The sequence below is a fragment of the Brucella daejeonensis genome (assembly GCF_014199265.1).
In the GTDB taxonomy this organism is placed as follows: domain Bacteria; phylum Pseudomonadota; class Alphaproteobacteria; order Rhizobiales; family Rhizobiaceae; genus Brucella; species Brucella daejeonensis.
Genome location: NZ_JACIJG010000017.1, coordinates 1 through 55,242, shown reverse-complemented (window position 1 = coordinate 55,242; position 55,242 = coordinate 1). Strand labels below are relative to the sequence as shown.

Genomic DNA, 55,242 nt, shown 5'->3' with positions numbered 1-55,242 from the left:
CAAAACCGAATATGCGGCCTATCTGCGCCGTCGCGTCGAGGAAATAGGGAGCGAACGATGATGGTTCGCCCTCTCTCGCTTCCGGGCATCTTCGAAATTACCCCGCGCAAATTCGGCGATGACCGTGGTTTTTTCTCCGAAACCTATAATGCGAGATCATTCGCCGAAGCCGGTATCGATCTGACTTTCGTTCAGGACAATCACTCCTATTCGGCGACCAAGGGCGTTGTGCGTGGGCTTCATTATCAGTTGCCGCCATTTGCGCAGGACAAGCTGGTTCGTGTCACGCGCGGCGCAATTCTGGATGTGGCGGTCGATATCCGCAAAAGCTCGCCGACTTTCGGGAAGTGGGTCGCGTTGGAAGTCTCGGCAGAAAAGTGGAACCAGATATTGGTGCCGAAGGGTTTCGCCCATGGCTTCATGACGCTCGTCGAGAATACCGAGGTCATTTACAAGGTAACGGATTATTATTCTCCCGAGCACGACCGCTCGATCCGGTTCGAAGATCCGGCGATCGGTATCGAATGGCCGATCCCGGCGTCCGAAGTGCAGCTTTCCGACAAGGACAGGAAAGCCCCGCTTCTGGCCGATGCCGAAATTTTTGCCTGAGGAACAGTATGAATATTCTCGTTACCGGCGGTGCAGGTTTCATCGGTTCCGCTGTCTGCCGCCATCTGGCTTCCGATCCCAGGGTCAATGTCGTCAATCTCGACAAGCTGACCTATGCGGGCAATCCGGCCTCTCTCCGTCAGATCGAAAACCACCCGAATTACCGCTTCCTTCAGGCCGACATCTGCGACGACACCAGCGTTCTGGAAGCTTTGCGCTCCAATGAAGTCGATGTGATCATGCATCTGGCGGCTGAAAGCCACGTCGACCGGTCTATCGACGGTCCAGGTGCATTTATCGAAACCAATATCATAGGCACGTTCCGCCTGCTCAATGCGGCGCTTGCCTATTGGCGGGAACTGCCGGAACCGCGCAGGTCGAACTTTCGCTTTCACCATATTTCGACGGATGAAGTGTTCGGCGACCTGCCTTTCGATAGTGGCGTCTTCACGGAAGAAACGCCCTACAAGCCGTCGTCACCTTATTCCGCCTCGAAGGCTGCTTCCGACCATCTGGTGCGCGCCTGGCACGAGACCTATGGCCTGCCGGTCGTGCTCTCCAACTGCTCGAACAATTACGGGCCGTTCCATTTCCCGGAAAAGCTCATTCCGCTTGTCATTCTCAACGCGCTCGATGAAAAGCCTCTGCCGGTTTATGGGGCGGGGGCCAATGTCCGCGACTGGCTCTATGTTGAAGACCATGCCCGCGCGCTGGCTCTCGTGGCGACGACGGGCAAGCTGGGAGAAAGCTACAATATCGGCGGACGTTCGGAACGCACCAATCTGAGCGTGGTGGAAACGATCTGCGCCATTCTCGACAAGAAACGGCCTCGCGCAAACGGCAAGAGCCATGCCGACCTGATAAGCTTCGTGACAGATCGCCCCGGTCACGACCGCCGTTATGCGATTGACGCCTCCAAGATCGAACGGGAACTGGGCTGGAAACCACAGGAAACTTTCGAAACGGGTTTGGAGAAAACCATTCAGTGGTATCTCGACAATGAATGGTGGTGGCAACCGATCCGCAGCGGCGCTTATGCGGGCGAGCGTCTTGGCGGCCCGGCCGGAAACGCGGGCAGGCCATGAGGATCGTTGTTACGGGCCGGGAAGGACAGGTCGTTCAAAGCCTGTTGGAGAAAGCCGCGGCAAGGCCGGATTTACAGCTCATCGCTCTGGGACGGCCGGAACTGGACCTGACGAAACCGGAAACCGTCCACGCGGCCATTGCTGCTGCAAAACCCGATCTGGTGGTTTCCGCTGCGGCCTATACCGCCGTGGATCAGGCGGAAGACGAACCGGAACTGGCATTTGCCGTCAATGCGGCAGGCGCCGGCGTGGTTGCCGGTGCGGCGCGCGCCTGCGGTGCGCCCGTCATTCATCTTTCGACGGATTATGTATTTTCGGGCAACTCGGACCGGCCTTATGTCGAAACCGATCCCACCGGACCGAAGAGCGTTTACGGCCATTCGAAGCTTGAAGGCGAACGACAGGCAGCGGAGGCAAATCCGGCCCATATCATCTTGCGGACTGCCTGGGTCTATAGCCCCTTTGGCAGGAATTTCGTCAAGACGATGTTGAAGCTCGCCGAGACACGCGACACTGTGTCGGTGGTTGCCGACCAGTGGGGCAACCCGACCAGCGCGCTGGATATTGCCGATGCGGTTTTCCGGGTCGCCGACCGTCTGACCGGCGAACCGGAATTTGCCGATTACGGCATTTTTCATCTTGCGGGCAGTGGCGACACGAACTGGAGCGGCTTCGCCCGCGCCATTTTTGCCGAAAGCGCGAAGGCGGGCGGTCCGACGGCCGATGTGGTCGATATCGCAACGTCGGATTATCCGACGAAGGCGGAACGCCCCGCCAATTCGCGCCTGTCGGCGGCAAAATTCGACCGGATATTCGGCTTTACGTCGCCTCATTGGACAGCGTCGTTGAATCTCGTTACCCTGCGGCTTCGATAACCCTCTGGATCGTTGCATCGTGGGAGGGGGTTCCTCTCACCAGCCTGTCGCCGCAGCCTCCCCTGAATCGAGACGCGACAGGTATCCCATACACCGGCGTGTTGGCGTATCGCAAAGCGATGCGAAGCCGGTGGGGATTGTCCGCATCATGGCGGAACCAATCGCCGGAGTGAATGTTTGGCTTACATGCCCAGCAATAATCAGACCCCGACAACGGATTCCATCGGCCTGCCGCTTATCGATTCGCAGGAACATGCCCTGTTTTTCGACGTAGACGGGACGCTGCTCGACATTGCGCCCGACCCCGAAGCTGTTGTCGTCCCGATCGATTTGCAGGAAGCGCTCCGCGTTCTTTCCGATGGGCTGTCGGGCGCCATGGCGCTGGTGACGGGCAGGGCGGTGGATTTCATCGAGCGGCGCTTTCCGACCTATCGCGGTCCGGTTGCAGCCTTGCACGGGGCTGAATTCAGGCATCCATCCGGTATGATCGAACGCATCGAGCCGGACGAGCATTTCCAGCTCGCCAAGGATTTTCTTTATGATGCGGCGCTTCGGGTCCGCGGTTTCGTCGCGGAAGACAAGGGAAGCGCCGTCGGGCTTCACTATCGCGCGGCGCCCGAAAAAGCCGAACTCGCTTATAGTCTTGTCGAAAAGGCGTCCAGGCTCGCCGGGCCTGCCTGGTCCATCCAGCGCGGCAAGATGGTCGTCGAGTTGCGCCCGGCCACCAGCGACAAGGGGGCGGCGCTGCGCCGCTTCATGGCGCATGAGCCGTTTGCAGGCCGGGCTCCGGTCGCATTCGGAGACGATCTCACCGATCTTTCCATGCTGAAGACGGCCGTCGAAATGGGCGGCACGGCGGTGGTGATCGGCGAGGCAATCGACCAGCCCGACGCGGCGCGGCTCGCAAATCCGGGTGAATTGCGCCGGTGGCTGACTGGTCTTGCGGGTAAGCTGGACGAGCACAATAATGAAAGGACTTCATGAATGGGACGCCTGATCGTGGTTTCGAACCGCGTACCGCTGCCTGACGAGCAGGGCAAGGCGCCTGCCGGCGGGCTGGCCATAGCCTTGCAGGCCGCACTCAACGAGCGCGGCGGCATCTGGCTCGGCTGGTCCGGCAAGAGCCTCTCCGGCCGTCAGGTGCAGGAACTGACGATCAAGGACGTTGGCCCCATCCGCTATGCATTGCTCGACCTGCACAAGAAGGACATCGATGAGTATTATGCGGGCTTCGCGAACCGCATGTTATGGCCGCTCTGCCATTACCGGCTCGACCTGATCGACTACACCCGCAAGGACATGGCGGGTTATTTCCGGGTCAATCGCCTGTTTGCAAAGCATCTTCTGCCGATGATCGAGCCGGACGACCTGATCTGGATTCACGATTATCACCTGATCCCGCTGGCGGCGGAGCTGCGCAATCTCGGCGTCACCAACCGCATCGGCTTCTTCCTGCATATTCCCTGGCCCCCCGCCGACATCCTGTTCACGCTTCCCGTTCACGAGACGATCATGCGCGGACTTGCCTCCTACGACGTGGTGGGCTTCCAGACCGAAAACGATGTGGATAATTTCATCGGCTGTCTGCGGCGCGAGAAGATCGGCAGTCCGGTCGCGGACGGTGTCTTCGAGGCTTTCGGTCACCGTTTCCGTGCCGAACGGTTCGGAATCGGTATTGAGACCAAAGCCTTCGTTGACATCGCCAGCAAGGCTTACAAGCACACCACGGTGAAGAAGATGCGCGAAAGCATAGTCGATCGCGATCTCATCATCGGCGTGGACCGGCTGGATTATTCGAAGGGCATTACCAACAGGATGGAAGCCTTCGAACATTTCATGAATGTCGATCCCGCCAATCGCGGCAGGGTGACCTATTTGCAGGTGACGCCGAAATCGCGCTCGGAAGTCCCGGAATACAAGGAAATGCAGCGCGCTGTGGCCGAACTTGCCGGTCGCGTCAACGGCGCCAACGCCACCGTGGACTGGACACCGATCCGCTATATCAACCGTTCGCTCAATCGCGAAGTTCTGGCGGGGCTGTACCGGCTGGCGCGCGTCGGTCTTGTAACGCCGCTTCGCGACGGCATGAACCTCGTGGCAAAGGAATATGTCGCGGCGCAGGATCCCGAAAATCCCGGCGTTCTCGTGCTTTCCCGCTTTGCGGGCGCCGCGCAGGAGCTTGACGGGGCGCTGCTCGTCAATCCCTACGATACTGAGGCGCTCGCCTTTGCCATGGCGCGTGCGCTGGCCATGCCGCTGAAGGAGCGCCGGGAGCGATACGAGAGCATGATGCGCTTTCTCTCTGTCCATGATGTGAACCGCTGGTGCGACGATTTCCTGCAACGGCTTTCCGCGCCCGCCGACTGAAATAATCGTTCTAAAGCGAGAATTTACCCGACCGGCTGTTGGGGAGCCTGATGACGCCGCCGCTCGTCGTTTCCGAAATATGCTCCGGATAAGAAAAGGAAATCGGGTCGGACAGCCATTGCGGCGCGCCGATCTCACGGGCATCCCTCGGGGTCATGTTGAAGCGCGCCTTGAATGCATGGGTGAACTGGGTACCGTCATGAAATCCGCAGCGATAGGCGATTTCCTTGAGGGAAACCGGCTTATCGCCGCGATCCACCAGAATCCGGTAGGCCCGGTCGAGACGCTTGTCACGAATGACTTTCGCCACGCCGCCATCGGAGGCGAAGGCGCGATAAAGATGAGACCGGGACAGCCGGAAAACCTGCATGATCGAATGCGGTCCCAGCAGGGGATTGGCGAGATTGTCGTCTATATAGGCCAATATGCGTTTGCGCATGGGCAGGTTGACCGGAAGGCTCTCCAGCGGCCCGTCTTCCGCGCCGGTTATGCCTGCGCCGAGAAGCTGAAACAGCGCCTCCTGCGCGGAGTCTGCTTCCGTTTCTTTCAGTTCTCTCGCCGTGACATAAAGGCTTTCCAGAAAATCGAAGAGCAATCGCGTCATCGGCGCGGTGTTCCGCATGACGAAGCCGTGGAGATTGCGCGAGCCAAAAGCTCTTTCCAGCTTGTCTCTCGGTACGATCAAGGCGATCCGGGATCCGGCATAAGCGACGCTGTGCACGACCTGAGCGAGATCGATGATCACGATATCGCCGGGCCTGGCATTGACATCGACACCGTTGAAATCACCACGCAGATCGCCGCCGGTGATGAACTGTATGAGATATTGGTCGAGCCCGCTCTCGGTGATGAGCTTGGGCGCGCGGACATAGTGCTGGGTATTGAAGCTGGTTCGGCCGATCTGGATCGAGCCGAACGTGCGGGCGCTCACCGCGCCTGTGAACTGGTAGTTGCTGTCGTCCTTGTCGGCAATGATTTCATAAAGAGGCTTCAGCAGCGCACGCCATACGTCGTTGCGGACCTTGTCCTCGATCATATCGGTGGAAAATGACGTCTCGTTTGCCATGGTGGATTACTAATATATCAATGGTTGGGGGAAACGTGATATGTCAGAAGACCGCATCCCGTGTTTTGTCGATTGCGAAAAGATCGTGGGCGCATGAATATCATTGCGAAACGGTCTGTCTGTATTTTTGCAAGTAATTTTTTCGATATCTGGAATATTTTTACACCGAATGAAGTATATATTAGATCTTAGTTATGTAAAAATAGTATAATATTTATCTATTTTTTGTAAATTATTGATTGATATTCGTTATGATATTAAAATAAATTCTTATCCAATAGGCATACTTTAGTTGAATTACGATGCCGTCAGGTCGCCCGATTGGGTGTTCTATCAGGGAAATCTCTGAGGAGTTGTGGGCGTTGGTGGGGATGGCCGCGGACGTCGGTGAAAACCTTCAGATCGAATGCCAGTCCGTGCCGATGAGCGGCGCGGGTCCTTCCTATCGGCAACCGGGAAGGCCCGCATGGGCCACGCCGCTGGACGACAAGACTTCCCGGGCGATCCGCTATCCGATGGCGCTTCCGTCGCCGCAACTCTATCAGATACGCTGTGGGCCGAAGACGAAGAAAGTGACGATTCCCATAATCCCCGACCTGAACGCGGGCCGGTAAACAGCCCGGTTCACACTTTTCGGAACAGGCACTTAACCCTCAATAAGGGCTATCGACCTTGCCCATCTCGACATAGACGGTCTTGATCTGGCTGTAATGCGTCAGCGCGGCGATGCCGTTTTCGCGTCCGATACCGGACTGTTTGTAACCACCGAATGGCACTTCCACCGGGGTCAGGTTATACGCATTGATCCAGCAGGTGCCCGCCTGAAGTTGGCCGATCACGCGGTGCCCGCGTGAAAGATCGGCGGTGAATACGCCCGCCGCCAAACCGAATTCGGTATCGTTGGCGCGGGCGATCACTTCGTCTTCGTCGGCAAACTCCAGAACGCTCATCACCGGCCCGAAGATTTCCTCGCGCGCGATCGTCATCTCGTCGGTGACATCGGTGAAGACGGTCGGCTCGATGAAAAAGCCCTTGTCGAAGCCCTGCAACTTCGGCACCTTGCCGCCGCAGGCAAGCGTCGCGCCTTCTGCCTTGCCCTTCTCGATATAGGCCAGAACTTTTTCGCGCTGGGCAGCGTTGACGAGCGGTCCCATCTGCGTTGCCTCATCCAGCGGATCGCCGATGCGAATAGCGCGCGTGCGCTCGACGAGCCGTTCGACAAAACGTTCGCGGATTTTCTTGTGCACGAAAACGCGGGTGCCGTTGGAGCAGACCTGGCCGGTCGAATAGAAATTGCCGAGCATCGCCCCGCCGATGGCGCTTTCCAGATCGGCATCGTCGAAGACGATCAGCGGCGACTTGCCGCCCAGTTCCATGGTGGCATGTTTGAGATGTTCGCCCGCCTGCGCCATGATGCGCCTGCCGGTCGGCACCGAGCCGGTCAGCGAAACCTTGGCCGTCAGGCGATGATTGACGAGCGCCGCGCCCACATCGCCAAAGCCCTGCACGACATTGAACAATCCGTCCGGCAGACCCGCTTCCTTGTAGGCCTCTGCCAATGCCAGAGCTGATAGCGGCGTGTTTTCCGACGGCTTGAAGATGAAGGCGTTGCCCATGGCAAGCGCAGGCGCTGATTTCCACGCGGCAATCTGGATCGGATAGTTCCACGCGCCGATGCCGACGCAAATGCCGAGCGCTTCGCGGCGCGTATAGGCAAACGATCCGCCAAGCTCGACAAATTCTCCGTTGAAACCGGAAATGATGCCGCCGAAGAACTCCAGCGCATCCGCTGCCGAAGCTGCATCCGCGACCAGCGTTTCCTGAAGCGCCTTGCCGGTATCAAGGGTTTCCAGCTTCGACAGCTTCTTGTTCTTTTCACGCAGGATTTCTGCGGCACGGCGCAGGATGCGGCCGCGTTCGACGGGCTTGAGCGCCGCCCATTCGCCTTGCGCCTTCAGCGCTGCCGCGTAAGCCGCTTCGATCACATCGGGCGTGGCGGAGTAAAGCTTCGCGATTTCCTCTCCCGTCGCCGGATAGATGACGGGAAGCGGCCTTCCGGCCTTGTCTTCCACGAACGCGCCGCCGACGAAATGGGAGGCTTTGGGTTGTGCTTTCATTGTTGTTTCCTTGTTTAAGGGAATAGGGGAGTAGGGGAATAAGGGAGTAGGTCGGGTCGTGTTTCAGCGCGCAAACATACTCACTTATTCCCCTATTCCCTTACTCCCCTAACGATCAGATACCCGCCAGCGCGGATTGATCCACGGCTCCTGATTGGAGCGCGCCAGCGGCGTGCGGCCAAGAATGTGATCGGAGGCCTTTTCACCGACCATGATCGACGGCCCGTTCAGGTTGCCGTTGGTGATGCGGGGGAAGATGGAAGAATCGGCCACGCGCAGGCCTTCGACGCCGATCACCCGGCATTCAGCATCGACGACGGCCATCGGATCGTCAACCGCACCCATTTTGCATGTGCCGCACGGGTGGAAGGCACTTTCGACATGCTCGCGGATGAAACCGTCGATTTCGTCATCCGTCTGCACATTGGCGCCCGGCTGGATTTCCGCGCCGCGATAGGGATCGAACGCCGCCTGGCCGAAGATTTCGCGGGTCAGCCGCACGCAATGGCGGAAGTCGGCCCAGTCATCCTCATGCGACATATAATTGAATTTTATGACAGGCTTTTCACGCGGATTGGCCGAGCGAAGCGTCACGCTGCCGCGCGATTTCGAGCGCATCGGGCCGACATGGGCCTGAAAGCCGTGCGACGGCGCCGCCGCCTTGCCGTCATAACGGATGGCAACAGGCAGGAAGTGATACTGGATATCGGGATATTCCACGCCAGCCTTCGACCGCACAAAGGCGGCGGATTCGAAATGATTGGTCGCGCCGTCGCCCGTCTTGAAGAACAGCCATTCCGCACCGATCTTGGCTTTCGAAAACAGGTTCAGCTTGGAATAGAGCGTGATGGGCTGCGTGCATTCCTGCTGGACATAGACTTCCAGATGATCCTGAAGATTCTGTCCGACGCCGGGGCGGTCGGCCACCACGTCGATGCCGTGTTCTTTGAGATGCGCCGCAGGCCCGATACCGGAAAGCATCAGCAACTTTGGCGAATTGATGGACGATGCGGCGATGATGACTTCGCGACGTGCGCGGATGGTGGAAAATGTGCGTCCCGCTTCGATCTCCACGCCAACGGCGCGTTTCCCCTCAATTACGATCTTGCGCGCAAGACCTTTTACCAGCTTGACGTTGGGGCGTTTCAGCGCAGGCTTCAGATAGGCATTGGCGGCGGACCAGCGACGGCCATGATGGATCGTCTGCTCCATCGGGCCGAAGCCTTCCTGCTTCTCGCCATTATAGTCTTCCGTCACCTCGAAACCTGCCTGATGGCCGGCCTCGACAAAGGCGTGAAACAGCGGATTGTCGCGCTTGCCGCGCTGGACGTGGAGCGGGCCATTGGTGCCGCGCCAGCCATCCTGTCCGCCATGCGCGTTTTCCATGCGCTTGAAATAGGGCAGCACATCGGCATAGGCCCAGCCGCGCGCGCCGTTTTCCGACCAGTGGTCGTAATCCCTGGCGTGGCCGCGCACATAGACCATGCCGTTGATCGAGGACGACCCGCCCAGCACCTTGCCGCGCGGCGTTACGAGGCTGCGCCCGCCGATATGCGGTTCCGGCTCGGTGGAAAAGCCCCAGTCATAGGTTTCCATGTTCATGGGGAAGGAGAGGGCGGCAGGCATCTGGATCAGCGGGCCGACATCCGGCACGCCATATTCTATGACGATCACCGAATAACGCCCGTCTTCCGACAGGCGATAGGCCATGGCCGAACCGGCGGAGCCGGAGCCGATGATGACGAAATCTGCTTCCATACTCATTTCTCCCCCGAAAGCTGCCGAGAAAGCTGAACCGCGATATAGTCTTCCACCAGCGTAATGGCCGAGGCGGCGTCGGGCGCATCGGCGCCGAGCGCATGACGGATATAAAGCCCGTCGATCATCGCGCCCGCGCCTTCCGCGATACGAGCGGCCCGCTCGCGGCTCGTAAGCTGTTCGAGCGCGAAAACCAGATTGGAATGCAGGCGGCGCGCATAGACGCGCAAAAGCCGTCGCGTATCCTCGGATTGCTGCGCGTGGACATAGAAGGTCAGCCAGGCCGCGATCGTTTCCGGCGCGAACTGCGCGGCGGAAAAATTGACCGCGATGATTGCCGCAATCCGCTCGCGGGGCGTTTCCGTCCGCTTGATGGCGGCGTTGAGATCCTGCCCCAGTTCGCGCAGCAGATGGCGCATCGTGGCAAGGATCAGCTTGTCCTTGCCGCCGAAATAATGATGCGCGAGCGCAGGCGAAACGCCCGCCTCATGCGCGATCTGCGCAACCGTCACGTCCAGCGAGCCGCGCTGTCCGATAGTGCGTATGGCAGCGTCGATCAGTTCGCGCCGCCGTAATGGTTCCATCCCGATCTTGGGCATTGTCGTCGTCCGCTTTCAGGCTTGTTGTGGCTCAGTTTATCGTTGATTGACTCATCAATCAATAAAAATAGGTATGACATCGGAACTTGCGGGACCATATGTTGCCGCCTACATTCATTAAATGAGCAGAGCCTTCACAAAAGAACAGGACGACGCGCCTGACGACCTCGGCGAGCGCCCGATCAGCCCGCATCGCAACCTCGTCACGTCAAACGGCCTGAAGATGATCGAGGGTGAAGTCGCCCGTCTGCAACGCGAACTGGCGGAAGCCAATGTCGCGGGCGAGCGTTCGGCGATTGCGCGCATCTCCCGCGATCTGCGCTACTGGACGGCGCGTCGTGAAACGGCGGAACTCTCCGTTCCCGATCCGAACAGCGATGTCGTGCGCTTCGGCATGACGGTGGAGCTTGAAAATCTGGATGACGGCAATAGTCGCCGCTGGACCATCGTCGGTGAAGACGAAGCCGATCCGTCCAGCGGGAAAATCTCGCACGTCGCGCCGGTCGCGATCATGCTCTTCGGCAAGCCGGTCGGCGACGTCGTGAAGATCAATAATGTGGACTGGGAGATCGTGTCGCTGACGGTCGTTTAGAGCGCCGTGCGTCCTTATGGATGCACAAGGGACGCTCTAGGATCAGGACCTAAACTAAGGAAACTACGCATCGTGCTCAATCTTATGAAGATTGAACTTGCACCGCTCGGGTTGATAGCCCAGCAATGCCGTCTGCCGTTCAAATGTTTCGTCTGACAACTCAATCGAAAAGCCGTCTGGAAATTCGGTTAACTTGAGTGTGTCGCCGGTCTTTGCCCCCAACATTTCAAGTATATGCTCGGGGAGAACGAAGCCGACGTCATCTCCCACGGCCTCCAGCATGATACGCATGATTACCACCCTAAGATTGTCTAGTGATGATAAATGCAATCAATGAGTGTTTCAAGGCTTTTACAGCCAACCTTTCCGGCGGAAATAATAAAGCGGCAGCAGGGCCGAGGCGACCATCAGGCCCAGAGCCATCGGATAGCCCCAGGGCGAGTTCAGCTCCGGCATGAAGGAAAAATTCATGCCGTAGATGGAAGCCACCAGCGTCGGCGGCATGAAGCCGACCGCCGCCACCGAAAATATCTTGATGATGGCATTCTGTTCGACCGAGATCAGGCCGACGATGGTGTCGAGCAGGAATGTCACCTTGTTGGACAGAAAGTCTACATAGGCGGTCAGCGATTGCGTGTCACGCTCCAGCGACTTGATCCAGCTCCGCGTTTCCTTCTTGCCGGAAGCGGGATTGCTGGTTGCCGACAGATAGACCAGCATGCGGCTGATGCCTGCGAGGCTTTCCCGCATCCGCGAGAGAAAGGTTCCCTGTCCGCCGATCTGCGTCAGTATGTGCCGGAAATCCTGCGTCGTCATTGGGCGCGCCTTGGGCTGGCGACGATAGATGGAGTGCGACGCCGCATCGATCTTGCCCGCAACGCCTTCCAGAATATCGGCAAGGCGGTTCGTCGTGGCCTCGGTAATGCCCAGCATGATCGAGAGTCCCGAGCACTTGGCCGAAATGAGACCGTTGCCCGGTCTGGTGGAACGCATCACATAGGTCGTGAACGACTTCGGATTGGCGTAGCGCACCGTTATCAGCCGCATTCCATGCAGGATGAAGGTGACCGGCGCCAGTTCCCTGTGGTCGAGGTCGACGGCGTGCAGGATCGGCACCGTGAGATATTGCGCGCCGCTCTCCATATAGAAGCGGCTCGATTCCTCGATTTCCGTCATGTCCTCGCGTGTCGGGATCGAAATTCCCGTCCATGCCTCGATAATGCTGTCCTCGTTCACACCGGGAGCAAAAAGGTCGATCCAGATCACGTTCTCAGGCAGGGGAGTTCCCGGTTCGGCCTCCACCGATGTGAGGTGGTCTCCGGAAAGGCTGTAGAGCGTGATCATGCTGGCACCTGAAGTCTCGAATGGGTGTTATCCTCAAAGGGGCACTTTGCGCCAGAATTATTAACGGAATGCGGCAGTCGGCGCCACCCCCGGCACGAAGACGCGTTCCACCGTTGACAGAGCCGCCATCGATCGCTAATTCATCAAGTCATCCGATGACTTTGGTGAAAACATGAAGGCAATATCCCGCAAGAGCCTGACGGATGCGGCAATGCAGTCGTTGCGCACGGAAATCATGTCGGGCCGCTGGGCCGTGGGCGATCAGCTTCCCAATGAAGCGGCGCTTTCCGCAAAGCTGGGCGTCAGCCGGGGCACGGTGCGCGAGGCGGTGCGCGCGCTGGTGGCGCAGGGTATGCTCGAAACGCGTCAGGGTTCGGGCACCTATGTCCGTTCGACCTCCGATGCGTCGCGCAGCCTCGACCGCATCCGTCATTCCAGCCTTCGTGACCGGTTTGAAACGCGGGCGCTTCTGGAAACGGAAGCCGCGCGCCTTGCCGCCCTGCGCGCGACGCCCGAAACGATCGCGCAACTGGAAAAAATGCTGGCGCAGCGCAGCAATCGCGATCAACTCGACCGGTCGGTCTTCGTTGCCCGCGATTTTGCCTTTCACGAAGCCATCGTTGCCGCTTCGGGCAATAGCGCCCTTATCGAAGTCTATAATCTTTTTTCCGCGTCCATACGCGATTCCATAGAAGCCACGCTCGATGGCGAATTGCCCGAACCGAGCGACGAGGCGCACCGTCAGATCGTGGAAGCCATCGCGGCAGGCGACCCTGATGAAGCCAGTGCGACCGTTCGCCGGTTCATGGCCCCCCTGATTGAAGCACTTGAAAGGTTGTTGGCATCATGAGCCACACGGATACGGCATTGCGGGATATGGAAAGTCTGGAACTCATGCAGCCCGAAACACTGGTCGATGCAGAGGCAGACAGCATTCCCTCGCCTGCGGCCCAGCAGCCGCCGAGCAAGGCGCTCCGCATCCTTCTGGGATTGAGCCTCGTGCTGATCGCGGCCAATCTCCGGCCCGTTTTCTCCAGCGTTTCGGTTCTGCTGCCCGAAATCATCGAAGCGACCGGCATGTCCTCCATCGCGGCGGGCGTGCTGACCACCCTGCCGGTGGTCTGCCTTGGCTTGTTTGCTCCTTTCGCGCCGCGTCTGGCACAGCGTTTCGGGGCCGAGCGCGTGCTGTTGTTCGCGCTCCTGGTGCTGACCGTCGGCACCGCGCTTCGCGGGATTGGCACCTTTTCCTCGCTCTATATCGGCGCGACGCTGGCCGGTGCCGCCATCGCCACCGGCAATGTGCTTTTGCCCGGTGTCGTCAAGCGCGATTTCCCGAAAACCGCAGCCATCATGACGGGCCTCTATACGATGGCGCTGTGCGGCGGCGCGGCTTCCGCCGCCGGTTTCACCATTCCGATCAAGGAGATGTTCGGTGGCTCGTGGAACCTCGCTCTGGCCTTCTGGGCCGTTCCGGCGGCGGTCGTGCTGGTGCTGTGGATGCCGCAGGCGCTGCGTGCAAAGCATAATGTGGCGCATTCGGGCTTTCGGGTGATCGGCCTGTGGAAGGACAAGCTGGCCTGGCAGGTGACGCTGTTCATGGGGCTGCAATCCTCTACCGCCTATATCGGGTTTGGATGGCTGGCGCCGATCCTGCGCGAGCAGGGGTTGAGCGCGGCTGCCGCGGGCGGCCTTGTTTCCTTTTCGATCATGGTGCAGGTCGTGACCTGCCTCGCCGTTCCGTCAATCGCCACCCGCCAGAAAAGCCAGAGCCTTCTCAATGTCGTGCTTTGCGGCTGTGCGGCCCTGCCGCTGATCGGTTTTCTCTACCTGCCGCAATGGACCTATTGGGGGCTGGCGGTCGTGCAGGGCATCGGGCAGGGCGGTCTTATCGCGGCGGCGATGATGATGATCGTGCTGCGCGCGCCGGATTCGCATACGGCGGCGCATCTGTCGGGCATGGCGCAATGCGTCGGCTATACGATTGCCGCCATCGGCCCGCTGGTCGTCGGTTTGATCCACAGCGCGACGGGCAGTTTTGCGGCCTGCGGCGTGTTCTTCGCCCTGCTGGGGCTGGGCGCGGCAATCAACGGCTGGAGTGCCGGGCGCGCAAGGCATGTCGGTGTGCGGGTATTGACGGAAAAGCCATAATAGAAAGCCCGCAGTTACGCGGGCTTTCTTTTGGATCGGTCGGAAAAGGGATCAGGCCTTTTCGTAAAGTTCCTCGACATATTCCCAGTTGATGAGGCTGTCGACGAAGGCTTCCAGATATTTCGGGCGCAGGTTGCGGTAATCGACATAATAGGAATGCTCCCACACATCGACGCCGAGGATCGGCGTTGCGCCGTGAACGAGCGGGTTTTCGCCGTTCGGGGTCTTGGAGATTTCAAGCTTGCCGTTCTTGACGGAGAGCCATGCCCAGCCCGAGCCGAACTGGCCGACACCGGCGGCGATGAAGTCTGCGCGGAACTTGTCGTAGCCGCCGAGATCGGACTCGATTGCCTTTTCAAGCTTGCCCGGCAGCTTCTTGCCGCCGCCGCCCTTCTTCATCCACTTCCAGAAATGGATGTGGTTGTAGTGCTGGCCGGCATTGTTGAAGAGGCCCTGGTTCTTGCCGTAGCTTTCCTTGACGATCTCTTCCAGGCTCTTGCCTTCGAGGCCGGAGCCTTCGAGCAGCTTGCTGCCGTTGGTGACATAGGCCTGATGGTGCTTGTCGTGATGAAGCTCGAGCGTCTCGCGCGACATGAAGGGCGCAAGCGCATCGTAGTCATACGGCAGGGCGGGCAGTTCGAAAGCCATTGGAAACACTCCTCATTTGTCATCTTGCGGCGGGCAGAGCGGATACATACCCCAAAACTTTGCGTGCCGTTTCTACATAGGCCGCATCCGTGCGGGCGGCAATGGCGTCAATGAGCAATTCAGCTTCAAGACAATGAATTATTATTGAAATCACAGTAAGATGACGCAAAACTCAATTATCCGCATCGCGGCACGGGCCGCACTTCAAGGGAGGAAACGGTGTCCTACAGTTCTTACGTCTTCGACGCTTATGGCACATTGTTCGATGTCCACTCGGCGGTGCGGCGACATGCGGACAAGGCCGGGCCGGACGGGCGGGCATTTTCCGAACTGTGGCGGGCAAAGCAGCTCGAATATTCCTGGGTGCTGAGCCTGATGGGCGCTTATAGCGATTTCTGGAAACTGACGGAGGAATCGCTCGATTTCGCATTTGCGCGCTATCCTTCCGTCGATCCGGCGCTGCGCGGCGATCTGCTCGACGCCTATTGGAAACTCGATTGCTACCCGGAAGTGCCTGCCGCCCTCAAAAGCCTGAAGGAAAAGGGCGCACGGCTTGCCATCCTGTCGAACGGATCGCCGGCGATGCTGGAATCCGCCGTTCGCTCGGCAGCACTCGACGTGCTGCTCGACGATGTGATTTCGGTCGATACGGTGCAGAAATACAAGACCGCACCGGCGGTCTACGAACTCATTACCATGCAGTGGCGGCTCTATCCCTCGGCGATCTCCTTCCAGTCGTCCAATCGCTGGGATGTGGCGGGGGCGGTGCGGTTCGGTATGCGCGGGGTCTGGGTCAATCGCTCCAACCAGCCCGATGAGTACCGGCAATTCGCTCCGGCGCTCATTCTGCCGAGCCTGCAACTGCTCGACTGAACCGTTCACCAAAAGTTGAACCGACAGGTTTTGTCGATAGCCGCTTCCTGCGCCTGAAATTGTGTCGCGGCTGCAACACGACCCGCATAGGGGGCCTTTCGCCACGTTTAGGCCCCATTGCGACCGGGTGTATGCCACAATTCTGGGGCGTTTTCCGTCCAACCAATCACCGGAAACGGCCTTTTACGGCAGTTTCGACGGCTCGCCGCGGATCTGCCACAATTGGTCGGGTCGCAATTCGTTAACCCTGAATGTGTATCTGTAACCCCTCCCGTCACTAAACTGGTTTTCATATGCAAACGACCCTTACCCGCCGTTCTTTCCTGACGGCAATGACAGCGACAGCGGCCGCCGGCCTGGCCGGTTGCGCTCAGTTGGGGCAGAATGTTCCAATCATCGATGTGGATCAGTCGGGCAATCCGATCAACCGCACCCCGCGAGCCAATGTGGACGCTTCCTATGGCGGCTGGGCGCAGATGTACGCCTCCGTCGAGGATGGCGGCTTCCAGCTTCCGGCGATCCCGATCCAGAAGATGGACAAGCGCTATCTGCGTCAGGTGGTGCAGGACCCGACCGGCGAACTGCCGGGCACGATCGTCATCGATACCGGCAATCGCTTCTGCTATCTCGTCCTCGAAAACGGTCAGGCAATGCGTTACGGCGTCGGCATCGGTCGCGAGGGCTTTGCATGGTCGGGCCGCGCGGTGATCCAGTACAAGCGCCAGTGGCCGCGCTGGACCCCGCCGGATGAAATGATCGCCCGCCAGCCGGAACTCACGCAGTACAGCGCGAAGAACGGCGGCATGGCTCCGGGCCTGAAGAACCCGCTTGGCGCCCGCGCGCTCTATATCTTCCAGGACGGCAAGGACACGCTGTACCGCCTGCACGGCAATCCGGAATGGTGGTCCATCGGCAAGGCGGTCTCTTCGGGCTGCGTGCGCTTCCTCAATCAGGACATCATCGATCTCTACGATCGCGTGCCGGGGAAATCGCCGATTCTGGTAATGTGAAGTTAGGGGAATAGGGGAATAGGGGAATAGGGGAATAGGGGAATAGGGGAATAGGGGAATAGGGGAATAGGGGAATAGGGGAATAGGGGAATAGGGTGCGAGCAAGTGGTGGACAAGGCAAGTAAAATATTTGCCTTGATCGAGAATAAGTAATTCTACTCCCTTACTCCCTTACTCCCTTACTCCCTTACTCCCTTACTCCCTTACTCCCCTAAATCACCTTCTGAAACTGCCGAGAATTCCGCGCACCAGCGCGCGACCGAGCGAATTGCCGACCGAGCGCACGACGGACTTCATGGCGGCTTCCGCCACGGTCTGGCGGCCCGAGCGGCGACCGGTGCCGAGCGCGGTGCCGACGAGATCGCCGAGAATACCGCCGCCGCCTTCTTGCTCTTCCTTGCTCTTCTGCTGCGCTGCCGCAGCATTCTGCGCCTTGCGCGCCAGCATTTCGAAAGCGGAATCGCGGTCGACCGTTTGGTCGTACTGACCGGCAACGGGACTTGCGGCGACGATCTTTGCGCGTTCGTCCGGCGTCAGCGGTCCGATGCGCGAGGATGGCGGACGGATCAGCGTGCGCTGGACGATGGAGGGAACGCCCTTGGCCTGAAGCGTCGAAACCAGAGCCTCGCCGGTGGCGAGATTGGTGATTGCCTCAAACGTGTTGAAGTCCGGGTTGGGGCGGAACGTATCGGCTGCGGTCTTCACGGCATTGGTCTCGCGCGGCGTATAGGCGCGCAGCGCATGCTGGACGCGATTGCCGAGCTGGGCCAGCACCGTTTCCGGCACGTCGAGCGGGTTCTGCGTGACGAAATAGACGCCGACGCCCTTGGAACGGATCAGGCGCACCACCTGTTCGACCCGGTCGATCAGGGCCTTCGGCGCTTCATCGAAGAGAAGATGCGCTTCATCGAAGAAGAAGACGAGCTTCGGCTTGTCGGGATCGCCGACTTCCGGCAGTTCCTCGAACAGTTCCGACATCAGCCAGAGCAGGAAAGTGGAATAGAGGCGCGGATTCATCATCAGCTTGTCAGCCGCAAGCACGCTGATCATGCCGCGCCCGTCCGTGGTCGTGCGCATGAGATCGGCGATGCGCAGCGCCGGTTCGCCGAAGAAGTTCGTGCCGCCCTGCTGGTCCAGCACCAGCAGCGAACGCTGGATCGCGCCCACCGAGGTCTTGTTGACATTGCCGTATTTGCCGGACAGTTCCGTCGAACGCTCGGCCATTTCCGCGAGGATCGCCTGCAAATCCTTCAGATCGAGCAGCAGGAGTCCTTCCTCGTCGGCCATCCGGAAGGCGATGTTGAGTACGCCTTCCTGCGCGTCGGTGAGGTTCATGAGGCGCGAGAGAAGCAGCGGTCCCATCTCGGAAATGGTGGCGCGCACGGGATGGCCCTGCTCTCCGAAAATATCCCAGAAGATCACCGGCGCGGCGCGCATTTCATAGGGATCGAGCTTTATGTCCGCAGCGCGCTTGAGAAGCCCGTCATTCTGCACCCCGACCGCACCGATGCCGGAAAGATCGCCCTTGATGTCGGCACAGAAAACCGGAACGCCCGCCGCCGAAAAGCTTTCGGCCAGAACTTGCAGCGTGACCGTCTTGCCCGTACCGGTCGCGCCGGTAACGAGGCCGTGCCTGTTGCCGTATTTCAGCGCAAGATATTCCGGCTGCTGGTAGGAGTCGTCGGGCTTGCGGCTCGCGCCAAGGAAAATAGCGTCTTCGGCAGTCATCAGGCGGCTTGCTCCCTCTGTTTAACTATTTCATACGGTATAAACGCCGCTTCCCGTCACGACAAGGAAAAGCCGTGGCCGGGCGGCCCGCCCTCAACGCGCCGGATAGCCGTTCGGGTGCGCCGGGACGGCTTTCAGATAGGCGGCGATCGCATCGCGATCCGCTTCATCCAGATGGGTCATGTTCGCCACCACGTCCGTCATCGAGCCGCCGAGCGAGTCGAAATCCGGCGTGAAGCCGCTTTGCAGCGCATAGGCGATGTCACCTTCGCTCCAGCTTCCAAGTCCGGCATCGCCGGGCGTGATGTTGGGCACAACGCCCTTTTTCCCGTCGCTGCCGGTTTCCGGCGACAGCGCGCCCGCCAGCCATTGGCTCTTGTCCAGACCGCCAATCGCATTGCGCGGCGTATGGCATTCGCCGCAATGGCCGAGCGCTTCGGCCAGATATTGGCCGCGCTTCGCCGTGTCGGATGCATTGGCCAGTTCCACCGCCGGACGATCGGAGAGGTAGAGCTTCTTCCAAAGGCCGATGCCGCGCCGAAGGGTGAACGGAAAGCCGAGCCTGTGCGGCGACGCGACGTTATCCGACGGCGGCAGCGTCTTCATATAGGCGAAAAGATCCGCGACATCCTGCGGCTGCATCTTCGTATAGGACGTGTAGGGGAAGGACGGATAAAGATGCTCGCCCTGCCTGCCGACGCCTTTCAGCATGGCATTGGCAAAATCCTGCAACGTCCACGCGCCGATCCCCTGTTCCGACGGAGAAATGTTCGGCGTCACGAAAGTGCCGAAATCCGAGGCCAGCTCATGCCCGCCCGCCAGCACCTTGCGCGCATCGTCCGAAGCGCCGGGCGCGGCATGGCAGGAGGCGCAGCCACCTGCCCAGAATACCCGCTCGCCTTTGGCCGGGTCGCCGGGCTTCATGGAAGCCAGCACGATTTCGTCCACCCCCTGCGGCGTGGTCAAAATCCAGAAGGCAGCGGCTCCGAGCACGATGATTGCGCCAGCGGCATATGCCAGTTTGCGGATCATTTCGTCCTGTCCGTCAGTTTTTCTTGATGCGATAGGCCCGATGGCAGGCGCCGCAATTGGCTGCGACCTGCTGGAAGGCCGGCTTCAATGCGTCGAGATCCTGCGGCTTGGCCGTCAGGGCCGTAGCGGCGTCCGCGCGGAATTTTTCAATGTGCCTGGCGAAATCGTCCTTGTTTTCCCAGATTTTCGGCGAAGCCTCTGTGTCGCCCTTGTCCGAACCGTCGGGGAACAGTGTGCCCGCATCCAGCTTTCTGGCGTAGGCGTCGATCTTTTCGAGCGCGGCAAGCGCGGTGGCGGCATCGAAAGGCTTTTCACCCTTGATCATCGGCGCGATGGAACCGACCGAACGTCCGAGGTCCTTCATCAGAGCCTGACGATCGGAGGCAACATCGGCCTGTGCCGCACCGGCGAGCAAGAGGGTTGCAGAACTAACGGTCAGGAAAAACAAACGCATACGATCCTCCGCATTTGAAAATTGAACAGATTTCGTTCTCTGGTTCAAATATCGGATACAAAGCGGAGCAATGCAATCGCCGCATCCGGCTGATCCCCAGAGGATAACCCGGTGTGTCGACGCTGAGAATAAAGAAAAGGCTCCGCGATACGGAGCCTTTTGTGCTTGCGACATGCGGGCGGCGATTCACCATGCTGCCCGAAATGCGTGAGATTCTTAGAGCCTGAATCCAAAAGCGACATGAGCGTGCGAAAATGGTGAATTTCGAGTACCGGAGCGGAGTGTACTGGACGTACATGAGCACCGGAACGCAGGAAGTTGCCATTTGCAGCCGCTCATGACGACTGTTTGGAACTGGCTCCTATATGAACTGGCCGAGCCCCGGAATGGCTCCGATGACGGCATCGACCGGCTCGTCGCCCGCTTTTTCCTTGGCGAATCGGATGGTTTCCTTGGCCACGCCGGAGATTTCGCCCATGCCGAGGCCCGCGCCCATGAGCTGTGTGCCAAGCCCCATCACGCCGCCCACCAGGCCGGAAAGAAAACCGCCGCCCTTGACCTGCGCAATGGCTTCCTCAGCGCCGGGAAACGCGGCCACAAGCTGCTGGACCTTGTCCTCCGGGCCTTCCTTTTGCAGGAATGCGAGGATCATGCCGACGGCCTTTTCCGCAGTTGCGGCATCGACACCGACATTGGACGTAATGCGCGCGATCAATTCTTCCATGGAGACTCTCCCAAAATTTCTTACGTTTACGTAATATGCACTTCAGCCCCGGCTTTGCAAGCGGCCGGACGTCAAAATATCAGGAGCATGTGACGATTTTGGGCACAGCAACACCGAAACGCGGCAAATTGCCATTTGCAGCCACTCATGGCGACTTTTGGAACAGGCTGTTAAAGCGTGTTGCCTGAATATGATTGAACGCAACACGCTTTAACGCTTCGTGCAGCGGACGAGCGTTGGGGCTCCGGCATTGGTGTATTTGCTCTGCATCGTGTAAAGCCAGCCCTTGCATTCCGACATGGTGCTGAAGCAGCGGACACGAGAGACCGGGACCAGCCCGTCGCCGTCGCTGATGAAGGGCGAGTCGTCCACGCCGCTGAACTGGCCGACGATGATGCCGCTGCCGCGTCGCGGCACGTTGCATCGTTGTCCGGCATATTCGCCGACATCCTTGCGCACCTGCGCCTGAGCGGACATGGGCAGCGCAATCAGGCTCGAAACGGCAAGGGATGCGGAGGCAAGGCTTACGGCAATGACTTGGCGGAACATCGATTTCTTCCCTGAAAAACATCTATGGAAAGACATTATAGACGATATGGCCCATTTCTCCATGTTTCAAGTATAGCTATCTTTCCCACACGGTTAATACCATGCAGCGCCTTGTATAGCGCCGCATCCCGGATGCGGCGCTTTCTTTTCCAGGATAGGGACCCAGAGCCTGAATCGAAAAGCGGTATGTGCGTGCGAAAATGGTGATTTTCGAGTACCGGAGCGCAATGTACTTTTGGGTACATGAGCACCGGAACGCAGATAAATTGCCATTTGCAGCCGCACAGAGCGACTTTTGGAATAGGCTCTCAGAGTGTTTCGCCAGCCTTTCCGACCACCTTGAGCGCGAAGGCGTAGGTATAGGCGACTTCCTCCAGCCGGGAAAACCGGCCCGAAGCGCCGGCATGGCCCGCATCCATGTTGATGCGGAACAGGACCGGATGGTCGTCCGTTTTCAGTTCGCGCAGTCTGGCGACCCATTTGGCGGGCTCCCAATAGGTGACGCGCGGATCGGTCAGGCCCGCGACGGCCAGAATGGCGGGATAGGACTGGGCCTTCACATTGTCATAGGGCGAATAGGCCGCGATGGTCCGGTAGTCCGCCTCCGAAGCGATGGGGTTGCCCCATTCCGGCCATTCGGGCGGGGTGAGCGGCAGCGTATCGTCGAGCATCGTGTTCAGCACATCCACGAAGGGCACTTCGGCAATGATGCCGCCAAATGCGTCCGGCGCCGTGTTGGCAATCGCGCCCATCAGCATTCCGCCCGCCGAACCGCCATGGGCGACGATGCGGTCATGGCTGGTGAAGCCTTCGGCAACCAGATATTGCGCGGCGGCGATGAAGTCGGTGAAAGTGTTCGTCTTCTTGTCGCGCTTGCCGTTTTCGTACCACGCGAAACCCTTGTCCTTGCCGCCGCGGATATGGGCGATGGCATAGATGAAGCCTCGATCCACCAGCGACAGGCGCGACGTGCTGAAGCTCGCCGGAATGGTCATGCCATAGGAGCCGTAGCCGTAGAGCAGGCAGGGGGCGGAGCCGTCGAGCTTCGTGTCCTTGCGATAGAGCAGCGAGACCGGGACCAGTTCGCCATCCGGCGCGCTGGCAAAGACGCGCCGCGTGACATAATCGCCGGCATTGTGCCCGGACGGAACTTCCTGCGTTTTCAGGAGCTGGCGTTCGCGCGTGCGCATATTGTAGTCGAAGAGCTGTTCCGGCGTCGTCATGGACGAATAGGAGAAGCGGATCACGTCCGTATCGTATTCCGCGCTGCCATGAAGGCCGAGCGAATAGGCCTCCTCATCGAAGGCGATGGCGTGTTCCTCGCCGGTTTCGCGGTCGCGGATCACGATGCGCGGCAGGCCATTGTCGCGTTCCATCCAGACAAGATGATGTTTGTAGGCCGAATGCGAGAGGATCAGCCGTCCCGGTTTTTCGGCCACGACATCCTGCCAGTTTTCCTTCTGCGGCGCGGAAGCAGGCGCCTGGCAGATCTTGAAATCCTTGGCGCCATCGGCATTGGTCAGGATGTAGAACACGTCGCCGCCGGGGGCGATGTCGTATTCCGTGCCGGTCTGGCGCGCCATGACGAGCTGCGGCTTGGCCGCCGGATCGCTGGCCGGAAGCAGCCAGCATTCCGACGTTTCGTGGTCGTGAATGTCGATGAAGATATAATCGTCGAGCACGGAACCGCCGACGCCGAGGAAAAAGCCGGGGTCTTTTTCCTCATGGATCAGAGGGTCCTGCGACTGGTCTGTTCCAGTCCGGTGATAGAAGACTTTCGACGGGCGATGGTTTTCATCGAGCCGCGTATAGAAAAAGCCCTCGCTTCCGGCGTCCCATGTGCCGCCGCCATTGGAATCGGTGATGAGATCGTCAAGCTCGGTCATGGTTTCGAGGTCGCGGACCTTCAGCTTGTAGAATTCCGATCCCTTGTCGTCATAGCCCCAGATCAACAGATTGTGACTGGGGGAATGATCGGCGGAGGCGAGCCGGAAATAGGCCTTGCCTTCGCCCTCTTTGTCGCCGTCGAGCAGGATCGTTTCCGCGCCGCCGTCGCGCGGCGTGCGAATGAAATAGGGCTGTTCCCCGCCGGTCCGGTAGGAGACGCCGTAGGCATAGGGGCCATCCTTGGCGGGAACGGACGAATCATCTTCCTTGATACGGCCGCGCATCTCGGCAAAAAGGCTCTTCTGAAGGGCTTCCGTGTCCTTCATCAGCGTTGCCTGATAGGAATTTTCCGCTTCGAGATGTGCGCGGATTTCGGGCGCGAGAACGGCGGGGTCCTTGAAGACTTCCTGCCAGTTGTCGGCGCGCAGCCAGGCATAATCGTCGGTGCGCGTGATTCCGTGACGGGTATTGTTTACGGGATGTTTTGCTGCGTGCGGCGGCTGAAGACGGGAAGAGTTCTGGGACATCCACAATTCCGATGAAAACTGTTTCAATTTGTTGCAGGGCCCGCAAAGGGGGCATTCTGACGTCGGTTATCGGCACTTATATAGTTGGCGATGAGGGTGAAAGCGAGTTGATTTCGTTGAAATATATTTGAATCGCGCCTTTTTGGCGCCCGATTTCGGAGGCAAGAGCTACATGAAGGGAACCTGTTAGTCTTGCCGGTCGTACAAGAAAACTTGAGGCAGAAATTTGTTGCTAACTCAGGCTACGCAAACTATGGGGTGCGCGGCCATGAACTTTGCCTTCATCCGTAACCTGCAATAAATGACAGGGACGAAAACGTGAACACATCGCGTTTCAAAGTTTCCCCCCACGATCGGGGGGATTGTTCGGATTTTTCTATTTGCTATGGCAAGAAGAAAGCCTTTTTGTTAATGTAATGTGGTTTGACAATTCTATTGCAAATGACATCATCAATTGGTATTCGCAGGCGCGGTGACGAGCGGGGCAGAATTCTGGAATACGTAGCGACGATGGCAGGCGGGGATCTCCAGTCGTCGATTACGCAACAATAAGAAGTAAAAAGGAAAAATAATGGAAAATCTGGACACGCACGACGAAAGCGCAGAACTGCTTCTCAGCCTTACTGCAGATGTTGTGGCCGCTTACGTCGGTAATAATTCGATTCGCGCAGGCGAACTGCCGTTGCTGATCGCGGAAGTCCACGCTGCTTTCAAGCGCCATGTGGAACGCGAGGAAGCGCCGGTTGTCGTCGAAAAGCCGAAGCCTGCCGTCAATCCGAAGAAGTCGGTTCATGACGACTACATCATCTGCCTCGAAGACGGCAAGAAGTTCAAGTCGCTGAAGCGTCACCTGATGACCCATTACAACCTGACGCCGGAACAGTATCGCGAAAAGTGGGATCTCGATCCGAACTATCCGATGGTCGCGCCGAATTACGCCGCCGCTCGTTCGCGCCTGGCGAAGAAGATGGGTCTCGGCCGCAAGCCTAAAGACGCCTGATCGGATTATCGGGCCTAAGCCGCACCCCGCGGCGCATTTCTGACCGCTCTCGTTCGAAAGGGCCGGTATCGTCGGGTTCGCCCCGTTCGATACCGGCTTTTTTCGTCTGGATGCTTCCGGCGCCAAACCGGATCCGCCGATGAAAGACATATTTTAGCAAATTCTGTCGAATGCCTGCTTCAGCGCGATATGGCGGTTCAGGTCATAACTCCAGTGCCCGCGCACACCCTTCAGCCGCTCTCTTTCGATGAGACGCAGCAGACGCCGCCTTGTGCGTTGCTTTATTTCTTCCGTAGCCTTCACGATTTCATCCAGATCGATACCGGCGACCACTTGCAGGGCAACGCGCTGCATTGCCGTCACCTGATTCCGCTTTTGCTGGACGAAAAACTCTGTCCGGGCATGTTTGAGAGCCGTTTCCATGGTCGATATCCTCGCTTTCCTGTGTGAGAAAGCATGAGGCCTGGCGAAATCTGTTGGATAATATTCCTAGATTTTATGTGAATTTCCGATAGAATGAAATTCTGCGCCGCCCCTTCGGGACGCATTCTTGCTGTAAAGGCAAGAGCTTGGCTTATGTTAGAACTTGCGAAACTGGGCGCTGGCGACAAATTCTTCCACAAAACTTATCCACGCTTGCATTTTTCTCCGTATAAGAAGATATTCCTATTCTGGCGAGGAAAGATGGATGTCTTTGGAATTATCGGATGTCATTCATACGCGGGCGCAAGCTTTCGAAGCTTTGAAGCTGATCGCGGCACGGCATGGACGCAGCCTCAACCCTGATAGCCTCAAGGCTCGGGCTCATCGTTCCGGGCAGCAGCGGCAGATCGTGGCGCTGTGCGATGCCCTCATCGATTTGCTTTCCGCCATGTTCGGCGTTTCGGGTGCGGAACTTCGCTCTCCGCTGCGTTGCAGGCGCGAAGTTGCCCGGGTTCGGCAGGTCGGCATGTATGTGGCGCACACTGCTTTCGGACTGGCGATGAGCGATGTTGCCGTCGGCTTCGCGCGCGACCGGTCGACTGTGATGCATGCCTGCCATCTGGTGGAGGATATGCGCGACGATACGGACTTCGATGCTGTCGTATCGGCATTCGAGCGCATTGCCCGGAGCGCCTTTACAGCCTGGAGGATGGCGGCATGAGCACACGGTTTTCGGCTTCTGAAACGAGAATCATGCGCTTTCTGAAAAACGGATCGTGCGAGCTTCAGGATTCCGTTCGCGAGACGCATGTGCTGCTCGTGGCCGATCAGGGCACGATAGCCGCCGCCCGCGCCGAGCTGGAAGCCATGTGCAAGAAGGGTTTGCTGCGTCTGGAAGAGGGGCGGCTCGCCGTTTCGCGGCAGGGCCGCAAGCGCCTCAAGGAAGGTGGCGGACCGGCGCCATTGCCGGCAAGACCCGTCGAAACAGTTGAATATGAACAGGGCGAAACGGTTCGGATCAACCCGGAGGAATCGCCGCTTGCCATGCTCTACCGGCGCAAGACCGCCAATGGATGCGCCTTCATTTCGGATGATGAATTTCTGGCAGGCGAGAGGCTGCGCGCCGATTTCACGCGCGGTTCGCTGATGCCGTCCGTCACCACGCGCTGGGACGCCGGTGTCGGGGGAGGGCGAGGTGGGCCGGGCGGCATGGCAGAGCTGACGGACATTGCGCTTGCCAGCAGAATCCGGGTCGAGCGGGCGCTGGATGCCATCGGGCCGGAGCTGAACGGCGTTCTGGTCGATGTATGCTGTTTTCTGAAAGGCCTGGAAACGGTGGAGCGCGAGCGGCAATGGCCTGCCCGCTCGGCCAAGATGCTGCTCAAGGCCGGTCTGGCGGCACTGCATCGCCATTATAATCCGCCGCGCGAAGGCGACATGCGCCGGGGCGCGGTGCTGCACTGGGGCGCGGACGACTACCGGCCGCAGGTGCGCCCCCGGAATATATGAAGGCCTGCGCGCTCGGATTTCGCTTCTCATTGACACTCTATGGGAGCGGGGCTATCGCTCGGTTTTCAAAGGAAGAATGGGGAAGTGCCGTGAATTCAGCCCAGACAAACGCGGCCCAGACAAACGCGGCTCAAAAAAGCGGGATAAGGGACCGGCTGGAGAACATTCTGGCCCGTCTGGAGGCGCGCGCGGATCGCGAGCATGTCTTCAGCAAGGTTTATGCGGAAAAGGCGCGCGCCGAAGCCGATGCGGCGGACGCGCGCCATCGCGCGGGAGGTGCACTCGGTCCGCTCGATGGTCGCATCGTTTCTATCAAGGATCTCTTCGACGTCGCCGGAGAACCGACACTTGCCGGTTCCGTCGTCCGGCGCGATGCCCCCCCGGCGGCACGGGATGCCGTGATCGTCGGCCGCCTGCGCGATGCGGGCGCGATCATCGTCGGCAAGACCCATATGACGGAATTCGCTTTCACGCCGGTCGGTCTCAATCCGCATTATGGCGAGCCGGGCAACGCCATCGACCCGTCACGCGTACCGGGCGGTTCGTCGTCGGGCGCGGCGGTTTCCGTGGCCGAAGGCACGAGCGAGATCGGTATAGGTTCGGATACGGGCGGATCGGTGCGCATTCCGGCGGCGCTGAACGGGCTGGTCGGCTTCAAGCCCACTGCGCGGCGCGTCCCGCTCGCTGGCGCCTTTCCGCTGGCGCCATCGCTCGATTCTGTCGGCCCGCTGACGAAGACCGTCGCCGATGCCGTCCTGACCGATGCCGTGATGGCCGGGGAAGAGCCGGTCCTGCCCGATCCCCTGCCGCTCAGGGGCCTGCGCGTGGCTCTGCCGAAAGGTTATCTGCTGGCGGATATGGAGCCGGAGGTCGCAGGACATTTCGAGGCGACGGTCGCTCTTCTGGAGAAGGCGGGCGCTTCCATTGCCGATCTGGAGGTCGACGATCTGATTGCACGGCTGCGCGATGCAACCCGCGTCGGCTCCATCGCCGGGATCGAGGCAAGCCATATCCACGCATCGACCTGGCTCGGTGATCCCGATGCCAATGTCGATGTCCGCGTGAAAGGCCCGCTTTCCCTCCGCGTGAAGGTGCCTGCCGAAACCTATCGGGAGATCATGGCGACCCGCGCGGCGCTGGTGCGCGAAATGGACGAGCGCCTGGGCGGCTTCGATATGGTCGCGACGCCCGCCACGCCCATCGTCGCGCCGACGCTTGCCTCGGTCAACCGTGACGAAGCCGAATATGACCGGGTGGAAGGGCTGCTGCTGCGCGACACGCAGGTCGGTAACCAGTTCGACCTGTGCAGCATAACCTTGCCCATGCCGGGCATGAAACTGCCGACCGGCTTCATGTTGAGCGCGCGCGGCGGAACGGACAAGAGGCTGCTCGCCGCGGCCCTGTCGGTTGAAGAGTTGTTAGAGTCTGAATCAAAAAGCGACATGCGCGCGCGAAAATGGTGATTTTCGAGTACCGGAGCGGAGCGTACTAAGGGTACGTGAGCACCGGAACGCAGACAAATTGCCGTTTGCAGCCGCTCATGGCGACTTTTGGAACAGCCTCTTAGGCTGATTCCTTCGCCAACTCCGCCTCGCGGCGGATGCGCGCCACCATGGCGCGCAGGCCGTTGGAGCGCTGCGGCGTGAGATGCTCGTCAAGGCCGAGCTTCTTCAGGATGGCTTCCGGGTCAACGCCGAGGATTTCGGAAGCCTTGCGGCCCGAATAAAGCGCCAGCACGATGGCCACCAGTCCGCGCACGATATGGGCGTCGGAATCGCCCAGAAACTCGATGACCGGATCGCTGCCGTCCTGCGGAAGCGTCTTTAGCCAGACCTGGCTCACGCAGCCCTGCACCTTGTGCTCCGCATCGCGCGCGTCATCGGGGTATGGCGGCAGTTCCTTGCCAAGATCGATGACATAGCGATAGCGATCTTCCCAATCGTCGAGAAATTCGAAATCGGACATGATGTTATCGATGGTCGTGGTCATGATACTTGCCTGCTGGAACCCTGTTGCGGCTTATATAGTCATGAATGGCCGCAAGGTCACGGAAAACTAGTGCGGTTTACGGATTTGAAGTTCTTAAACGTAGATGCCGTGCAAATGACAGGAGCTTCAAATTCAATCCATTGGCGCGAACAGACGGAACGGGCTTAACGATGGATCGCGCCGGTCGAGCCGCGATCGATCATTCGCAGCGCTTCTTCTCGCGGTGTCGGGAGAGGAATGGCGGGTTCGGCTTTTGCAGACGGTTGTGGCTTGCTGCCGAAACGGTCGCTCAGATATTCGAGCACGACACGGCTTCCTTCCAGAAGTCCGCTTCCGGCATTCGAGACGACCGATGTCCCGCTCTCGCAAAAAGACGGATTATCCAGGCAAAGCTTGCCGATCTCGACGGCGGTCTTGCCATTGGCGAGAAGCTGGTCGATGGAATCGGGCTTCCGTGCCGCCTCGGTCGGGGCGGCCTTTTCCGACGGCCCGTTTTCCTGATCCGTGGGAAAAAGGCGCGGCATCACGATGAATGCCAGCGACAGCCAGAACACGGATTTGAGAAGAAAACGGATCATGCCTGCTGCTGTCGGAGCCTTCTGTTTCAGCGGATGCTGGCATCAATCTGCGATGAAATCGAAAAGATTCCGTAACCGGCCATTTCCGGTCCGATTGCTACCCTCTGTTTACCATAGGCGGAAAAGCAGCTTCCGCTCATCACTTATCGCCTTTGGACGGCCCCGCTTTATCGTTTCTTTAAAGCCTCGCCTGCAATCTGTTGCTGGCTAGCGGATTGAATTTGACGTTTGGATCCCGACTGAATGAGATGCTGTTTCAAACGTCAAATTCGAAAAATCCACTAGATACATAAACTTACTAGTGGTCTTTTCGATTCCGACATTTGCTCGGCGCCTGTATCAGAGGGATGCAAATGCCGGAATCAGACCACTAGGAAAGCGTCGTCGCGGCGCGTGTTTCGCGGTCAGGTCAATGCAAGAGTATGAGTGAGTACGGCACGTTGAACGCCATTTTATTGAAAACAGCCGAAACCGTCCGCACCGGCGTGCGGGCGATCAGCCGTTTTTACGAAGGTTTCTGCCGCCGCTGGGCACCGGTTCCCGATGCGGCTTCCATACGCGCTGTCGGCTCGGTCCTTGCCGTGCCTGTCCTGCTTTGCGCCGCCGTATTCGCTTCCGGCATTGCTGGCGTCTTCACCGAATTTGCGATTCTTGCCGCAAGCTTTGCAGGCGTCGCCATGATCCTCTGCGCGCTTTCGCTGATGGGGGTGGGCGCAACGGTTCTGGCGGGCCTCAACTTCGCGGCCTATGGCGCGGGTCTGGCCGGTATCGGCGCCTTCTCCGAAGGGAATGCCGTGCTCTGGCTGATGGCCGCGAGCCTGCCGCTGGAAGCATGGTTTGCAACGCGCAAGCCGGCAATCACGGCCGGGGCGGCGGCGATTGCCGTTCTCATCCTCGGCTTCTTCGCCGTCAGGACCGGCGGGATCGTTTCGGGCGGCAGCTATGTTTCCGTCGCCGTTCTCGTGCTTTATGCGGCAAGCCTTGTCGCGCGCGGCGTCGCGACAGCCGGAAGGCCCGCGCAAATCCGGGCATCGGCTCCGCAGGTCGCGCTCGCCGCCGGTGACCTGCAGTTCGGCCTCGACGCCGAAGGCATCCTGTCCGCCGTCGATAGCAATTCAGCCCGGCTTCTGGGCGTCCAGCCGAAAATGCTGGAAGGCACAGCCCTGATCGACCGCATTCATGTGGCCGACCGCGTGCAATATCTTTCGCTTCTGGCCGATCTTCGCGCAGGCAAGGCCGCGCGCAGCGCCGAAGTGCGCCTGCGCTCCATTGACGATGGCGGCACGGTCTTCCGCGCCTACCGTCTCGAAGGTGCGGCGAGCGACCGTGCAATCGCTCTGGTCGGGCGTTCGCTCGAAGGCGAGCGCAGGCTTCTCGACGAAATCGCGACGCTGAAGGCGGAACTGGAATCGGAGCGTATCGGCAAGGGGCGCCTGCTCGCCGCCGTCAGCCATGAGCTGCGCACGCCGCTCAATTCCATCATCGGTTTTTCCGACATGCTGTCGCATGAAATGGGCGGCAAGCTCGCCAATGAAAAACAGCGCGAATATGCGGGCCTCATCCACCAGTCCGGCCATTATCTGCTGGAACTCGTGAATGCCGTTCTCGACAATTCGCGGCTGGAAACCGGCAATTATGCCATCGAGCCGCAAAGCCTGGCTTTCCGCGACGTTGCCGAAATGTGCACCGCCGTCATGCTGCCGCAGGCGGAAAAGAAGGGGGTTGCCTTCTGCCACCGTGTCGGCAATGCCGTGGGCGAAGTGGTGGCCGACCGCCGCGCCGTCCAGCAGATCCTGCTCAATCTGGCCGGAAACGCGGTGAAATTCACCCAGACCGGCGGCTGCGTCACCATCGATGCGGCGCGCGTGATGGCCGATGGTCGCCCGATGCTCGAACTCAGCGTATCGGATACCGGCATCGGCATCGAGCCGGAAGACATGCAGCGCATCGGCACGCCGTTCGTGCGCGCCGACAACAGCTATACGCGCGCGCAGGAGGGGAGCGGCCTTGGCCTGTCGGTGGTCAAGGGGCTCGTGGAACTGCATCAGGGGTCGATGCAGATCAGAAGCTGCCCCGGCGAAGGCACGGTCGTCACGATCCGCCTGCCGGTAGCAGGTCCGCAATATGTCATGGGAGATGACGAACATCACGAACTTGGCACGGTGATCGACATGCACCGTCACCAGGGAGAAAGGCGTAATGACTGGCAGAACGACGAAGGCGATGGAGAAATCCGGGACGAAATCCGGGAGCAGAAAAATGCGCAAACCCGCAAAACGGCGTAGTCTCGGATCGCGGCTTGTCCATTTCTTCTTCACATCGGCCTCATCGCTTGCGATAGCCGCCGGAGAATTCATCGTGCGCAACCCCGTCCTGACCGGCGGGGCCACGGCGTTTCTGGTGGTAATGAGTTTCGTTTCCGCCAATGCGCTCTGGTATCAGCCGGAGGCGCACAATGCCGTCTTCTTCCGCACAAGGCCGGATTTCGTGTTCAAGCCGACGCCGCGCACGGTTCTGCCGGGCACGGCCGCGACCGCCGACGCCGCGCCGAAGCCGGTCGAAGCCGCTGCCAGCGCGCGGCAAGGTAGCACAACCGATCAGCCGTCGGAGATTGCAAGCCCGTCGCCCGACAGGATGAGCGTGACCGCATCCGTCGATGACACGCTGCCCGCACTTGCGCCCAATGCCGATCTCGAAATCGCGCGGTTGCAGCAGCGGCTTTCCACGCTTGGAATTTACAAGGGGTCGGTGGACGGTTTCACCGGACCTCAGACCCGGGAGGCCGTGGAGCGCTGGCGTGAATTGCAAAAGAAACTGGGCGTCGAACAGGCTGGCATTCCGGCTCAGCTTCAATTGCTGGCCGATGCGCCGGACGATGCTACGCAGAAAGACGATATCGCCAGGGCCATCGAGGTCGTGGTTCCGACCCCGCGTCCGCAACCGGCAGTCCTCAGGACGGGAGCATCCGCCAAGCCGAAGGCAGACCTCGCATCCTACCAGAAACCGGCCCCGAAAAAGCAGGCTGCGCCCGCTGTCTCTTCGTCGAACGTGTCTTCACAGGATATCATCCGCGTACAGGCGGGCCTGAAGGCATTCGGCAATGACCGGGTGCCGGTGAACGGCCAGCAAGGCAAGGCAACGCAGAATGCCGTGCGCGAATTCCAGAAACTGTTCGGCATGTCGGTAACGGGCGAAATCGACGCGGCGCTTATCGCCAAGATGCGCGAAATCGGCCTTATCGGTTAGGGAACTCCGGTGCGCCTGACTTCGGATTTCTGGGTTTCGGCATTGATCCGCAAGGTGCAGGGCGAGGGCGGTTTCGCCTATCTCGCCCGCCGCGGCTCGCCGGAAGCGGGGGCGATTTTCATCAAGGTCAGCTCGCGCTTCGGCACATGCGATCTTTACGCGCCCGCCCCCCAGACCTCCTATGAAGAGGACAATGACGGGGAACGCATGTTCCTGCGCATTCTTCACGATGCCGACGACATGGCGACGGGCGACCGCATGGCGCGGGAAATCCGCTTCGATCCCGATCTCTGGTTGGTCGAACTGGAAGATATTGCCGACGCATCGGCTTTCTTTTCAATTTCGCCGGACTGATTTTTGCTGGAATTGCTCTATTTCACCGACCGCTGTTGCGATGGCCGGTCGGTATTGGCGGCGTCCACCAGTGGCGCATCGTCTTCGGCTTGCGCCATTTCGCGCAGCTTGCCGCGCAGGAGCGCCGACATATCCTCCGCTTTCCAGCGACGCACGAGCGCCATGGCCTTTTCGCGGTCGATGGAACGGTAGATATGGACGAATTCCCGCAGGCTGTCGCGACTGGTTTCGATGGGACCAAGCACCGTTATCATCACCAGATAACATTCGGCAGCCGTGAGGCCCAGCGCCCTGAGCGCGATGGGCAGATGCGAATCGGGCCAATGACCGATGATCGCCTCAGCCCGATCGAAGGACAGGTCCAGCGCATCGGCGAGTGCGATGCGGAAAAAATGGCTGTCGATCAGGAGCGCGGTGTCGATGAGGTGCTGCGAGCCCATTGCCGCGCCCGCGTCGAAAAAGGGCTGCTGAAGCGAGCGCGCCAGACGCTCGGAACTGTCTTCCGTCATCAGCGGCGTATGGGCGGCGGAAAGGTCGGGCACGTCCGGCTTCTGGAGCGGTTCGGCTTCGATGTCGGCAAGGCTTGCCTGAAGGGTAAGGGTGCGATCCACGGTCGGATCGGCAAAACTGTGCAGAACATCTTGCAGGAGAGGGTCGGCGCACTGGCGTCGGGCAATGGCGCGCGCATGGGCGAGGCCGTTCCGGCCGACGATCTCGATCAGGTCGGCAGGGCGCAGGATCGGCGAGCGCAGCAGGATTGGCGCGGAAATTTCCACCGGTTCGCCAGCCAGAGCCAGAACGAGGCGGCGCGGCGCGTCTTCCAGTTGCGCCAGCGCATTGGCCGCGTGTCGCTTGCCGCGCGTGGTCGCGCATTGCAGAAGCGGCACAGCCAGATCTTCAAGCTGCTGCATGTCCTGCCGTCCGGGGCGCGTGATCCCCGAAAACGCCGAAATGGCGGCCGCCAGAAGGTCGTCCGCCTTGCTGTTGCCAGCCTTGGAATTCGATGGGCTCCGGTGGCCTGAAATATCCTCCAGGGCGCGGAACTGATCATTTGTCACGCAGATTACTCCGGTAGGCACACACTCGCCCGCCCCAAATCGCATTCACGTCGCCGGCGCGGCCGGAAAAGACGGAAATGTTCCCCGCATGGGTCGGTAGCCGGAATAGTAGCAATGAAGCCTTAGCAACTCATTAACCGTGACGGAATGAACCCCGTCATGCGGGCCGGTCACGTTCCCTCGAAGGGCGCGCACTGCGCTTCCCTGAAAAAGCGCTGCACTTGCGCGCTCCATGTCGGATCGGGCGCGAAAACACGCAGCACCGCAACGCCTTCGCCGATGTTCTGCTCGATCAGGATCGAACGCAGGCCAGCCCGCCTCCCATCGGAGCGCAGGCTCGCCATGCCTATCGGGTCGGCAAGGACCAGATCGAGGATGCGTTCGTTGGAGACGCTGTCATTCAGGCTGTAGAGGTTGTCGCCATTGGGCGCATAGATCGACAGCGACCAGTAGGGCACGTCGGAGCCTGCCATCATGTGCACCGGACCGTCGGCCAGATCGAAGCGGCAGGTGGCCTCCACGATCAGCGGATCGCGGTCGCCCACCGGGCCGGTCCTGTGGTCGAGCCGCTGGAAACGATAGGCCTCGTTGCCGGTCTCTATCCGCGACCATGCATTCATGTCGGAATAAACCGGAACGAGGAACAGCACTGCAATATGGACGATTGCCGCGCCGATGATTCCCAGAAGAAGAAGGCGGAGCAGGCGGGCGGGCCGCAGGCTTTCGAACTTTCGGCTAGCCATCTTTACGCTAACCATGGCAGGCCTCCTTGCCCCGGACGAGGGCGGGCATGACCAGATCGGACAGGCCGGACGAGGAAGCAGCGGGTGTGTCGTAAAGCGTCATCACTAGCACGAAATCGCCGCTTCCTTCGACCGGAAGCCAGTTGCCGGGCGCCGCATCGGGGCCGATGGTGATCGTCACGCTGCCATCGTCGCCATAAAGCACTTCGCGGGACTGGAGCGCTTCCTGCAATCCCGCGCGCGGTGCGATCGGTTCGAGATCGGGCGCTGCCGGATAGACGGTCCAGAAGCGGGTGGGCGGCGTCATTCCGCTCAGGCGGTAGGTGCAGCCGCGTTTCAGTTCCCGCCCGCTATTGTCGCTGCGCGCATAAAAGGGCAGTCCTTCAGCGGTTCCGAGCGCCAGATAGGCCTTCCGGGCGGCGCGCGCCTTGGAATAGGGGTCGGCATCGGGCGTACCCGCCGCCGGATAGGCGCTCCACACGCCGACGCGCAATTCTCCGAACCCTTCGAAGCGGTCGAGAATCACATCCACGCTCCAGATGCCGCCGCCAAGCGCCAGCACAAGCACGATCGCTACCTTGAAAACTGTCTTGAACATCGCGCCTCAGAGTACCGATACTTTCGCACGCTCGGCGATCTTGGGCAGAGGCGGTGCGGCAAGGAAGCGATCATGCAACTCCTTGAGAACTTTTGTCGACATCGGCGAGAGGACCCGCGGCGGTGCGGCCATGGTTTCTTCCTGTGCGGCATTCGCCACCTGCGGTTCGCTCTTCCCGGGTGGTGCGGGGAAGGGCGGCGTCACGCCCGGAATGGGCTTCAACTCGATGTTCTGATGTGCATAGGCCATCATGCGCTGCCAGGCCATGGCAGGCAGGACGCCGCCGGTCACACCCTTCATCGGCGTGAAATTGTCGTTGCCGAACCAGACGGCGGCGGTGAAATTGCCGGTAAAGCCGACGAACCACGCATCGCGGTAATTCTGGGTCGTGCCCGTCTTGCCGCCGACGCGCGTCATGGGCAGCGCCGCGCGGCGACCCGTGCCGCGTTCAGGCACCTGCACAAGCATGGTGTTCATTTCCAGCGCGGCTTTTTCCGACAATGCGCGGTGCGGCTTCGGCGCGTCGCGGCTGAAATCCCAAAGCACCTTGCCGTCCGCCGAAACGATCTGCGTGAAAGGGTGGCGGTTTCCGGCCATGCCCGCATTCGGGAACACGTTGAAGCCCGTGGCCTGGTCCATCACCGTCATTTCCGATGTGCCGAGCACCATGGTCTTGTGCGAGGAGATCGGTGATTCCACACCCATCGCCCTGGTCAGCGCGACAACGGGCGCGGTGGTGAGATAATCGCGGGCAAGGCGCACCGGTACGCTGTTCAGAGAGCGGACGAGCGCGGTGGTCAGGTCCACGCGGCCTGCAAAGCTGCGGCCGTAATTGCGCGGCGACCAGTTGCCCCAGCTGATCGGCGCGTCCGAAACGATGGTGCTGGGCGTCAGTCCCTTTTCCATTGCCGCCGCATAGACATAGGGCTTGAAGGACGAGCCTGCCTGCCGCAACGCCCTGGTGGCGCGGTTGAACTGGCTCTCGCCATAATCGCGCCCGCCGACGAGTGCCCGCACCGATCCGTCATTGGCCAGCACGACGGTCGCGGCTTCCGATACGTTATATTCCTTCCCGAACTGGCGCAGGTGATATTCGAGCGATTCTTCCGCTGCCTTCTGGATATTGCGGTCGAGCGTCGTGCGCACGATCAGCGTATGCTGCGGAATGGAGGACGCGACCTTCTTCACCTCCTCAAACGCCCAGTCGAGGAAATAATCGGGACTTTCGTTCTTGGCGCGGTCGATGACGCTGGCCGGATGACGGCGCGCCGCCGCCACCTGTCCCTCGCTCATGAAGCCGCTTTCCACCATGTTGGAAAGCACGACATTGGCGCGGGCGCGCGCGGCGGGCAGGTTGACATGCGGCGCAAACTTGGCCGGAGCCTTGAACAGCCCCGCCAGCATCGCCGCTTCCGCGAGCGAGACATCCTTGATGTTCTTGCCGAAATAGAAATCCGAAGCCGCCGCGATGCCGAACGTGCCGCCGCCCATATAGGCGCGGTCGAGATAGAGCTGAAGGATTTCCTTCTTGCTCAGATTGCTTTCCAGCCACAGCGCGAGAAAGGCTTCCTTGATCTTGCGCTCAATGGTGCGTTCGTTGGAAAGGAACAGGTTCTTGGCCAATTGCTGGGTGATCGTCGAGCCGCCCTGAACCACGCCATTGGCGCGCATGTTCTGGCTGAGCGCGCGGGTCAGCCCCCACAAATCGATACCGTAATGATCGAAGAAGCGACGGTCCTCGGTGCCGAGCACCGCCTTGATGACGTGATCCGGCAATTCGTCGATGGGCACGGCCTGGCGATGGAGGATGCCGCGCTGGCCGATCTCGTTGCCGTAACGGTCGAGGAAGGTGACGGCATAGTCGTCCTGCGCGCGCCAGTCCTTTTTTGTCTCCTCGAAGGCGGGCAAGGCGAGGACCAGCATCAGAACCGCGCCGGAGACGCCGAGGGTAAAGCCTTCGTCCAGAACCTCGACCACCAAACGGCGGAACCCGCGCACGCGAAAGTGCCGCGAGAAGATCGTGACGTTCTCCCACCACTCGCCCAGATTGTAGCGCAGGCCGTAGAGCGAGGAATCGATCCACGCGTCAAGCCCGATCAGCCGCGAAACCCTGAACGGCTTGCGCTTCCCGCTTTCGGGGGCTTTATCTTCCGCTTCACGCATGGACTCTGACTTCGGCACGGTTGGTTTCGCAGACAGGCGGACTTTGTATTTTCATCATAGCAGATAAATAAGCCACACCTCATCTGAAATGGTTAAAGCGCTGGAGCCTTACGTAGAAGGAAAATAATCTTTTATAGGAAAAAAATCCTTGACTGCGTAACGGTGCTTTGTTAGGTTTTCCGTACAGTCGAAGAATTGCGACCGAAACCGGCCCGGACACACAAGACACACGACAGTCAGGTGCGGAAAGCGGACGGATCGGCTCTCCGGGCATTTTTTTAAAAAAGGCAGATAGAGCGATTGCAAGATTGTGGATGCACATTTTAGAACTCTCGACAGGCTGGCGCGTAGTGAGGCGCGTATTCGCCTGGCGCACCAGTTGCAGACCGCGCACGGCATCGATCCCGCCGATCTGGCGGAACTGCTGTCTCTGCCGGTCAGCCAGTATCTCAACCGCCTGGAGCGCCTGAAACTCACAAATTCGAATGAACAGGCCGATACCCGGAAACGGGAGCGGAACGCTGTTCTGGAGCGCCTGCAGGCGGAATTGAAGCGGCTGCTGGATGGTGAGGAACTGCCGGACAAGAGCAAGGCGGAAGCGCTGACCGCACTTGCCCGCGCGGTGAAGTCGGTGGGCGAACTCGCCTCAGACGAGAAGGTGGCTGGTCTCCCCGCCATGGGGGGCATGGTGACCACGGTCGGCGAGGCGCGGAAGGCGCTGAAGCGCATAAGCAGGAGAATCGAAGAACTTGCGGAAAGGCGGGCACGGGAAATCGTGGCTGGCCGGATTGACGCCGCCTCAAATTGCGGCAGCGGAGGCGGAATGGCTGCTTCAGGCGCGTGATGCGCAATTGCCGCCCGGCGGCGACTGGCGCGTCTGGCTCATTCTGGGCGGGCGCGGGTCCGGCAAGACGCGGGCAGGGGCAGAATGGACATCGGGCATGGCGCTCGGCCTGCCGCCTTTCGCGGCGGCGAAATGCGGGCACATCGCGCTGGTCGGCGAAACCTTCGGCGATGCGCGCGAGGTGATGGTGGACGGACCGTCGGGCATTCTGGCGGTCTCGCGGCTGGCGCGCCCGCGCTATGAAGCGACGCGCCGCAGGCTCCTGTGGGACAATGGCGCGGTGGCTTCGCTCTATTCCTCGGAAGACCCGGACAGCCTGCGCGGCCCGCAATTCGACGCTGCATGGTGCGATGAACTGGCGAAATGGAAAAACCCGCAGGAAACATGGGACATGCTGCAATTCGGCCTGCGCCTCGGTACGTTTCCGAGGCAGGTCGTCACCACGACGCCGCGCGCCGTGCCGCTTCTGAAAACACTGGTCTCGGATGTTTCCGTTTCGATGACGCATATGCGGACGGAGGAAAACGCCGCCAATCTGGCGACCGGCTTCCTGGAAGCGGTCAACGGTCGTTACGGGGGCACGAGGCTTGGCAGGCAGGAACTGGCCGGCGAACTGATCGAGGAACGCGCGGGCGCACTCTGGACGCGCGATCTTGTCGAGCAATGTTTCGAAACCGGAACGCCGGAGCTTGTCCGCATCGTGGTGGCTATCGACCCGCCCGCTTCGTCGGGCAAGGCATCGGATGCCTGCGGGATCGTCGTGGCCGGCCTCGACGCGGAAGGGCAGGCCCATGTTCTGGCCGATGCAAGCATGAGCGCCGCAAAGCCGCATGAATGGGCGCGCAGGGCCATCGCGCTTTATCACGCCCATGAGGCCGACGCGATTGTCGCCGAGGTCAATCAGGGCGGCGAGATGGTGGCGGCGGTGCTGGCCGCCGAAGATGCGGCGGTGCCGGTGCTCAAGCGCCACGCTTCGCGGGGCAAATTTCTGCGGGCGGAGCCGGTGGCCGCGCTCTACGAACAGGGGCGCATCCGCCATGCCGGTCGGTTTCCGGCGCTGGAGGACGAAATGTGCGATTTCGCACCGGGCGGTCTTTCCAGCGGCAGGTCGCCGGACCGGCTCGACGCGCTTGTCTGGGCGCTCAGCGAACTGATGCTCGGCACCGAACGCAAACCGCGCATACGCCGGTTTGGCTGAATTTTCATAACGTTGGAGAAGCCATCGAATGGCATGGAACTGGGTCCGAAAATGGCCGGGGCGACGAAACGCGCCCGTATCAGCCACGAAGTCCGACGCCTCGCGTCAGACGAAAATGGCGAACGGTTTTGTCGCATTGCATATGGAGCGCGGCGCGTCGTGGATTGCGCGGGATTATACGTCGCTGGCGCGTGAAGGCTTCATGCGCAATCCGGTCGCGCATCGCTGTGTGCGGATGATCGCCGATGCGGCGAGCAGCATACCATGGCTGCTTTATGAGGGCGCGACCGAACATGAGACGCATCCGCTTCTCGATCTGATCGCCCGGCCGCAGGGCGGCCTGGACGGGGCGACATTCTTCGAGCGGCTTTATGGCCATTTGCTGATTTCCGGCAATGCCTATGTGGAACGTGTCGATTTGCCGAGCGGCGGCATGGAGCTGCATCTGCTGCGCCCGGAGCGTGTAAGCGTCGAGACCGATGCCGAAGGCTGGCCGCTGGCGCTCAACTATCGTTCGGGCGGCACGAGCCGACGTCTTTCGATCGGAAGCCCTGCTGCCAGCGCATTGCAGCTCAAGCTGTTTCACCCGCTGGATGATCACTACGGTTTTCCACCGCTGGAAGCGGCCCTGATGGCGCTCGACCTCCACAATGCGGCGGGCGCCTGGAACAAGGCGCTGCTCGATAATTCTGCCCGCCCTTCTGGTGCGCTGGTCTATGCGCCGAAAGACGGCGGCAACCTGACGGAAGAACAGTTCGAGCGTCTCAAGGAGGAACTGGAAGATGGCTATACGGGCGCATCCGGGGCCGGACGCCCGCTTCTCCTGGAGGGCGGTCTCGACTGGAAGGCGATGGGCTACAGCCCGCAGGACATGGATTTCATCGAAGCCAGGAATGGCGCGGCGCGCGACATCGCGCTGGCTTTCGGTGTGCCGCCCATGCTGCTCGGTATTCCGGGCGACAACACCTACGCCAATTATGCGGAAGCCAACCGCGCCTTTTACCGGCTGACGGTGCTGCCGCTGATCGGTCGCACGGCCAAGGCGCTCAGCGGCTGGCTTGGCCCGCGCTTTGGCGATGACCTGCAACTCGATCACGATATCGACCGTATCGAAGGGCTGTCGGCGGAGCGGGAATCGCTGTGGCGGCGCGTTTCCGATGCGCCGTTTCTGACCGATGAGGAAAAACGCGATGCGGTCGGCTACCAGCCGCATTCAGCTCCGCATTCGAGAAGGAGACCGATATGACCGACCTCAACGATACTGTCCTTGCCTCCGGGCCCGCCTGGATATGGTTCGCCAAGATGGCGGGCGCGGTGGCGGGATCGGCGGTGTCGCTCGCCTATATGCTGCCGCATGGCAGGCGCGAGGCGGCGATCCGCTTTGCCGTCGGCATCATTTGCGGCATGGTTTTCGGCGGGGCCGCGGGCGTGAAGATTGCCGAGGCGCTGGCGCTGGACGGCCTTCTTGGCAGGGCTGAACTGATGCTGATGGGATCAGCCGCCGCAAGCCTCGCCGCCTGGTCGGCGCTTGGCGTGTTCAGGCGCTTTGCCGAGCGGCTGAAACAGGCGCCCATACCCGGAATCCTGCCAGCTGAAAGGGGCCGCAATGGCGAAATCTGATCTGCGGCTGGAAACCAAACGGGCAGCTCTCGCCATCGAGGACGTGGAGCTGGACGGCAGCTTTTCCGGCTATGCCAGCGTCTTCGGGATGCCGGACCTTGGCAATGACGTGATCGAACGGGGCGCTTTCGCCCGTTCTCTCGGCAGGCGGCGCGCGTCGGGCGTGCGCATGTTGTGGCAGCACGATGCCGCCGAACCGATCGGCGTGTGGACCGCGATCCGCGAGGATGCGCGCGGTCTTTATGTGGAGGGCAGGCTTGCCAAGGGCGTTGCGCGGGCGCGCGATGCGCTGGAACTGATGCGCAGCGGCGGGCTGGATGGCCTGTCCATCGGCTTTCGCACCGTCAGGGCGCGCAAGGATGCGCGCACGGGACTGCGTCATATCGTGGAAGCCGACCTCTGGGAAATCTCGATCGTCACCTTTCCGATGCTGCCTGAGGCGCGCGTCAGCAGCGTCAAGGCGGGTCTGCCGACAATACGCGAATTCGAACGCTGGCTCACGCGGGATGCGGGGCTGAGCAGGGCTGCGGCGAAAACCGTGATAGCGAAGGGCTTCGCGGCATTGGCCCGTGGCTGGAACAGGCAGGGGCGGGACGCTCTTCTGCCGGACGAAACGAGCCTCGCGCAGCGTATGCGCGACGCTGCCAGAACAATGATCTGAAACACAAATCACAGGATGAACATGGAAAAAACCCATGCAATCGCGCTCGAAACCAAGAGCGCGGAAACGAAGGCGCTTGCCCATAATGACGGCGATGTCTCCGAGGCCTTCGACGATTTCATGACCGCATTTTCGGCTTTTCGCGAGGCCAATGACGAGCGCTTGAAAAAGGTCGAGAAGGGCGTCGATGCCGATGTGCTGCTGCGCGACAAGGTGGAGCGTATCAACCACGCGCTCGACGAACAGAAGGCGGCGCTCGACCAGTATGTCCTGAAGCAGTCGCGCCCGCCGCTGGGCGGTGTGGCGCCGCTTGCCGATGTCGAGCACAAGCAGGCTTTCGACGGCTATTTGCGCCGTGGCGACGAACAGGCGCTGCGCGGAATCGAGCAGAAGGCGCATTCCTACGCTTCCGGCCCGGACGGCGGTTATCTGGTGCCTTCCGAGCTGGAAGCGGAAATTGGCCGCAGGCTTGCGGTCCTGTCTCCGGTCCGGGGGATTTCCGGTGTGCGTCAGGTCTCGGGCGCGGTTCTCAAAAAGCCGTTTTCGGTCAGCGGTCCGGCGACCGGCTGGGTCGGCGAAACCGATGAACGTCCGCAGACGGCTTCCGCCAAGCTGGCCGAATTGCAGTTCCCGACCATGGAGATCTACGCCATGCCCGCCGCGACCGCGTCGCTTCTCGACGATGCGGCGGTCAATGTCGAGCAGTGGATTGCCGACGAAGTGGAAACGGCCTTCGCGGAACAGGAAGGCGATGCCTTCGTCAATGGCGATGGCGTCAACAAGCCGCGCGGTTTTCTCGATTACGAAAGCGTCGCGGACGATGCCTGGACCTGGGGCAAGATCGGCCACATCGCGACCGGTGTGGCGGGCGCCCTGCCGGAGGAGGACCCGTCGGACAAGCTCATTGAGCTGATCTACGGCCTTCGCGCCGGCTATCGCCAGAACGCCAACTTCGTCATGAACCGCAAGACGCAGAGCGTGCTGCGCAAGCTCAAGGACAATGACGGCAACTATCTCTGGCAGCCGCCCTCCGCCGTTGGCGAGAAGGCTTCCCTGATGGGGTTCGGTCTGGTCGAGGCCGAACATATGCCGGATATCGTCGCCGACAGCCCGGCAATCGCCTTCGGCGATTTCGGACGCGGCTATCTGGTGGTCGACCGTATCGGCGTCCGCGTATTGCGCGATCCATATTCCGCCAAGCCCTACGTGCTCTTCTATACCACCAAGCGCGTGGGCGGCGGCGTGCAGGACTTTGAAGCAATCAAGCTCCTGAAATTTTCCGCCTGATGGAACATGCGGTTTGAAACTGTCAGTTTTTGCAGTGGATTTCGGGGCTACCTGCCGGTTTTGGCAGGTAGTTTCCTGCCCGCAAGCAGGTGAATCTCCGGGAGAGGTTCTTATTCGACTGACTGATTTGAAAGTTAGAATCTAGGGGAAAACATATGACAATGTTTCTTGTCACGCCGCCGGTGCTGGAGCCGGTGACGGTTGCGGATGCACGCGCATTCCTGCGAATTTCCACCGATAGCGAGGATGATATCCTGCGCCGTCTGATCGCGGCCGCCCGTGAAATCATCGAATCCGAAACAGGTCTGTCCCTGATCGACCAGACGTGGCGGCTGCGTGTGGATCGCTGGCCGCGCTCCGGGCGTCTCGCCTTGTTCAAATATCCCGTAAAGATGGTGACGACCGTCGTGGCCTACAGGCCGGACGGAACCGCGATCAGTTTTTCGCCGGAAGAGTTCATCCTGCATCACGGGCGCAGGCCTCAGCGGCTCTATATGGCGCAATATCCCGATGCGTCGGAATTCGTCGGTCTTGAAGTCGATTTCGTGGCCGGTTTCGGTGAAAGCGGCGTCGAGGTGCCGGATGCCCTGAAACAGGCGGTCCTGACGCTTACCGCGCATCTTTACGAATCGCGCGCCGGTGTCGATGCGGCCTCCGCACCGCGCAGCTTTCCGCCCGTCATCGCCCAGATGATCGATAGCTGGCGGCGGGTATCGCTATGAACAATGTCCTCTTCATCGATCCGGGCCAACTCACATCCGAGCTGGCGCTGGAAGCGATGCAGCCGATTGCCGACGGCATGGGCGGTTATGACGAGAGCTGGGACGAGATCGGCATGGTCTGGGGACGGATCGAGCCGGTTTCGACCTCGCAGAAGGATTTCGGCGCCCGGCCGCGGCCTGAAGTGACGCATCGCATTCTGCTGCGGTTTCGCCCCGATCTGTCGTCGGCCATGCGACTGCGCAAGGGCGGGCGCATCTTCTCGCTGCGCTCCGTCCACGACCCGGACGAGAGCGGGCGCTACCTCATCTGTCTGGCGACGGAGCAGGGACGGTGAAGCTTTCAATGCAGGTTACATTCGACGGTCTCGTCCGCGCGCTGCGCTGGAAAGCGTTGTCGGCCGGCGAAACCGTCGCGGTTCAACCCATGCCGTCATCGAGGGGTGGCGACATTTACCAGACCGGTGGAGCAGGCGGAGACAGGCATGAAGAACGGCGCGGCAGCATTGCAGAGGGCACTGTTTGAGGCCCTGAAGAATGACGACGAACTCATTGAATCGATTGGCGGCGAGCACATTTACGATCATGTTCCGCCCAAGGGGCCTTTCCCCTGCGTAACGCTCGGTGAAACGGCCACCCGCGACTGGAATACATCGACGGAGGCGGGCGGCGAGCATTTTCTCAACATATTGATCTGGGCGCGCGAAAGCGGGCGCAAGCGCGTGCTCGACATTGCCGCGAAGATTGCGACGCGGCTCGATGGAATGCCGGTTGAGGTCAACGGCCACAGGCTGGTGAACCTGATGCTGACCGAGGTTCTCGCACGCAATACGGATGGCCTTGGCAGCTATCTCGGCACCATGCGTTACCGCGCCGTGACGGAGCCGGTCGGTTAGAGCGCGTTTCGATCTGATTGAATCAGATCGGCGCTCTAACGCTTTCTATTTCAAGCATAATCTTATCGATCCTCGTTTCACTCCGGTCGGATTGTGCTCTAAACACCTGGAAAACAAGGAAATCACAATGGCAGCACAGAGGGGCAAGGATATCCTGCTCAAGACGGCGGGCGACGACGGCATGTTTGAAACCTGCGCGGGTCTTCGCACCAAGCGCGTCGCCTTCAACGCCGAAACCGTGGATGTCACGGATGCCGATGCCGCCGGGCGCTGGCGGCAATTGCTGGCGGGCAGCGGTGTCCAGCGGGCATCGGTCAGCGGTTCGGGCATTTTCAAGGACGCGGCGTCCGACGCGCTGATCCGCCGGATATTCTTCGAGGGAGAGATCCGCGACTGGCAGATCGTCCTGCCGGATTTCGGCACGATCAGCGGCCCGTTCCAGATCACCGCTCTGGAATATGGCGGCAATCACGATGCCGAGGTGACTTTCGAGATTGCGCTGGAATCGGCAAGCCTCATCACATTCAGCGAGGCGCTGTGATGGTCAATCGCCATCGCGGCGAAATCGCGGCCCGTCTCGACGGTCGCGACTGGACGCTCTGCCTGACGCTGGGCGCTCTGGCGGAACTGGAATCGGCGTTCGAAGTCGATAATCTATCCGATCTCACGGCGCGCTTCTCCAGCGGGCGGCTATCGGCCCGCGACATGCAGCGCATCATCTGTGCGGGGCTTCGCGGCGGCGGTCATTCGGTCAGCGAGGAGGATGTGGCCGACATGCGCGCCGAGGGCGGAGCGGCGGGCTTTGCCCGTATCGTCGCCGCGCTGCTGACGGTTACTTTCGGATCGCCTGATAAGGATTCCACACCAAACCCTTGAATGCCGCAGTTGAATCGAATTCTCCGCCGCCGCCACCTTTTCCCTGGGGTGAGGCGATGCGGATGGGATTCGGTCTGCTGCGGCTGTCTCCGCAGGTATTCTGGTCGATGACGCCGCGTGAACTCAGCGCCGCGCTCGGCCCCGTCGTTCCGGTCTTCAATGCGCCCTCGCGACAATCGCTCGAAGCGCTGATGCGCGCCTTTCCCGACAGGTAAACCCCGACAGGTATAAAATGACAGATGAAACCCTGACCGTATCCGTCAACGCGGATACGAGCGCATTCGATCGCGCGCTGACCGATCTTGAAAAGCGTTCGTCCAGCTTCGGCAACAGCCTGACCTCCGCGCTCAAGGGCGCGATCATGTCCGGCAAGGGGCTTGAGGATGTGTTGCACGGCCTTGCCGCCAGCCTTGCAGGCACGGCGCTTTCTGCCGGAATGCAGCCGCTTCAGAACCTCACGGCATCGATGATGGGCGGGCTGTTCAGCGGCATTCGCGGCATCATGCCCTTTGCCAGGGGCGGCGTGGTGTCCAGCCCGACCTATTTCGGCATGGGCAACGGCGCGCTCGGCCTGACAGGCGAAGCGGGTGCCGAAGCCATCCTGCCGCTTGCCCGCGGCAGCGACGGGCGTCTCGGCGTCGCGACGGGAGGAAACGGCGGCAAGCCTGTGCAGGTTGTGTTCAATATGGTGTCGCCGGACGCATCCTCGTTTCGCAAGTCGGAAGCCCAGCTTTCCACAATGCTGGCGGGCGCCGTGCGTCGCGGCGCACGGAGGCTTTGAGCATGATCGAGGCTTTTCATGATGTGCGCTTTCCGCTCGGCGTCTCTTTCGGAGCGACAGGCGGGCCGGAATGGCGCAACGAAATCGTGGCGCTCACTTCGGGCCACGAAAGGCGCAATGCCCGCTGGGCGCGTTCCCGCCGCCATTTCGATGCCGGAACCGGCCTGCGCTCGCTCGACGATCTCAGGCAGGTGCTGGCTTTCTTCGAAGCGCGGCACGGCTCGCTTCATACATTCCGCTTTCGCGATCCGTTCGATTTCTCGTCGGCTGTGGGCAGCGCGCCGCCCGCAGCAACCGATCAGCATATCGGCACGGGCGACGGTGTGGCGGCGAGCTTCCAGCTCGTCAAACGCTACGAAAGCCATGACCGTATCATCACCCACCCCGTTGTCGGGTCCGTCACCGTGGCGGTTGCCGGTGCGGCCTTGCCCGAAGGCGAAGCCTTCACCGTCGATCCCGTCACCGGAACGGTGACGTTCCAGCCGGATTACGCGCCCGCATCCGGGGCGGACATCACCGCAGGCTTTCTGTTCGATGTGCCGGTGCGCTTCGACACAGAGCGGCTGACCGCGAGCATCGCCTCATTTCAGGCGGGTGAAATTCCGTCGATCCCCATCGTCGAGGTCAAGTCATGATACCCGTTCCCACCGAACTTGAATCACATTTGCAGGGCGAGGTGACAAGCCATTGCTTCGCCTGGCTTATAAGAAGAAGCGATGGCATGGTTCTGGGCTTCACCGATCACGACCGCGCGCTGTCGGTCGACGGGGTTGCCTGCGAACCTTTGACCGGATTGAACAGCAGCGAAGCTTCGACGACGCTCGGCCTGTCGGTAGCGGGCGGCGAAGTGGAGGGCGCGCTGTCCTCGGCCAGGATCAGCGACATCGACATCGAACAGGGCCGCTATGACGGGGCTTCCATCGAGGTCTATCTGGTCAACTGGTCCGCGCCGGAACAGCATATGTTGCTGCGGCGCTGGACGGCGGGCAGGATCAGCCGTTCGGGTAGTCGTTTCGTGATGGAACTGAAAGGCGCCGCCGCCGCTTTTGATGCCGTGCGCGGGCGGCGGGTGCTGCGCAATTGCGACGCGGATTTCGGCGATAGCCGCTGCGCCGTCCCGGTCGCCGATCCGCGCTATTTCGCCGACTGCACGGTGCTTGCGGCTGTCGGGGGCGAACTGACGGCAGTGGGGCTGGACGGTTTTGCGCCCGGCTGGTTCGCCGAAGGAAGGCTGACCTGGACAAGCGGCCCCAACTCCGGTTGGACGGTCCGTGTCGTGAGCCATGCCGGACCTGTCCTGAAACTCGCCGAACCGCCGGTTATGCCAGTCTCTGCGGGTGACGGCTTTCGTGTAATTGCCGGGTGCGACAAGGGCTTTGCCACCTGCAAGGCGAAATTCTCCAACCATCTCAATTTTCGCGGCTTCCCGCATCTGCCGGGCAATGACGCGGCTTTTGCCTATGTCGATGGCGGCAGCGAATATGACGGGAGCGCGCTCGTATCATGACGATTGCCGAACAGGTTCTGGCCGAGGCCGAACGATGGATCGGAACGCCTTACCGGCATGGCGCCTCGACGCGTGGCGTCAGTTGCGATTGCCTCGGTCTGGTGCGCGGTGTCTGGAGAATCCTCTACGGCGCGGAGCCGGAAACGCCCGGTGCCTATGCGCCGGACTGGGCCGAAGTCGCGCCGGGCGATCCCCTGTTGGAGGCGGCGTCGCGCCATATGGCGAAGCGGGAGGCGTCGGCACCCCTGCCGGGCGATCTCGTCGTGTTTCGCTGGCGGGCCGGGCTTGCGGCCAAGCATGTCGGCATCATGGCGCATGAAAACCGGTTCATCCACGCCTATCAGGGGCATCGTGTGATGGCTTCGGCGCTGGTGCCGCAATGGCGAAACCGCCTTGCGGGCATTTTCATCTTTCCCGAACGGAAAATCTGATCCATGGCCACAATTGTTTTGCAGGCGGTAGGTGCTGCGGTCGGCGGCATCTTCGGGCCTGTCGGCGCCGCTATCGGTGCTGGTCTCGGCGCGATGGGCGGTTATGCCATCGACAATGCGCTCATCAATTCCACGCGCCATATAGAAGGCGCGCGCCTGAACGCGGGGCGTGTCACAACCGCCGAGGAAGGCGCTGCCCTTCCTTTCGTCTATGGCACGGTACGGGTTTCGGGCACGCTGATCTGGGCGACGCGTTTCGAAGAGCAGAAGACCACCGAACGCCAGGGCGGCAAGGGCGGACCCAAAGTCACCAGTTACAGCTATTTCGGCAATGCCGCCTATGCGGTCGCGGAAGGGACGATTGCGGGTATCCGCCGCGTCTGGGCGGACGGACAGGAACTGGACCTGACCGAAATCGAAATGCGGGTCTGTCACGGCACTGAAATGCAGGATCCCGATCCGCTGATCGAGGCCAAGCAAGGGGTGGGAAATGCACCGGCCTATCGCGGCACGGCCTATGTGGTGTTCGAGCGTATCCCGCTCGACCGGTTCGGCAATCGTCTGCCGCAATTCCAGTTCGAGGTGATGCGGCCCGTCGGTGCGGTGGCGCGTTCGGTCCGCGCCGTGGCTCTCATTCCCGGCTCGACGGAGTTCGGGTTGTCGCCCGATCCGGTCAGCGATGAGCCGCTGGCAGGCCAGAAGCGCTGGATCAACCGCAATATCCTGCGCGGCCGCAGCGACTGGACTGCCTCCATGGATGAATTGCAGGCGCTTTGTCCGGGCCTGCGCCATGTCGCAATCGTGCTGCCATGGTTCGGCGACGATCTGCGCGCCGGTTCCTGCCGCATCCGCCCCGGCGTGACGAGCCTTTCCGCCCGCAAGCCGAGCCACGTCTGGCGGGTGGACAACGTCACCCGTGAAGAGGCGCATCTGATATCGACGAGCGGCGAGGGTGCGGCCTATGGCGGAACGCCGTCCGACGCGAGCGTGATCGCGGCTATCCGCGACGCGAAGGCGCGCGGCCTTGGTGTTACGCTATATCCTTTCATCATGATGGATGTACCGGAAGGCAACGAGCTTCCGTCTCCCTATGGCGGGGTCGGCCAGCCCGCCTATCCGTGGCGCGGCCGTGTCACCTGTCATCCGGCGACCGGCATGGCGGGTTCGCCTGACGGAGCCGCGGGCGCGGCGACACAGGTGCAGGCTTTCGTGCAAGGGGAATGGGGCTATCGCCGCTTCCTCCACCATTGCGCCGATCTTGCTATAGAGGCAGGCGGCGTCGATGCATTCCTGCTCGGATCGGAACTGCGCGGCCTGACCGGCATTCGCGACGGTCAGGCAAGCTTTCCTTTCGTGACGCATCTATGCGCGCTTGCTGCCGACATGCGGGCGAAGCTCGGTTCCGGTTGCAGGATCACCTACGGCGCGGACTGGTCGGAATATTTCGGCTATCAGGCACAGGACGGCACCGGCGATCTGTTCTTCAATCTGGATCCTCTCTGGGCTCACCCTGCCATAGATGCCATCGGCATCGACAATTACATGCCGCTTGCCGACTGGCGTGACGGCGATCTCGACGGCGGCAACCCGGATAGTTTTGCAACGGCCTACGATCTTGACGGCCTCACCGGCCAGGTGGCTTCGGGCGAGGGCTATGACTGGTTTTATGCAAGCGCCGGGGACCGTGAGGCGCGCAGGCGCTTGCCCATCGCGGACGGTCTTGCGAGCAAGCCGTGGGTCTATCGATACAAGGACCTCGAAGGCTGGTGGAGCAACCGGCATTATAACCGAATCGCAGGCGCCGAATTGCCTGAACCGACTGCCTGGGTGCCCCGGTCGAAGCCGTTCTGGTTCACCGAACTCGGCTGTCCCGCTGTCGACAAGGGCCCGAACCAGCCGAATGTCTTTCCAGATCCGAAATCGTCGGAAAATGCTACGCCCTATTTTTCGAACGGGTCGCGTGCGGATATAGGCATGGATCGCTTCCTGCGGGCGCATTACCGACACTGGCAGGGCAATAATCCCGTCTCGCCGGTCTATGGCGGGCCGATGCTGGATACGGATCGCATCTATCTCTGGTCCTGGGATACGCGGCCCTTCCCGGAGTTTCCGCTTGCCGCAGACCTGTGGGGCGATACGGCCAACTGGCGGCTCGGCCATTGGCTGAACGGGCGCATCAGCGGCGTGTCGCTGGATGAACTTATTGCAGCGATCCTGAAGGATTTCGATCTGCCGGAGGCGGATTGCGCCGGTGCTGACGGCCACCTTTCCGGGTTTGTCGTCGCCGAGCCGTCGAGCGCGCGGGGCGTGCTGGAACCGCTCCTGAATGTCTTCGGCGTCCACGGCTATGAACAGGCCGGGCGCTTCGTGTTCAAAAGCATTGCGCGCGCCGGATCGGCGCTGGCGCTTGCCGATTTCGTTCAGCCGGACGAAGGTGAGGCGCTGACGGCGGTGATCGAGGACCGGGACGACTTGCCCTCGGTGGCGCAGCTTTACTGCAACGATCCGTTGCGGGATTTCCAGATTGCGGGCGCGTCCGTGCGCCGCGACGAGGGGCAGGGCACGGAAACGCTCAGTCTTTCGGGCGTCATGGAGCAGGGGCCGGCCAGCGCGCTCGCCGAAGCCTGGATGGCGCGGCGTCATGCCGAACGCCGCACGGCGCAATTCTCGCTGCCATGGTCGGCGGCGGCGCTCCATGTCGGCGACCGGGTGCGGCTTGGCGTTCTGGACGGAGAGCGAAACTATGCCGTGACCGGGCTTGAAGATGGCGAGGTTCGCGCCGTTCGCGCGGTTGCGCTCGCCCCGAACATCGCCCTTGCCGACCACGGTACGACGCCGACGCGACCGCCCGGTGGTCCGGCGCTCGACATGAAGCCGGTCTTCCATCTTATCGATCTGCCGCTCTGGCCGGGCGCGGAAGACCCGGCGGCACAGTTCCGCATCGCCTGTCATGCAAAGCCATGGCGCGGCGCGGCGGTGTTCGCGTCGCCTTCCGACGACGGTTTTGCGGAACGCGCGATCGTACAGAACCGGGCAATCATGGGCGAACTGACCGCGCCGCTTGACGGCGGGCCGAGCGGACGCCTGATCGAAGGGCAGGCGGTCGAGGTCGCGCTTTATGCGGGCGAACTGCAATCGCGGCCGCTTTCCCAGATATTGAACGGAGCCAATACCGCGCTGCTGCGCGCGGACGGTGGCGAATGGGAAGTGTTCCAGTTTCTGGAGGCGGAGGAAATCGGCCTCAACCGCTGGAAGCTTACCCGCCTGTTGCGCGGGCAGTTGGGAACCGAGCTTGCCGCTTCCATGGTCAAGCAAGTCGAGACGCCTTTCGTGCTTCTCGACGGGGCGGTGGCTGCGGCCGGTCTGCAAGCCTCGGAAATCGGGCTTGAACTGAACTGGCGTGTGGGAACGGCGGGGAAAAGCTTTTCTTCCGAGTTCTTCGACACGGTTCGGGCCCAGGGCGGTCTGCGCGGCTTGCGTCCGCCAAGCCCGGTTCATCTGAACATGACGAGACTGCCCGATGGCGATCTCGTCTTCAACTGGATCAGGCGCGGGCGCATCGATGCCGATGACTGGCTCGGTGAAGATATTCCGCTGGGTGAAGAGCGCGAGGCCTATCGCGTCGAAATCTGGCGGAACGGCCTGCTTGCAAGAAGCAGTCAGGCGCTGTCCCCTTCATGGATTTACGAGTGGGCGCAAAGAGAGGCCGACATGGGCGATGCGGCGTTTCAGTTCCGCGTCGCGATGATCGGCGCAAAGAGCGGTCCGGGAGATTTCGCGCTTCTGGACGTGGCAATAACGAATTGAGAGGAAATGATATGGACACGGAAAAATCTTGGTATCTTTCGCGCACGGTCTGGGCCGGTCTGGTGACGCTTTGTCTGCCGCTGGCCAGTGCTTTCGGCGTGGCCACCGACATGATCAATCAGGGCGCGCTAACGGATGTTGTGCTGCAACTGGCGACCGCAATAGCCGGAATTGTTACGGTAATCGGGCGCGTCGGAGCAACTTCACGCATTTCATAATTTCACAAAGCGTGATAGTCAGACTCTGAATTTTCCTTTGGGCCTTGGCGGGAAGAACGTTTGTTCATGCATCGTTCAGAAGCCGGGCGCTATATAAGGCGGCATGATGAAACAGAACTCTGCACTCAAAGTTTTCGCGCTCCTCGCGGTTAGTATTGGCTTGTTGCCGGTCGATGCCGGCGCCTTGCCGATTGCTGCGCCGCAGAAGTCCAGTCTCGTGATTGCCGCTGCCGGAGATTGCGCGGCTGTCGGTGAAAAGGTGGCTGCCCAGCAGGGCGGCCAGCTTGCCAAGGCAACCGCCACCACGCAGAACGGCCGCCCCATGTGCGTGGTCGTCGTGCTGGTGCCGGGACGCGATGGCGAACGTCCGCGCCGCGTCGAAGTGGCTGTTCCCGCTCAATAGCAACGGCTTTCGCCGCTGTCTTTCATGAATTGAGGGAGAATGTCCGCTTGCGTATCCTGATCGTTGAAGACGACAAGGACCTGAACCGCCAGCTTTCCGAAGCGATGGCCGCGGCCGGTTATGTCGTCGACCGCGCCTATGACGGCGAGGAAGGCCATTATCTGGGCGATACCGAGCCTTACGATGCGGTGGTGCTGGATATCGGCCTGCCGCGCATGGACGGTATCAGCGTCGTGGAACGCTGGCGGCGCAGCGGGCGTTCCATGCCCGTGCTGATGCTGACCGCCCGTGACCGCTGGAGCGACAAGGTGGCCGGTATCGACGCCGGTGCCGACGATTATGTGGCCAAGCCGTTCCATATAGAGGAAGTGCTGGCGCGTCTGCGCGCGCTGATCCGCCGTGCGGCGGGCCATGCCTCGTCCGAACTTGTCTGCGGCCCGCTTTATCTCGACACCAAGACGTCCAAGGTGAGTGTCGATGGTGCCGCGCTGAAGCTGACCTCGCACGAATACCGGCTCCTGTCCTATCTGATGCACCATATGGACGAGGTGGTTTCGCGTACCGAACTGGTCGAACATCTCTACGATCAGGATTTCGACCGCGATTCCAACACGATTGAAGTCTTCGTCGGCCGTCTGCGCAAGAAGATGGGTGTCGACCTGATCGAAACCGTGCGCGGCATGGGATACCGCATCCGCTCGCAAGCGCCGGATGGCGGCGAGGGCGAAGCGAAAGGGAACGGCAACTGAAGCTTCTGCGCCTCTTTCCGCTGCGGTCGCTCGCAGTCCGCGTCGTCACCCTTTCAACGATCTGGGTCATCGTCGCGCTCGTGGTGGTGGCGACATTCATCGGTTCGCTTTATGGCGATGCCGCGCGCAGCAATTTCGAGCGTCTTCTGACAGCCCATCTGTTCAGCCTCGTCGGCGCCGTCAGCATTTCCGGCGACGGTACACTGCAAGGACGGCCCGAGCTTGGCGAGTTGCGCTATTCCAGTCCGCTTTCGGGATGGTACTGGTCGGTCGATCCGCTGTCGCCAAACCTGACCGGAAAACTTGAGTCCCCCTCGCTCATCGGACGCCTGGTGCCGGAAATGCCGGTCGCGCAGGCTCCGTTCGATAGCTCCTTCATGCGCAGCTATACCTTGCCGGGCCTCAACGGCGAGGAACTGTTCATCGTCGAAACGGAAGTGGTGCTGGACAATGCCAACCGCGTTGCCCGTTTCCGGGTGATGGGCAATCTCAGCGAGGTCCTGAAGGAAATATCCGATTTCAGGACCAGCCTTGCAATCTATCTGGGAATCTTCGGCATCGGCAGTATTCTCATCAATGCCGCCGTGATCCTGTTCGGGCTGCGTCCGCTGGACAAGGTGCGGCAGGCCCTGACCGATATTCGCGAGGGACGTTCATCGAAGCTCGACGCGTCGCTCCCTGTTGAAATCGCGCCGCTCGCCAGCGAAATGAATGCTCTGATCGAAAATAACCGGCGCATCGTCGAACGCTCGCGGACACAGGTCGGCAATCTCGCCCATTCCCTCAAGACGCCGCTTTCCGTCCTCGTCAACGAGGCGCGCAGCATGGGCGGCGAACATGGGCGTATCGTGCAGGAACAGAGCGAGGCCATGCAGGTGCAGATACAGCATTATCTGCAACGGGCCCGCATCGCGGCGCAGCGGGACAGTGTGGTCTTCCGCACGCCCGTCACCCCGGTTCTGGAACGCATGAAACGCGTGACCGCGAAGCTGAACCCGGCTTTCAGCGTGACCTTCAGGAACGATCTGCCCGAAGCGGTTTTCGCGGGCGAACGCGAAGATCTGGAGGAGATTGTCGGAAATCTTCTGGAAAATGCAGGGAAATGGGGCCGCAAATATATCGGGATCGGGCTGGCGCCCGTTATGGGAAGCCAACGGCAGTTCGAACTTCTGATCGAGGATGACGGGCCGGGGCTTGCTCCCGACAAGATCGAAGCGGCGTTGAAGCGCGGAAATCGCATTGACGAAACGAAGCCGGGCACCGGCCTCGGTCTTGCCATCGTCCAGGATACGGTTCGTGAATATGGCGGCAGCCTGCATCTGGGGAAGGGGGCGCGCGGCGGACTTGCAGTCCGGGTCGTGCTGCCGTTGACCGAAGATTGACGGTTGTGTTTGGCCGAAAGCCGACTAGTGGATTGAATTTGACGTTTGAATCCCGACTGAATGAGATGCTGCTTCAAACGTCAAATTCGAAAAATCCACTAGATACATAAAGTTGCTAGAGCGTGGTGACGATTTAAGGATTTAGGGTTCCCCCGATGCGAGAAATCGGATTCAAGGCTGATTTTGGAGATCAGCGATGGATTGTGACGC

At 60.7% G+C, this 55,242-nt stretch carries 61 protein-coding genes and 2 pseudogenes (1 of these 63 only partly in view); 41 read left to right on the top strand and 22 right to left on the bottom strand.

Annotation, left to right across the window (positions count from 1 at the left end):
- The 6 genes from rfbA to otsA form a co-directional block, all read left to right on the top strand.
- Positions 1–61 carry the 3' portion of a glucose-1-phosphate thymidylyltransferase RfbA gene (gene rfbA / locus FHS76_RS17975; RefSeq protein WP_183655999.1) on the top strand. Its footprint begins 824 nt before the window's first position, so the window shows 61 of its 885 coding nt (coding positions 825–885); the start codon falls outside the window, past its left edge; it ends in the stop codon at positions 59–61.
- Complete coding sequence (gene rfbC, locus FHS76_RS17970) at positions 58–609, top strand: dTDP-4-dehydrorhamnose 3,5-epimerase (RefSeq protein WP_183655997.1); 552 nt, start codon at positions 58–60, stop codon at positions 607–609. Before rfbA ends, rfbC begins: the two co-directional genes overlap by 4 nt.
- Before the next feature lie 8 nt (positions 610–617).
- A complete protein-coding gene (gene rfbB / locus FHS76_RS17965) occupies positions 618–1,694 on the top strand; it encodes a dTDP-glucose 4,6-dehydratase (RefSeq protein WP_183655995.1) in 1,077 nt (358 codons plus the stop codon).
- Complete coding sequence (rfbD, locus tag FHS76_RS17960; protein ID WP_183655993.1) at positions 1,691–2,569, top strand: dTDP-4-dehydrorhamnose reductase; 879 nt, start codon at positions 1,691–1,693, stop codon at positions 2,567–2,569. The genes rfbB and rfbD overlap by 4 nt, the downstream gene beginning before the upstream one ends.
- Positions 2,570–2,755: 186 nt before the next feature.
- Entirely contained in the window at positions 2,756–3,553 is a 798-nt protein-coding gene (otsB, locus tag FHS76_RS17955; RefSeq protein WP_183656076.1) for a trehalose-phosphatase, read from the top strand.
- The gene (gene otsA, locus FHS76_RS17950) at positions 3,554–4,936 is read left to right on the top strand and encodes an alpha,alpha-trehalose-phosphate synthase (UDP-forming) (RefSeq protein ID WP_183655991.1); all 1,383 of its coding nucleotides are present in this window, start codon (positions 3,554–3,556) and stop codon (positions 4,934–4,936) included.
- 10 nt (positions 4,937–4,946) lie between these two features.
- Here the strand turns inward: otsA and FHS76_RS17945 are convergent, their stop codons facing one another.
- Positions 4,947–6,002: a helix-turn-helix domain-containing protein gene (locus FHS76_RS17945; protein ID WP_183655989.1), complete on the bottom strand. Its 1,056-nt coding sequence runs from the start codon at positions 6,000–6,002 to the stop codon at positions 4,947–4,949.
- Between the two features lie 371 nt (positions 6,003–6,373).
- Between FHS76_RS17945 and FHS76_RS17940 the strand changes: the two genes are divergently transcribed.
- A complete protein-coding gene (locus FHS76_RS17940; RefSeq protein WP_183655988.1) occupies positions 6,374–6,616 on the top strand; it encodes a hypothetical protein in 243 nt (80 codons plus the stop codon).
- A gap of 39 nt (positions 6,617–6,655) precedes the next feature.
- Here the strand turns inward: FHS76_RS17940 and betB are convergent, their stop codons facing one another.
- From betB to betI, 3 genes are all read right to left on the bottom strand, one after another.
- The gene (gene betB / locus FHS76_RS17935) at positions 6,656–8,119 is read right to left on the bottom strand and encodes a betaine-aldehyde dehydrogenase (protein WP_183655986.1); all 1,464 of its coding nucleotides are present in this window, start codon (positions 8,117–8,119) and stop codon (positions 6,656–6,658) included.
- A gap of 108 nt (positions 8,120–8,227) precedes the next feature.
- Positions 8,228–9,877, bottom strand: a complete 1,650-nt coding sequence (gene betA, locus FHS76_RS17930) for a choline dehydrogenase (RefSeq protein WP_183656062.1) — start codon at positions 9,875–9,877, stop codon at positions 8,228–8,230.
- A gap of 2 nt (positions 9,878–9,879) precedes the next feature.
- Entirely contained in the window at positions 9,880–10,476 is a 597-nt protein-coding gene (betI, locus tag FHS76_RS17925) for a transcriptional regulator BetI (protein WP_183655984.1), read from the bottom strand.
- Between the two features lie 121 nt (positions 10,477–10,597).
- Here betI and FHS76_RS17920 point away from each other — a divergent pair, with 121 nt between their 5' ends.
- On the top strand, positions 10,598–11,068 hold the full coding sequence (locus tag FHS76_RS17920) for a GreA/GreB family elongation factor (protein ID WP_183655982.1): 471 nt from the start codon (positions 10,598–10,600) through the stop codon (positions 11,066–11,068).
- 63 nt (positions 11,069–11,131) lie between these two features.
- Here the strand turns inward: FHS76_RS17920 and FHS76_RS17915 are convergent, their stop codons facing one another.
- Positions 11,132–11,359: an AbrB/MazE/SpoVT family DNA-binding domain-containing protein gene (locus tag FHS76_RS17915; protein WP_183655979.1), complete on the bottom strand. Its 228-nt coding sequence runs from the start codon at positions 11,357–11,359 to the stop codon at positions 11,132–11,134.
- Positions 11,360–11,419: 60 nt separating this feature from the next.
- Positions 11,420–12,412, bottom strand: coding sequence for a magnesium transporter CorA family protein (locus FHS76_RS17910; protein WP_183655977.1), 993 nt, complete (start codon positions 12,410–12,412; stop codon positions 11,420–11,422).
- A gap of 172 nt (positions 12,413–12,584) precedes the next feature.
- On the opposite strand from FHS76_RS17910, the gene FHS76_RS17905 reads away from it, so the two are divergent.
- Together FHS76_RS17905 and FHS76_RS17900 are read left to right on the top strand one after the other, a co-directional pair.
- Positions 12,585–13,262 (top strand): FadR/GntR family transcriptional regulator, encoded by a 678-nt coding sequence (locus tag FHS76_RS17905; RefSeq protein WP_183655974.1) that lies wholly within the window; start codon positions 12,585–12,587, stop codon positions 13,260–13,262.
- Between the two features lie 26 nt (positions 13,263–13,288).
- Positions 13,289–14,560, top strand: coding sequence for a CynX/NimT family MFS transporter (locus FHS76_RS17900; protein WP_235992752.1), 1,272 nt, complete (start codon positions 13,289–13,291; stop codon positions 14,558–14,560).
- 51 nt (positions 14,561–14,611) lie between these two features.
- On the opposite strand, the gene FHS76_RS17895 is transcribed toward FHS76_RS17900, so the two are convergent.
- Complete coding sequence (locus FHS76_RS17895) at positions 14,612–15,208, bottom strand: superoxide dismutase (protein ID WP_183655968.1); 597 nt, start codon at positions 15,206–15,208, stop codon at positions 14,612–14,614.
- A 219-nt stretch (positions 15,209–15,427) separates the two neighbouring features.
- On the opposite strand from FHS76_RS17895, the gene FHS76_RS17890 reads away from it, so the two are divergent.
- Positions 15,428–16,081, top strand: a complete 654-nt coding sequence (locus FHS76_RS17890; RefSeq protein WP_183655965.1) for a haloacid dehalogenase type II — start codon at positions 15,428–15,430, stop codon at positions 16,079–16,081.
- A 293-nt stretch (positions 16,082–16,374) separates the two neighbouring features.
- Entirely contained in the window at positions 16,375–17,091 is a 717-nt protein-coding gene (locus FHS76_RS17885) for a L,D-transpeptidase (protein ID WP_183655951.1), read from the top strand.
- Positions 17,092–17,307: 216 nt separating this feature from the next.
- Here FHS76_RS17885 and FHS76_RS17880 read toward each other — a convergent pair whose 3' ends face one another.
- From FHS76_RS17880 to FHS76_RS17850, 7 genes and pseudogenes are all read right to left on the bottom strand, one after another.
- The gene (locus tag FHS76_RS17880; RefSeq protein WP_183655948.1) at positions 17,308–18,819 is read right to left on the bottom strand and encodes a helicase HerA-like C-terminal domain-containing protein; all 1,512 of its coding nucleotides are present in this window, start codon (positions 18,817–18,819) and stop codon (positions 17,308–17,310) included.
- 93 nt (positions 18,820–18,912) lie between these two features.
- Positions 18,913–19,851 (bottom strand): cytochrome c, encoded by a 939-nt coding sequence (locus FHS76_RS17875; RefSeq protein WP_183655945.1) that lies wholly within the window; start codon positions 19,849–19,851, stop codon positions 18,913–18,915.
- Between the two features lie 13 nt (positions 19,852–19,864).
- Positions 19,865–20,305 carry a c-type cytochrome gene (locus FHS76_RS17870; protein WP_183655942.1) on the bottom strand — a complete coding sequence of 147 codons (441 nt, stop codon included), beginning with the start codon at positions 20,303–20,305 and terminating at the stop codon, positions 19,865–19,867.
- A gap of 214 nt (positions 20,306–20,519) precedes the next feature.
- A pseudogene (locus FHS76_RS17865) lies at positions 20,520–20,630 on the bottom strand (flagellar basal body P-ring protein FlgI); the annotation flags it as partial.
- 36 nt (positions 20,631–20,666) lie between these two features.
- On the bottom strand, positions 20,667–21,029 hold the full coding sequence (locus FHS76_RS17860; protein ID WP_183655939.1) for a DUF2267 domain-containing protein: 363 nt from the start codon (positions 21,027–21,029) through the stop codon (positions 20,667–20,669).
- 210 nt (positions 21,030–21,239) lie between these two features.
- Positions 21,240–21,578 carry a hypothetical protein gene (locus FHS76_RS17855; protein WP_183655936.1) on the bottom strand — a complete coding sequence of 113 codons (339 nt, stop codon included), beginning with the start codon at positions 21,576–21,578 and terminating at the stop codon, positions 21,240–21,242.
- Between the two features lie 308 nt (positions 21,579–21,886).
- Complete coding sequence (locus FHS76_RS17850; protein WP_183655933.1) at positions 21,887–23,992, bottom strand: S9 family peptidase; 2,106 nt, start codon at positions 23,990–23,992, stop codon at positions 21,887–21,889.
- 571 nt (positions 23,993–24,563) lie between these two features.
- On the opposite strand from FHS76_RS17850, the gene FHS76_RS17845 reads away from it, so the two are divergent.
- A complete protein-coding gene (locus tag FHS76_RS17845; RefSeq protein ID WP_183655930.1) occupies positions 24,564–24,992 on the top strand; it encodes a MucR family transcriptional regulator in 429 nt (142 codons plus the stop codon).
- Between the two features lie 153 nt (positions 24,993–25,145).
- On the opposite strand, the gene FHS76_RS17840 is transcribed toward FHS76_RS17845, so the two are convergent.
- Positions 25,146–25,415: a cytoplasmic protein gene (locus FHS76_RS17840; RefSeq protein WP_183655927.1), complete on the bottom strand. Its 270-nt coding sequence runs from the start codon at positions 25,413–25,415 to the stop codon at positions 25,146–25,148.
- Between the two features lie 271 nt (positions 25,416–25,686).
- Here FHS76_RS17840 and FHS76_RS17835 point away from each other — a divergent pair, with 271 nt between their 5' ends.
- The 3 genes from FHS76_RS17835 to FHS76_RS17825 all read left to right on the top strand — a co-directional run bounded on the left by FHS76_RS17835 (position 25,687) and on the right by FHS76_RS17825 (position 28,387).
- On the top strand, positions 25,687–26,136 hold the full coding sequence (locus FHS76_RS17835) for a helix-turn-helix domain-containing protein (protein ID WP_183656047.1): 450 nt from the start codon (positions 25,687–25,689) through the stop codon (positions 26,134–26,136).
- Positions 26,133–26,924, top strand: coding sequence for a DUF6456 domain-containing protein (locus tag FHS76_RS17830; protein ID WP_183655924.1), 792 nt, complete (start codon positions 26,133–26,135; stop codon positions 26,922–26,924). Before FHS76_RS17835 ends, FHS76_RS17830 begins: the two co-directional genes overlap by 4 nt.
- Before the next feature lie 155 nt (positions 26,925–27,079).
- Complete coding sequence (locus FHS76_RS17825; RefSeq protein WP_235992751.1) at positions 27,080–28,387, top strand: amidase; 1,308 nt, start codon at positions 27,080–27,082, stop codon at positions 28,385–28,387.
- On the opposite strand, the pseudogene FHS76_RS22620 reads toward FHS76_RS17825, so the two are convergent.
- The 3 genes and pseudogenes from FHS76_RS22620 to FHS76_RS17815 form a co-directional block, all read right to left on the bottom strand.
- A pseudogene (locus FHS76_RS22620) lies at positions 28,344–28,497 on the bottom strand (flagellar basal body P-ring protein FlgI); the annotation flags it as partial. The gene FHS76_RS17825 and the pseudogene FHS76_RS22620 sit on opposite strands and share 44 nt — an antisense overlap.
- Entirely contained in the window at positions 28,488–28,913 is a 426-nt protein-coding gene (locus tag FHS76_RS17820; RefSeq protein ID WP_183655916.1) for a SufE family protein, read from the bottom strand. The gene FHS76_RS17820 and the pseudogene FHS76_RS22620, both read right to left, overlap by 10 nt.
- A gap of 164 nt (positions 28,914–29,077) precedes the next feature.
- A complete protein-coding gene (locus FHS76_RS17815; protein WP_183655913.1) occupies positions 29,078–29,491 on the bottom strand; it encodes a hypothetical protein in 414 nt (137 codons plus the stop codon).
- Positions 29,492–29,931: 440 nt separating this feature from the next.
- On the opposite strand from FHS76_RS17815, the gene FHS76_RS17810 reads away from it, so the two are divergent.
- Genes FHS76_RS17810 through FHS76_RS17800 form a run of 3 tightly spaced genes read left to right on the top strand, consistent with a single transcriptional unit; the run spans position 29,932 to position 33,091 of the window.
- Positions 29,932–31,776 carry a sensor histidine kinase gene (locus FHS76_RS17810; protein WP_183656044.1) on the top strand — a complete coding sequence of 615 codons (1,845 nt, stop codon included), beginning with the start codon at positions 29,932–29,934 and terminating at the stop codon, positions 31,774–31,776.
- Positions 31,751–32,737, top strand: coding sequence for a peptidoglycan-binding domain-containing protein (locus FHS76_RS17805; RefSeq protein ID WP_183655911.1), 987 nt, complete (start codon positions 31,751–31,753; stop codon positions 32,735–32,737). The genes FHS76_RS17810 and FHS76_RS17805 overlap by 26 nt, the downstream gene beginning before the upstream one ends.
- Positions 32,738–32,746: 9 nt before the next feature.
- Complete coding sequence (locus FHS76_RS17800; protein WP_183655909.1) at positions 32,747–33,091, top strand: DUF1491 family protein; 345 nt, start codon at positions 32,747–32,749, stop codon at positions 33,089–33,091.
- Positions 33,092–33,108: 17 nt separating this feature from the next.
- Here FHS76_RS17800 and FHS76_RS17795 read toward each other — a convergent pair whose 3' ends face one another.
- From FHS76_RS17795 to FHS76_RS17780, 4 genes are all read right to left on the bottom strand, one after another.
- Positions 33,109–34,149 (bottom strand): DUF2336 domain-containing protein, encoded by a 1,041-nt coding sequence (locus FHS76_RS17795; RefSeq protein WP_374828645.1) that lies wholly within the window; start codon positions 34,147–34,149, stop codon positions 33,109–33,111.
- Positions 34,150–34,319: 170 nt separating this feature from the next.
- Positions 34,320–34,907, bottom strand: coding sequence for a DUF1254 domain-containing protein (locus FHS76_RS17790; RefSeq protein WP_235992748.1), 588 nt, complete (start codon positions 34,905–34,907; stop codon positions 34,320–34,322).
- Positions 34,900–35,490 (bottom strand): DUF1214 domain-containing protein, encoded by a 591-nt coding sequence (locus FHS76_RS17785; protein ID WP_183655905.1) that lies wholly within the window; start codon positions 35,488–35,490, stop codon positions 34,900–34,902. The genes FHS76_RS17790 and FHS76_RS17785 overlap by 8 nt, the downstream gene beginning before the upstream one ends.
- Positions 35,491–35,496: 6 nt before the next feature.
- Entirely contained in the window at positions 35,497–37,671 is a 2,175-nt protein-coding gene (locus FHS76_RS17780; protein WP_374828644.1) for a transglycosylase domain-containing protein, read from the bottom strand.
- Between the two features lie 292 nt (positions 37,672–37,963).
- On the opposite strand from FHS76_RS17780, the gene FHS76_RS17775 reads away from it, so the two are divergent.
- The 22 genes from FHS76_RS17775 to FHS76_RS17670 all read left to right on the top strand — a co-directional run bounded on the left by FHS76_RS17775 (position 37,964) and on the right by FHS76_RS17670 (position 55,032).
- Positions 37,964–38,497, top strand: coding sequence for a hypothetical protein (locus tag FHS76_RS17775; RefSeq protein WP_328700519.1), 534 nt, complete (start codon positions 37,964–37,966; stop codon positions 38,495–38,497).
- Positions 38,433–39,695: a DNA-packaging protein gene (locus FHS76_RS17770; RefSeq protein ID WP_374828648.1), complete on the top strand. Its 1,263-nt coding sequence runs from the start codon at positions 38,433–38,435 to the stop codon at positions 39,693–39,695. The genes FHS76_RS17775 and FHS76_RS17770 overlap by 65 nt, the downstream gene beginning before the upstream one ends.
- Positions 39,696–39,723: 28 nt before the next feature.
- Entirely contained in the window at positions 39,724–40,941 is a 1,218-nt protein-coding gene (locus FHS76_RS17765; RefSeq protein ID WP_183655899.1) for a phage portal protein, read from the top strand.
- Complete coding sequence (locus FHS76_RS17760; protein ID WP_183655896.1) at positions 40,938–41,315, top strand: DUF6107 family protein; 378 nt, start codon at positions 40,938–40,940, stop codon at positions 41,313–41,315. Before FHS76_RS17765 ends, FHS76_RS17760 begins: the two co-directional genes overlap by 4 nt.
- Positions 41,302–41,976, top strand: coding sequence for an HK97 family phage prohead protease (locus FHS76_RS17755; protein ID WP_183655893.1), 675 nt, complete (start codon positions 41,302–41,304; stop codon positions 41,974–41,976). The genes FHS76_RS17760 and FHS76_RS17755 overlap by 14 nt, the downstream gene beginning before the upstream one ends.
- A 21-nt stretch (positions 41,977–41,997) precedes the next feature.
- Positions 41,998–43,263: a phage major capsid protein gene (locus tag FHS76_RS17750; protein ID WP_183655890.1), complete on the top strand. Its 1,266-nt coding sequence runs from the start codon at positions 41,998–42,000 to the stop codon at positions 43,261–43,263.
- A 155-nt stretch (positions 43,264–43,418) separates the two neighbouring features.
- On the top strand, positions 43,419–43,985 hold the full coding sequence (locus FHS76_RS17745) for a head-tail connector protein (protein WP_183655887.1): 567 nt from the start codon (positions 43,419–43,421) through the stop codon (positions 43,983–43,985).
- Positions 43,982–44,320 carry a phage head closure protein gene (locus FHS76_RS17740; RefSeq protein WP_183655884.1) on the top strand — a complete coding sequence of 113 codons (339 nt, stop codon included), beginning with the start codon at positions 43,982–43,984 and terminating at the stop codon, positions 44,318–44,320. Before FHS76_RS17745 ends, FHS76_RS17740 begins: the two co-directional genes overlap by 4 nt.
- Before the next feature lie 8 nt (positions 44,321–44,328).
- Positions 44,329–44,508: a hypothetical protein gene (locus tag FHS76_RS17735; protein WP_183655881.1), complete on the top strand. Its 180-nt coding sequence runs from the start codon at positions 44,329–44,331 to the stop codon at positions 44,506–44,508.
- Positions 44,468–44,878, top strand: coding sequence for a DUF3168 domain-containing protein (locus FHS76_RS17730; protein ID WP_183655879.1), 411 nt, complete (start codon positions 44,468–44,470; stop codon positions 44,876–44,878). The genes FHS76_RS17735 and FHS76_RS17730 overlap by 41 nt, the downstream gene beginning before the upstream one ends.
- Positions 44,879–45,005: 127 nt before the next feature.
- Positions 45,006–45,419 carry a phage major tail protein, TP901-1 family gene (locus FHS76_RS17725; protein ID WP_183655877.1) on the top strand — a complete coding sequence of 138 codons (414 nt, stop codon included), beginning with the start codon at positions 45,006–45,008 and terminating at the stop codon, positions 45,417–45,419.
- Complete coding sequence (locus FHS76_RS17720; protein ID WP_183655875.1) at positions 45,419–45,754, top strand: gene transfer agent family protein; 336 nt, start codon at positions 45,419–45,421, stop codon at positions 45,752–45,754. The genes FHS76_RS17725 and FHS76_RS17720 overlap by 1 nt, the downstream gene beginning before the upstream one ends.
- Positions 45,751–45,969 (top strand): rcc01693 family protein, encoded by a 219-nt coding sequence (locus tag FHS76_RS17715; RefSeq protein ID WP_183655873.1) that lies wholly within the window; start codon positions 45,751–45,753, stop codon positions 45,967–45,969. The genes FHS76_RS17720 and FHS76_RS17715 overlap by 4 nt, the downstream gene beginning before the upstream one ends.
- Before the next feature lie 17 nt (positions 45,970–45,986).
- Entirely contained in the window at positions 45,987–46,535 is a 549-nt protein-coding gene (locus tag FHS76_RS17710; RefSeq protein ID WP_183655871.1) for a phage tail tape measure protein, read from the top strand.
- A 2-nt stretch (positions 46,536–46,537) separates the two neighbouring features.
- Entirely contained in the window at positions 46,538–47,170 is a 633-nt protein-coding gene (locus tag FHS76_RS17705) for a DUF2460 domain-containing protein (protein WP_183655869.1), read from the top strand.
- Positions 47,167–48,042 (top strand): DUF2163 domain-containing protein, encoded by an 876-nt coding sequence (locus FHS76_RS17700; protein ID WP_183655867.1) that lies wholly within the window; start codon positions 47,167–47,169, stop codon positions 48,040–48,042. Before FHS76_RS17705 ends, FHS76_RS17700 begins: the two co-directional genes overlap by 4 nt.
- Entirely contained in the window at positions 48,039–48,473 is a 435-nt protein-coding gene (locus FHS76_RS17695) for an NlpC/P60 family protein (protein WP_183655864.1), read from the top strand. The genes FHS76_RS17700 and FHS76_RS17695 overlap by 4 nt, the downstream gene beginning before the upstream one ends.
- Positions 48,474–48,476: 3 nt before the next feature.
- Positions 48,477–52,280 (top strand): baseplate multidomain protein megatron, encoded by a 3,804-nt coding sequence (locus tag FHS76_RS17690; protein WP_183655861.1) that lies wholly within the window; start codon positions 48,477–48,479, stop codon positions 52,278–52,280.
- An 11-nt stretch (positions 52,281–52,291) separates the two neighbouring features.
- Positions 52,292–52,498 (top strand): hypothetical protein, encoded by a 207-nt coding sequence (locus FHS76_RS17685; protein ID WP_183655858.1) that lies wholly within the window; start codon positions 52,292–52,294, stop codon positions 52,496–52,498.
- A 106-nt stretch (positions 52,499–52,604) separates the two neighbouring features.
- Positions 52,605–52,901: a hypothetical protein gene (locus tag FHS76_RS17680; protein WP_183655854.1), complete on the top strand. Its 297-nt coding sequence runs from the start codon at positions 52,605–52,607 to the stop codon at positions 52,899–52,901.
- Between the two features lie 47 nt (positions 52,902–52,948).
- Positions 52,949–53,650 carry a response regulator transcription factor gene (locus FHS76_RS17675; protein WP_183655851.1) on the top strand — a complete coding sequence of 234 codons (702 nt, stop codon included), beginning with the start codon at positions 52,949–52,951 and terminating at the stop codon, positions 53,648–53,650.
- 83 nt (positions 53,651–53,733) lie between these two features.
- Positions 53,734–55,032 (top strand): ATP-binding protein, encoded by a 1,299-nt coding sequence (locus tag FHS76_RS17670; RefSeq protein WP_183655848.1) that lies wholly within the window; start codon positions 53,734–53,736, stop codon positions 55,030–55,032.
- Positions 55,033–55,242 lie beyond the last annotated feature (210 nt).

Excerpts from the sequence above, each read along its gene's own strand:
- rfbC (WP_183655997.1), top strand. The coding sequence starts at position 58 with ATGATGGTTCGCCCTCTCTCGCTTCCGGGCATCTTCGAAATTACCCCG.
- rfbB (WP_183655995.1), top strand. The coding sequence starts at position 618 with ATGAATATTCTCGTTACCGGCGGTGCAGGTTTCATCGGTTCCGCTGTC.
- rfbD (WP_183655993.1), top strand. The coding sequence starts at position 1,691 with ATGAGGATCGTTGTTACGGGCCGGGAAGGACAGGTCGTTCAAAGCCTG.
- otsB (WP_183656076.1), top strand. The coding sequence starts at position 2,756 with ATGCCCAGCAATAATCAGACCCCGACAACGGATTCCATCGGCCTGCCG.
- otsA (WP_183655991.1), top strand. The coding sequence starts at position 3,554 with ATGGGACGCCTGATCGTGGTTTCGAACCGCGTACCGCTGCCTGACGAG.
- FHS76_RS17945 (WP_183655989.1), bottom strand. The coding sequence starts at position 6,002 with ATGGCAAACGAGACGTCATTTTCCACCGATATGATCGAGGACAAGGTC.
- FHS76_RS17940 (WP_183655988.1), top strand. The coding sequence starts at position 6,374 with ATGGCCGCGGACGTCGGTGAAAACCTTCAGATCGAATGCCAGTCCGTG.
- betB (WP_183655986.1), bottom strand. The coding sequence starts at position 8,119 with ATGAAAGCACAACCCAAAGCCTCCCATTTCGTCGGCGGCGCGTTCGTG.
- betA (WP_183656062.1), bottom strand. The coding sequence starts at position 9,877 with ATGGAAGCAGATTTCGTCATCATCGGCTCCGGCTCCGCCGGTTCGGCC.
- betI (WP_183655984.1), bottom strand. The coding sequence starts at position 10,476 with ATGCCCAAGATCGGGATGGAACCATTACGGCGGCGCGAACTGATCGAC.
- FHS76_RS17920 (WP_183655982.1), top strand. The coding sequence starts at position 10,598 with ATGAGCAGAGCCTTCACAAAAGAACAGGACGACGCGCCTGACGACCTC.
- FHS76_RS17915 (WP_183655979.1), bottom strand. The coding sequence starts at position 11,359 with ATGCGTATCATGCTGGAGGCCGTGGGAGATGACGTCGGCTTCGTTCTC.
- FHS76_RS17910 (WP_183655977.1), bottom strand. The coding sequence starts at position 12,412 with ATGATCACGCTCTACAGCCTTTCCGGAGACCACCTCACATCGGTGGAG.
- FHS76_RS17905 (WP_183655974.1), top strand. The coding sequence starts at position 12,585 with ATGAAGGCAATATCCCGCAAGAGCCTGACGGATGCGGCAATGCAGTCG.
- FHS76_RS17900 (WP_235992752.1), top strand. The coding sequence starts at position 13,289 with ATGGAAAGTCTGGAACTCATGCAGCCCGAAACACTGGTCGATGCAGAG.
- FHS76_RS17895 (WP_183655968.1), bottom strand. The coding sequence starts at position 15,208 with ATGGCTTTCGAACTGCCCGCCCTGCCGTATGACTACGATGCGCTTGCG.
- FHS76_RS17885 (WP_183655951.1), top strand. The coding sequence starts at position 16,375 with ATGCAAACGACCCTTACCCGCCGTTCTTTCCTGACGGCAATGACAGCG.
- FHS76_RS17880 (WP_183655948.1), bottom strand. The coding sequence starts at position 18,819 with ATGACTGCCGAAGACGCTATTTTCCTTGGCGCGAGCCGCAAGCCCGAC.
- FHS76_RS17875 (WP_183655945.1), bottom strand. The coding sequence starts at position 19,851 with ATGATCCGCAAACTGGCATATGCCGCTGGCGCAATCATCGTGCTCGGA.
- FHS76_RS17870 (WP_183655942.1), bottom strand. The coding sequence starts at position 20,305 with ATGCGTTTGTTTTTCCTGACCGTTAGTTCTGCAACCCTCTTGCTCGCC.
- FHS76_RS17860 (WP_183655939.1), bottom strand. The coding sequence starts at position 21,029 with ATGGAAGAATTGATCGCGCGCATTACGTCCAATGTCGGTGTCGATGCC.
- FHS76_RS17855 (WP_183655936.1), bottom strand. The coding sequence starts at position 21,578 with ATGTTCCGCCAAGTCATTGCCGTAAGCCTTGCCTCCGCATCCCTTGCC.
- FHS76_RS17850 (WP_183655933.1), bottom strand. The coding sequence starts at position 23,992 with ATGTCCCAGAACTCTTCCCGTCTTCAGCCGCCGCACGCAGCAAAACAT.
- FHS76_RS17845 (WP_183655930.1), top strand. The coding sequence starts at position 24,564 with ATGGAAAATCTGGACACGCACGACGAAAGCGCAGAACTGCTTCTCAGC.
- FHS76_RS17840 (WP_183655927.1), bottom strand. The coding sequence starts at position 25,415 with ATGGAAACGGCTCTCAAACATGCCCGGACAGAGTTTTTCGTCCAGCAA.
- FHS76_RS17830 (WP_183655924.1), top strand. The coding sequence starts at position 26,133 with ATGAGCACACGGTTTTCGGCTTCTGAAACGAGAATCATGCGCTTTCTG.
- FHS76_RS17820 (WP_183655916.1), bottom strand. The coding sequence starts at position 28,913 with ATGACCACGACCATCGATAACATCATGTCCGATTTCGAATTTCTCGAC.
- FHS76_RS17815 (WP_183655913.1), bottom strand. The coding sequence starts at position 29,491 with ATGATCCGTTTTCTTCTCAAATCCGTGTTCTGGCTGTCGCTGGCATTC.
- FHS76_RS17805 (WP_183655911.1), top strand. The coding sequence starts at position 31,751 with ATGCGCAAACCCGCAAAACGGCGTAGTCTCGGATCGCGGCTTGTCCAT.
- FHS76_RS17790 (WP_235992748.1), bottom strand. The coding sequence starts at position 34,907 with ATGGTTAGCGTAAAGATGGCTAGCCGAAAGTTCGAAAGCCTGCGGCCC.
- FHS76_RS17785 (WP_183655905.1), bottom strand. The coding sequence starts at position 35,490 with ATGTTCAAGACAGTTTTCAAGGTAGCGATCGTGCTTGTGCTGGCGCTT.
- FHS76_RS17765 (WP_183655899.1), top strand. The coding sequence starts at position 39,724 with ATGGCATGGAACTGGGTCCGAAAATGGCCGGGGCGACGAAACGCGCCC.
- FHS76_RS17760 (WP_183655896.1), top strand. The coding sequence starts at position 40,938 with ATGACCGACCTCAACGATACTGTCCTTGCCTCCGGGCCCGCCTGGATA.
- FHS76_RS17755 (WP_183655893.1), top strand. The coding sequence starts at position 41,302 with ATGGCGAAATCTGATCTGCGGCTGGAAACCAAACGGGCAGCTCTCGCC.
- FHS76_RS17750 (WP_183655890.1), top strand. The coding sequence starts at position 41,998 with ATGGAAAAAACCCATGCAATCGCGCTCGAAACCAAGAGCGCGGAAACG.
- FHS76_RS17745 (WP_183655887.1), top strand. The coding sequence starts at position 43,419 with ATGACAATGTTTCTTGTCACGCCGCCGGTGCTGGAGCCGGTGACGGTT.
- FHS76_RS17740 (WP_183655884.1), top strand. The coding sequence starts at position 43,982 with ATGAACAATGTCCTCTTCATCGATCCGGGCCAACTCACATCCGAGCTG.
- FHS76_RS17735 (WP_183655881.1), top strand. The coding sequence starts at position 44,329 with ATGCAGGTTACATTCGACGGTCTCGTCCGCGCGCTGCGCTGGAAAGCG.
- FHS76_RS17730 (WP_183655879.1), top strand. The coding sequence starts at position 44,468 with ATGAAGAACGGCGCGGCAGCATTGCAGAGGGCACTGTTTGAGGCCCTG.
- FHS76_RS17725 (WP_183655877.1), top strand. The coding sequence starts at position 45,006 with ATGGCAGCACAGAGGGGCAAGGATATCCTGCTCAAGACGGCGGGCGAC.
- FHS76_RS17720 (WP_183655875.1), top strand. The coding sequence starts at position 45,419 with ATGGTCAATCGCCATCGCGGCGAAATCGCGGCCCGTCTCGACGGTCGC.
- FHS76_RS17710 (WP_183655871.1), top strand. The coding sequence starts at position 45,987 with ATGACAGATGAAACCCTGACCGTATCCGTCAACGCGGATACGAGCGCA.
- FHS76_RS17705 (WP_183655869.1), top strand. The coding sequence starts at position 46,538 with ATGATCGAGGCTTTTCATGATGTGCGCTTTCCGCTCGGCGTCTCTTTC.
- FHS76_RS17700 (WP_183655867.1), top strand. The coding sequence starts at position 47,167 with ATGATACCCGTTCCCACCGAACTTGAATCACATTTGCAGGGCGAGGTG.
- FHS76_RS17695 (WP_183655864.1), top strand. The coding sequence starts at position 48,039 with ATGACGATTGCCGAACAGGTTCTGGCCGAGGCCGAACGATGGATCGGA.
- FHS76_RS17690 (WP_183655861.1), top strand. The coding sequence starts at position 48,477 with ATGGCCACAATTGTTTTGCAGGCGGTAGGTGCTGCGGTCGGCGGCATC.
- FHS76_RS17685 (WP_183655858.1), top strand. The coding sequence starts at position 52,292 with ATGGACACGGAAAAATCTTGGTATCTTTCGCGCACGGTCTGGGCCGGT.
- FHS76_RS17680 (WP_183655854.1), top strand. The coding sequence starts at position 52,605 with ATGAAACAGAACTCTGCACTCAAAGTTTTCGCGCTCCTCGCGGTTAGT.